45 protein-coding genes and 2 tRNA genes (1 of these 47 running past the window's edge) are annotated in these 57,671 nt (G+C 29.7%); 17 read left to right on the top strand and 30 right to left on the bottom strand.

Features of this window, described 5'->3' with window-relative positions; all coding sequences use genetic code 11:
• On the bottom strand, positions 1–870 hold the 5' portion of the coding sequence (gene murA, locus CBquer539_RS00235) for a UDP-N-acetylglucosamine 1-carboxyvinyltransferase (RefSeq protein WP_500836472.1). It extends 390 nt beyond the left edge of the window; only the first 870 of its 1,260 coding nucleotides appear in the window; its start codon is at positions 868–870; its stop codon lies off the left edge, out of view.
• 58 nt (positions 871–928) lie between these two features.
• Positions 929–1,183 (bottom strand): BolA family protein, encoded by a 255-nt coding sequence (locus tag CBquer539_RS00230; RefSeq protein WP_500836471.1) that lies wholly within the window; start codon positions 1,181–1,183, stop codon positions 929–931.
• A gap of 2,542 nt (positions 1,184–3,725) precedes the next feature.
• On the opposite strand from CBquer539_RS00230, the gene lptC reads away from it, so the two are divergent.
• Genes lptC through lptB form a run of 3 tightly spaced genes read left to right on the top strand, consistent with a single transcriptional unit; the run spans position 3,726 to position 5,611 of the window.
• Entirely contained in the window at positions 3,726–4,352 is a 627-nt protein-coding gene (gene lptC, locus CBquer539_RS00225) for an LPS export ABC transporter periplasmic protein LptC (protein ID WP_500836470.1), read from the top strand.
• Positions 4,330–4,839 (top strand): lipopolysaccharide transport periplasmic protein LptA, encoded by a 510-nt coding sequence (gene lptA, locus CBquer539_RS00220; protein WP_500836469.1) that lies wholly within the window; start codon positions 4,330–4,332, stop codon positions 4,837–4,839. Before lptC ends, lptA begins: the two co-directional genes overlap by 23 nt.
• 46 nt (positions 4,840–4,885) lie before the next feature.
• Complete coding sequence (gene lptB / locus CBquer539_RS00215; RefSeq protein WP_500836468.1) at positions 4,886–5,611, top strand: LPS export ABC transporter ATP-binding protein; 726 nt, start codon at positions 4,886–4,888, stop codon at positions 5,609–5,611.
• Between the two features lie 555 nt (positions 5,612–6,166).
• Here the strand turns inward: lptB and CBquer539_RS00210 are convergent.
• From CBquer539_RS00210 to CBquer539_RS00195, 4 genes are all read right to left on the bottom strand, one after another.
• Positions 6,167–7,027, bottom strand: a complete 861-nt coding sequence (locus CBquer539_RS00210; protein WP_500836467.1) for a metal ABC transporter permease — start codon at positions 7,025–7,027, stop codon at positions 6,167–6,169.
• Positions 7,028–7,056: 29 nt separating this feature from the next.
• Positions 7,057–7,701 (bottom strand): ATP-binding cassette domain-containing protein, encoded by a 645-nt coding sequence (locus CBquer539_RS00205; RefSeq protein WP_500836466.1) that lies wholly within the window; start codon positions 7,699–7,701, stop codon positions 7,057–7,059.
• 35 nt (positions 7,702–7,736) lie between these two features.
• Positions 7,737–7,877, bottom strand: a complete 141-nt coding sequence (locus tag CBquer539_RS00200; protein WP_500836465.1) for a hypothetical protein — start codon at positions 7,875–7,877, stop codon at positions 7,737–7,739.
• A gap of 343 nt (positions 7,878–8,220) precedes the next feature.
• Positions 8,221–8,303, bottom strand: a tRNA-Leu gene (locus CBquer539_RS00195).
• Between the two features lie 470 nt (positions 8,304–8,773).
• Here CBquer539_RS00195 and CBquer539_RS00190 point away from each other — a divergent pair.
• Positions 8,774–9,673: a LysR family transcriptional regulator gene (locus CBquer539_RS00190; protein WP_500836464.1), complete on the top strand. Its 900-nt coding sequence runs from the start codon at positions 8,774–8,776 to the stop codon at positions 9,671–9,673.
• Positions 9,674–9,706: 33 nt separating this feature from the next.
• Here CBquer539_RS00190 and lptG read toward each other — a convergent pair whose 3' ends face one another.
• Positions 9,707–10,780 carry an LPS export ABC transporter permease LptG gene (gene lptG / locus CBquer539_RS00185; protein WP_500836463.1) on the bottom strand — a complete coding sequence of 358 codons (1,074 nt, stop codon included), beginning with the start codon at positions 10,778–10,780 and terminating at the stop codon, positions 9,707–9,709.
• Positions 10,781–10,785: 5 nt separating this feature from the next.
• Positions 10,786–11,907 (bottom strand): LptF/LptG family permease, encoded by a 1,122-nt coding sequence (locus CBquer539_RS00180; RefSeq protein WP_500836462.1) that lies wholly within the window; start codon positions 11,905–11,907, stop codon positions 10,786–10,788.
• Positions 11,908–12,171: 264 nt separating this feature from the next.
• Here CBquer539_RS00180 and CBquer539_RS00175 point away from each other — a divergent pair, with 264 nt between their 5' ends.
• From CBquer539_RS00175 to CBquer539_RS00155, 5 genes are all read left to right on the top strand, one after another.
• Complete coding sequence (locus CBquer539_RS00175; RefSeq protein WP_500836762.1) at positions 12,172–13,677, top strand: leucyl aminopeptidase; 1,506 nt, start codon at positions 12,172–12,174, stop codon at positions 13,675–13,677.
• Between the two features lie 115 nt (positions 13,678–13,792).
• Positions 13,793–14,245 (top strand): DNA polymerase III subunit chi, encoded by a 453-nt coding sequence (locus CBquer539_RS00170; RefSeq protein ID WP_500836461.1) that lies wholly within the window; start codon positions 13,793–13,795, stop codon positions 14,243–14,245.
• Positions 14,246–14,256: 11 nt separating this feature from the next.
• Positions 14,257–17,112 carry a valine--tRNA ligase gene (locus CBquer539_RS00165; protein WP_500836761.1) on the top strand — a complete coding sequence of 952 codons (2,856 nt, stop codon included), beginning with the start codon at positions 14,257–14,259 and terminating at the stop codon, positions 17,110–17,112.
• Positions 17,113–17,390: 278 nt separating this feature from the next.
• Positions 17,391–18,419, top strand: a complete 1,029-nt coding sequence (gene argF / locus CBquer539_RS00160) for an ornithine carbamoyltransferase (protein WP_500836460.1) — start codon at positions 17,391–17,393, stop codon at positions 18,417–18,419.
• 103 nt (positions 18,420–18,522) lie between these two features.
• Positions 18,523–18,927: a Rid family detoxifying hydrolase gene (locus CBquer539_RS00155; protein WP_500836459.1), complete on the top strand. Its 405-nt coding sequence runs from the start codon at positions 18,523–18,525 to the stop codon at positions 18,925–18,927.
• Between the two features lie 311 nt (positions 18,928–19,238).
• Here the strand turns inward: CBquer539_RS00155 and gltP are convergent, their stop codons facing one another.
• The 4 genes from gltP to dnaB form a co-directional block, all read right to left on the bottom strand.
• A complete protein-coding gene (gene gltP / locus CBquer539_RS00150) occupies positions 19,239–20,528 on the bottom strand; it encodes a glutamate/aspartate:proton symporter GltP (protein WP_500836458.1) in 1,290 nt (429 codons plus the stop codon).
• A gap of 717 nt (positions 20,529–21,245) precedes the next feature.
• Positions 21,246–22,889: a Na+/H+ antiporter gene (locus CBquer539_RS00145; RefSeq protein WP_500836457.1), complete on the bottom strand. Its 1,644-nt coding sequence runs from the start codon at positions 22,887–22,889 to the stop codon at positions 21,246–21,248.
• A gap of 408 nt (positions 22,890–23,297) precedes the next feature.
• The gene (gene ssb / locus CBquer539_RS00140; RefSeq protein ID WP_500836456.1) at positions 23,298–23,762 is read right to left on the bottom strand and encodes a single-stranded DNA-binding protein; all 465 of its coding nucleotides are present in this window, start codon (positions 23,760–23,762) and stop codon (positions 23,298–23,300) included.
• Positions 23,763–24,168: 406 nt separating this feature from the next.
• Positions 24,169–25,548 carry a replicative DNA helicase gene (gene dnaB, locus CBquer539_RS00135; RefSeq protein ID WP_500836455.1) on the bottom strand — a complete coding sequence of 460 codons (1,380 nt, stop codon included), beginning with the start codon at positions 25,546–25,548 and terminating at the stop codon, positions 24,169–24,171.
• A gap of 558 nt (positions 25,549–26,106) precedes the next feature.
• On the opposite strand from dnaB, the gene zur reads away from it, so the two are divergent.
• Positions 26,107–26,580 carry a zinc uptake transcriptional repressor Zur gene (gene zur / locus CBquer539_RS00130; RefSeq protein WP_500836454.1) on the top strand — a complete coding sequence of 158 codons (474 nt, stop codon included), beginning with the start codon at positions 26,107–26,109 and terminating at the stop codon, positions 26,578–26,580.
• Positions 26,581–26,802: 222 nt separating this feature from the next.
• Here the strand turns inward: zur and ubiA are convergent, their stop codons facing one another.
• On the bottom strand, positions 26,803–27,675 hold the full coding sequence (gene ubiA, locus CBquer539_RS00125; RefSeq protein ID WP_500836760.1) for a 4-hydroxybenzoate octaprenyltransferase: 873 nt from the start codon (positions 27,673–27,675) through the stop codon (positions 26,803–26,805).
• Between the two features lie 347 nt (positions 27,676–28,022).
• On the opposite strand from ubiA, the gene CBquer539_RS00120 reads away from it, so the two are divergent.
• Positions 28,023–29,645, top strand: a complete 1,623-nt coding sequence (locus CBquer539_RS00120) for an inorganic phosphate transporter (protein WP_500836453.1) — start codon at positions 28,023–28,025, stop codon at positions 29,643–29,645.
• A 428-nt stretch (positions 29,646–30,073) separates the two neighbouring features.
• Here CBquer539_RS00120 and CBquer539_RS00115 read toward each other — a convergent pair whose 3' ends face one another.
• Both CBquer539_RS00115 and CBquer539_RS00110 read right to left on the bottom strand, forming a co-directional pair.
• Complete coding sequence (locus CBquer539_RS00115; protein WP_500836452.1) at positions 30,074–32,140, bottom strand: M3 family metallopeptidase; 2,067 nt, start codon at positions 32,138–32,140, stop codon at positions 30,074–30,076.
• Between the two features lie 174 nt (positions 32,141–32,314).
• Positions 32,315–32,388: transfer RNA gene (locus CBquer539_RS00110), tRNA-Pro, on the bottom strand.
• Between the two features lie 422 nt (positions 32,389–32,810).
• On the opposite strand from CBquer539_RS00110, the gene CBquer539_RS00105 reads away from it, so the two are divergent.
• Positions 32,811–33,428, top strand: coding sequence for a Fe-Mn family superoxide dismutase (locus tag CBquer539_RS00105; RefSeq protein ID WP_500836451.1), 618 nt, complete (start codon positions 32,811–32,813; stop codon positions 33,426–33,428).
• Between the two features lie 199 nt (positions 33,429–33,627).
• Here the strand turns inward: CBquer539_RS00105 and glyS are convergent, their stop codons facing one another.
• Positions 33,628–35,709 carry a glycine--tRNA ligase subunit beta gene (gene glyS, locus CBquer539_RS00100; RefSeq protein WP_500836450.1) on the bottom strand — a complete coding sequence of 694 codons (2,082 nt, stop codon included), beginning with the start codon at positions 35,707–35,709 and terminating at the stop codon, positions 33,628–33,630.
• A gap of 23 nt (positions 35,710–35,732) precedes the next feature.
• Positions 35,733–36,647, bottom strand: coding sequence for a glycine--tRNA ligase subunit alpha (gene glyQ, locus CBquer539_RS00095; protein WP_500836449.1), 915 nt, complete (start codon positions 36,645–36,647; stop codon positions 35,733–35,735).
• Between the two features lie 413 nt (positions 36,648–37,060).
• On the opposite strand from glyQ, the gene CBquer539_RS00090 reads away from it, so the two are divergent.
• Entirely contained in the window at positions 37,061–38,068 is a 1,008-nt protein-coding gene (locus tag CBquer539_RS00090; RefSeq protein ID WP_500836448.1) for an AI-2E family transporter, read from the top strand.
• Positions 38,069–38,215: 147 nt separating this feature from the next.
• Here the strand turns inward: CBquer539_RS00090 and CBquer539_RS00085 are convergent, their stop codons facing one another.
• The 3 genes from CBquer539_RS00085 to dnaN form a co-directional block, all read right to left on the bottom strand.
• Positions 38,216–38,632 (bottom strand): Hsp20 family protein, encoded by a 417-nt coding sequence (locus CBquer539_RS00085; protein ID WP_500836447.1) that lies wholly within the window; start codon positions 38,630–38,632, stop codon positions 38,216–38,218.
• A gap of 219 nt (positions 38,633–38,851) precedes the next feature.
• Complete coding sequence (gene gyrB / locus CBquer539_RS00080; protein WP_500836446.1) at positions 38,852–41,266, bottom strand: DNA topoisomerase (ATP-hydrolyzing) subunit B; 2,415 nt, start codon at positions 41,264–41,266, stop codon at positions 38,852–38,854.
• A 307-nt stretch (positions 41,267–41,573) separates the two neighbouring features.
• A complete protein-coding gene (dnaN, locus tag CBquer539_RS00075; RefSeq protein WP_500836445.1) occupies positions 41,574–42,677 on the bottom strand; it encodes a DNA polymerase III subunit beta in 1,104 nt (367 codons plus the stop codon).
• A 333-nt stretch (positions 42,678–43,010) separates the two neighbouring features.
• Here dnaN and rpmH point away from each other — a divergent pair, with 333 nt between their 5' ends.
• The 4 genes from rpmH (at position 43,011) to mnmE (ending at position 46,926) form a co-directional block, all read left to right on the top strand.
• Positions 43,011–43,151, top strand: coding sequence for a 50S ribosomal protein L34 (rpmH, locus tag CBquer539_RS00070; RefSeq protein WP_500836444.1), 141 nt, complete (start codon positions 43,011–43,013; stop codon positions 43,149–43,151).
• 34 nt (positions 43,152–43,185) lie between these two features.
• Positions 43,186–43,533, top strand: a complete 348-nt coding sequence (gene rnpA, locus CBquer539_RS00065) for a ribonuclease P protein component (protein WP_500836443.1) — start codon at positions 43,186–43,188, stop codon at positions 43,531–43,533.
• Positions 43,512–45,428: a membrane protein insertase YidC gene (yidC, locus tag CBquer539_RS00060; protein ID WP_500836442.1), complete on the top strand. Its 1,917-nt coding sequence runs from the start codon at positions 43,512–43,514 to the stop codon at positions 45,426–45,428. Before rnpA ends, yidC begins: the two co-directional genes overlap by 22 nt.
• A 76-nt stretch (positions 45,429–45,504) precedes the next feature.
• Positions 45,505–46,926 (top strand): tRNA uridine-5-carboxymethylaminomethyl(34) synthesis GTPase MnmE, encoded by a 1,422-nt coding sequence (mnmE, locus tag CBquer539_RS00055; protein WP_500836441.1) that lies wholly within the window; start codon positions 45,505–45,507, stop codon positions 46,924–46,926.
• A gap of 123 nt (positions 46,927–47,049) precedes the next feature.
• On the opposite strand, the gene glmU is transcribed toward mnmE, so the two are convergent.
• The 10 genes from glmU to mnmG form a co-directional block, all read right to left on the bottom strand.
• Positions 47,050–48,435, bottom strand: coding sequence for a bifunctional UDP-N-acetylglucosamine diphosphorylase/glucosamine-1-phosphate N-acetyltransferase GlmU (gene glmU / locus CBquer539_RS00050; protein ID WP_500836440.1), 1,386 nt, complete (start codon positions 48,433–48,435; stop codon positions 47,050–47,052).
• 76 nt (positions 48,436–48,511) lie between these two features.
• Positions 48,512–48,946, bottom strand: coding sequence for a F0F1 ATP synthase subunit epsilon (locus CBquer539_RS00045; RefSeq protein WP_500836439.1), 435 nt, complete (start codon positions 48,944–48,946; stop codon positions 48,512–48,514).
• A gap of 37 nt (positions 48,947–48,983) precedes the next feature.
• On the bottom strand, positions 48,984–50,372 hold the full coding sequence (gene atpD, locus CBquer539_RS00040; protein ID WP_500836438.1) for a F0F1 ATP synthase subunit beta: 1,389 nt from the start codon (positions 50,370–50,372) through the stop codon (positions 48,984–48,986).
• Between the two features lie 32 nt (positions 50,373–50,404).
• Entirely contained in the window at positions 50,405–51,271 is an 867-nt protein-coding gene (atpG, locus tag CBquer539_RS00035) for a F0F1 ATP synthase subunit gamma (RefSeq protein ID WP_500836437.1), read from the bottom strand.
• Between the two features lie 35 nt (positions 51,272–51,306).
• Positions 51,307–52,848 (bottom strand): F0F1 ATP synthase subunit alpha, encoded by a 1,542-nt coding sequence (atpA, locus tag CBquer539_RS00030; RefSeq protein ID WP_500836436.1) that lies wholly within the window; start codon positions 52,846–52,848, stop codon positions 51,307–51,309.
• Between the two features lie 66 nt (positions 52,849–52,914).
• Entirely contained in the window at positions 52,915–53,463 is a 549-nt protein-coding gene (locus CBquer539_RS00025) for a F0F1 ATP synthase subunit delta (protein ID WP_500836435.1), read from the bottom strand.
• A complete protein-coding gene (atpF, locus tag CBquer539_RS00020) occupies positions 53,464–53,946 on the bottom strand; it encodes a F0F1 ATP synthase subunit B (RefSeq protein WP_500836434.1) in 483 nt (160 codons plus the stop codon).
• 55 nt (positions 53,947–54,001) lie between these two features.
• A complete protein-coding gene (atpE, locus tag CBquer539_RS00015; RefSeq protein WP_500836433.1) occupies positions 54,002–54,241 on the bottom strand; it encodes a F0F1 ATP synthase subunit C in 240 nt (79 codons plus the stop codon).
• Positions 54,242–54,294: 53 nt separating this feature from the next.
• Complete coding sequence (atpB, locus tag CBquer539_RS00010) at positions 54,295–55,107, bottom strand: F0F1 ATP synthase subunit A (RefSeq protein ID WP_500836432.1); 813 nt, start codon at positions 55,105–55,107, stop codon at positions 54,295–54,297.
• 665 nt (positions 55,108–55,772) lie between these two features.
• Positions 55,773–57,671 (bottom strand): tRNA uridine-5-carboxymethylaminomethyl(34) synthesis enzyme MnmG, encoded by a 1,899-nt coding sequence (gene mnmG, locus CBquer539_RS00005; RefSeq protein ID WP_500836431.1) that lies wholly within the window; start codon positions 57,669–57,671, stop codon positions 55,773–55,775.

The raw sequence follows: 57,671 nt of genomic DNA, 5'->3' as shown, positions 1-57,671 counted from the left end.
TTTAGGTCTTTTTCCATGCATATCCAAACCAATCCAATCTTTGCCAGTATTGATATCAGCCCCAGATTCACGTAATTTTTTTAAAACAAATCGCAAAGTATCTGGGCGTGATCCTAAACAAACTACATTTGCGCGCGAAACCGCGGCAGCAACTAAAAAAGTTCCAGTTTCAATACGATCTGGCATGATGGAATACTTTCCACCACCTAATTTTTGAGTTCCTTCAATAATAATTCTATTACTCCCAGCTCCGTTAATATTAGTTCCTAACATAATGAGAAAATTAGCGGTATCAACAATCTCTGGTTCACGAGCAGCATTATCAATTATAGTAATTCCTTCTGCTAGTGCAGCAGCACTCATGATAGTAACTGTAGCTCCAACACTAATCTTATCCATTACAATATGAGCACCATGTAATCGTCCATTTACAGAAGCTGTAACATATTCTTCCTCTAAGACAATTGTTGCTCCCAACTGTTCTAAACCATTAACATGTAAATCTACCGATCTTTTTCCGATCGAACATCCACCAGGTAACCAAATCTTACCTTGTCCAAACCGTGCTACTAATGGTCCTAAAGCCCAAATAGAAGCACGCATGGATCTCACTAAATCATAAGAAGCGCAATATGTATTAACACTGCTAGCATCCACGAAGACTACATCGCAATGTTCCACTTTTGCTCCAAGTTGCTTTAATAATTTGACAGTAACATCAATATCTTTTAATTTGGGAACATTAAAAATTTCTACTGGCTCTTCAGTCAACAACGTAGCAAACAAAATTGGTAATGCAGAATTTTTAGCACCTGATATACTCACTTCACCACTTAAAGGAGTAGGACCATGAATATAAAATTTATCCATTGTTATAACTAATATCAATCATATTCATATATCAATATCATGATAACTAAAAACTGCTTCACACACTGTAGAATCGACGATTCTTGTTCCATTCTTCAAGATGAAACGCGTGAATAGATATAGAATGAATTTCATTATTTAATATATATTGCATGAGAGGAGCATATATAATTTTATGTCGTTCTAACTCAGTCATACCGTAAAAAACATGACTTATAACAATAATTTGATAATTATTATCATTAGATGAAACATATACTTCATCTAATGATAAATGTTTTAACAAAATACTTTTAACTTCATCTGCGTTCATAATTCTTAAACCATTTTAATGAGTATAACCATACAATGATTATTTGTACTATTATTTTATATCAAAAAAAATTATATAATTTACATTTCATTGTAAAATCAAACAACTAATTATTTACGCTGTTGTAATTAATGTAACGGTTATGACCGTTACATTAATTATATTTTTCTATAAAATGATTGAACATGATACTAAAAATTTTTATAAAACCAATAAACACCAAAAACTGAGTGATTAAAATAAACATTTTATATTGCTATACTACATGTATAAATATAAAACTTTAGATATATCTATAGTACACAACATGCCAACATATCATCCTTTCTTCAATAAATAACATCCCATATTATATAATCATTCTTATTATTATAAAATCCAGCATCAACAATTACTATTTTTATTCAAATACGAAATCAAATAATATCTTAATTTTATTTTTTTTGTTACAACAAACGTTATTAAGTAATTATATTTTTTAATATCTATATATTGTTATTTATTAGTTATTAATTGAGATTAACTACATACCTTAATTAGATACATCCGATTAAATATATCAAAATCAATTATAACCCTTTTATAATGATGACTAATCCGCTTCAATAAATAAAATTGATCATTTGTATCACTTCTAAAATAAATAACTAATGTAAGAATAACAATATTGATCTTTAATGCATAAAATTAATTATCAAGAACATTTTATATAACTAAAAATTTATTTTTTCATTAGTAATACACAATCTATCTCTATTCGCGCTTATACTAAATAAAATTATTAATATGACAATTTATTTATTAATTAGACATACAATCATAATTTCAGATACTGAAACTTTAAAAATAATAAAACCCCTACTACACTATTTATGTATTAAGTAAAAAAAATTAAAAGAAATAACTTCATATTCGCCATATGAAAATTATTACAGCAATATTATTGCTTCCGCACTATACTTTAGTTAGAACATACATAAAATTATTATTTAACTTTCTATGACATAAATTGTCACTAAATTTATAATAATTTGACTATATCTTAATAATTATTAAGGATACGCATTACATCATATTAATAAAATAACTTAAGAAATAAATTCAATGTTTACTTTTAATGAATTTACATAAAAACACATGAATAGCGGTGTACTTATATTACTAAATAAGCTATGGACTATAAGCAATCAAGTATAATTAATGATTTACAAACAAAATTTTCATGCTAATACAATATCTCTAACTACTTTCATAATATTCATATACATATACATTTTTATAACGACATTTTTAATAAAATATTTATAAATTTTTATTTTAATTTCTAAACAAAATCAACAATTAATAATTATTTTTTTCAAATATTATCAAATAATAAATACTTATTGTTTTAAATAAAACAATATTTATACTCCTATTTGTAGTAAACTAGTTACTTTTTTAATTTATTGCCAATAATTAGTATTGTTGTGAAATAATATTTTTTATAAAAAATACAAAAAATCAATAAATCCGCATTCATTCCACATAATACATAATAATAATATACAATCTATTTAAACATTTTTATTTCACACTAACAATGCATCGTGCACTGCCATCAATACCCATCTATCACGTAATAAACAAATAAAAACAATGCTTAATTTGTAATAATTGAAAAACACACAATAAACCAAATCTGATTATATCAAGAAATATACATTTGTGCACTTTAGATATATGCATATACCTTTATTGATCTATTTCTCTTCTTATAAGTATAATCATTTTATTATGAAAACTACTTTCTTGACGTTTTTTATTAAAAAAAATTAATGTTTTAAAATGTAAAACGAATAATTTATACATATGAACATCGTTAAAAATATGCTTTCTAAAATCTTTTTTTTATTACCTATTTTAAATATTAAAATAAAATATGATATGTTTGACACTGAATTAATAAATGTATAAAAAAAATAAAATTCATATATCTTAACAAAATATATAATAACTATAATCCACACAAATCAACATTAATATTTATGATTTAAATTAAGATGTATTAATATACGCATCTATTATTTATTTTTAAAATATAAATACACTTCTAATAGAAGATAAAATTTTTAAATTTATACATATTAAAATAAATACTACATATCATATACACTATTTGAATAATTTCAAAAAACTCTTAATATCCATAATATTTTATGTATTATAAATCAAAAATTGAAAAATACAAAATATTTCAAATATATCCTTAAATAAAACATATAATACTATATATTTTCAATGTTAAATGTGAAAATATTAATAACTGCTTGTAAGTTTATATGTCGAAACGATTGTCTTATGCTCTATCTTATTCTAGATATTTAAATTATATGTATTTATAATATCGTATATTTTACATGTGTTTTATCTTAAAACACTACTGATTAATAGTCATAACAATAGCATTTAATTTTATGTCACCGCCTCCAAGAATGTCTTTTATTGTTTAATATTACAAACAAATATGGAATTATAATTATTAACTATGAGATACAATATAATGTTTTATACATTAAAATTAATAAAAAAAAATAATAAAATACGTAAAAAAAATAAAAAATATACTTTTCCTTCAATTGTATCGATATTAATAATAATATTTTTATCAATTATTGCAAAAAAATCATTAACCAGGTTTAATACATCACTACATTCATCAACTAACAAAGAAATATATACTCATCAAGGTAGTGATGTATTAATTAACATATACGATAACAAAACAGGACAACTTAAATTTAAATTAACCGCACACTGTATTCAACATTTTTCAGATAAAAAAATTACCTGGTTTATATATCCTAAAGTCATTGCTTTTGATGAAAAAAATACTCCAATATGGCAAATTACAGCAAATCAAGCTAAATTAAATTATGAAAAAATACTATATCTATACGGACATGTTTATATTAAAAATTTAATAAAAGACGCATACTTTCAATCCATTGTGGCAAACAAAGCGACAATTAATTTAATAACTCAAGATATTATTTCAAATGAAAAAGTAACTATATATGGTCATTGTTTTTATTCTGTTGGAATGAAAATGCAAGTTAATTTACATACGAAAACAGCAAAATTAATTGACAATACACAAACTCATTATGAAACCCAACATACTTGGTAAACATAAAATAATATTTACTTGTATCAATATATTTTTGATATTTACGCATTCTTATGCCTTAACACACAAAAAATCTCAAATAGTTCAAATTTATTCTGCATGTCAGGCAATTAATATGCTAACTAATACAATAGTATTCACGGGTCAAGTGATGCTTAAATATAAAAATATTGATCTCCATGCAGATAAAATACTAATCTCTCATACAGAAGATACACATCATCTATCTACGATAGAAGCGCATGGAAATCCTGTCACTTTAAATCAGACGCAGTCAATGGGAATTGTAACATTAGCTCGATCATTGACAATACATTACAACACCCACGACAATACTATTACTTTCATTGGTAATGCTTATATAGAACAATCAGGCAACTCTATACAGAGTGATAGGATCATATATTCCATAAAAAATAAACAAATAAAAGCTATTTCAAATCAAGGAAATAAAGTTATAACAACTTTATTAACAAAATTAATCTAAAACATATTTAATACAACACTATCCAATTAGTTATAAATTTAATTTCATGGCAATACTTACTATAAAAAATCTATCTAAAATTTATAAAGGACGATATGTGGTTAAAGATATAAGTTTATATATAACTTCTGGAGAAATTGTTGGATTGTTAGGGCCAAACGGTTCAGGAAAAACTACAACATTTTATATGATATTAGGAATTGTGCGCCATAACTCCGGTAGTATTTCGCTCAGTGACAAGGATATTAGTATGTTACCAATCTATCTTAGAGCTCGATTGGGAATAAGCTATTTACCTCAAGAAAGTTCAATTTTCCGTCGATTGACTGTATTTGATAATTTAATGGCTATATTACAAACCCAGCGCAATCTTGATACAAAAAAACGCAATAAACTCATAATAGAATTAATGAATAACTTTCATATCAGTCATTTAAAAAATAATATTGGACAGACATTATCTGGAGGAGAACGAAAACGTGTAGAAATTGCACGAGCGTTAGCTTCTAATCCTAAATTTATATTACTTGATGAACCTTTTTCTGGAGTAGACCCGATTTCAATCATAGATATACAAAAAATCATTAAACAACTTAAAGATCGTGGGCTTGGAGTATTGATAACTGATCATAATGTAAGAGAAACATTACGTATATGTAAACGAGCATATATAGTTAATCAAGGTAAATTAATTGCTCATGGATCTCCTGATGAAATATTAGATGACCAATATGTGCAACAAATATATTTAGGAGACATGTTTAAACTGTAAACAATAATTCAATGCCATATAATATATTAATCATTAAAATTAAAATAAACTTTTAAAAAAAATTAAAGATTATTTTAATCATTACTAAATATCTTGAAAACTTAAAATTTAATATTTTATATATTATTAATACCACAAAATATAATGCTTTAAATTAAATTCTACATGAGTAGAAAAGATTGATAATCTAAATAAAATAAACATGAAATCATTAATGCGATGAATTATAGGTACACAGATATTGTATTTGATACTTATACAAAATATTTATGGCGTTAACTAAATAATTGCAATAAAAAGTAATTTCAAAATAGGCATTAATATATTAATTATTATAGTAATCCATTCAAAACCCTTATAAATTACAACATTTCATAATATCAAACACATTTCATATTTGTCAAAAATTAACAATATTTTAACTAAAAACAGTACTTTTACTGATAAACATAAATAAAACTAAAACACGTCGGATATTATCAGATATATCTGATACAACAACTTAATTCTTTTCTCAACATAAAAAATAATTAGTTACATAAACAGCACAAAATATTATTTTTTACGATATATAGAAAATAAAATACCTTTGTTTCTTCCGAATAACACCGAAATTAAAAACACTATACTCCCACATAGCACTATAGTAGGGCCCGCTGGCAAAGACATATAAAATGCTCCAAGTAATCCTATCCATGAACATAATAAAGCAATACATACCGATAACAACAGCATATTTATTAAACTCTTAACCCAACACCGAGCTGATAGTCCAGGCAACATCATTAAACCGACAGACATTAAAGTGCCAGTTACTTGAAAACTTGCTACCAAATTCAATGTAACTATTGATAAAAAAATTATTTGAATGTATCTCGATGTCTCAGTATCATTACCTTTTAAAAAACCTGGATCAAACGTTTCAATAATTAAAGCTCTATAAAGTACTGCGATGGTCAATAAAGTTATTGTACTAATCACCCCAATACACTTTAAATTTAACAAATTTACAGATAAAATAGATCCAAATAATAAACCCAACAAATCTACATTAGGACCATGTAGTGACATTAATGTAACTCCTAACGCTAAGGACCCGAGATAAAATCCAGCAAAGCTAGCATCTTGTTGCAACAATGTTTTTTCGCTAATCCAATTAGATAATATCGCGACCACTAAACCAGAAATAAACCCTCCTATGCTCATTATAACAAATGACATACCAGAAAAAAAATATCCTATAGCTACACCTGGTAATACGGCATGAGATAACGCATCTCCCACTAAACTCATACGTCTTAATATTAAAAAAATACCTATTGGTGTTGTACTAATAGATAACACACAACAAGCGACTATTGCTCTGCGCATACACCCGTAATTAATAAATGGATCAAATAAGATATTGGTAATCATTCAAAATTTCAAAATTAAATTTCTCATATTTATATAGATGATTTCCAAACACTACAAGAATGAGTTAATGATAGTATATTAGAAAAATATTCAGTTACTAATTCATTGTTATGTAATACGGCAATCACAGTACATCCGTGTCTACACAGTAGATTTACAGCATGTATCATTATTTTACAAGTATTTATATCAATTCCTTGAAATGGTTCGTCCAGTAAAACTAACGATGCTTGTTGCGCTAATATTCTAGCAAATAACATACGTTGCACTTGTCCACCTGACAAGGTTTCTATATATTGATTCAATACATCTAACAATTTTACCTGTTCTAAAGAACGCCAAATCACCGCTCTTTGATGCTTATTAAGTCTTTTTAATAAATTTATTCTCGGCCAACAACCCATGGATACTACATCGAATACAGTTAACGGAAAATGGTGATCTATATTTTTATCTTGAGGTAAATAACCTATACGCGGTCTACCTTTTTTTCCAAATTCTAATCGACCAGAAATTGGAGGCAACAAACCACCTAATGTTTTCAATAAAGTAGATTTTCCTATTCCGTTAGGACCTATAATTGCAATCATACTACCATACTTAATACGACCGCTTACGGATGGGCTCACATTACGCCCATAGTACCCTGCTACCAAATTATACAATGTCATCATAGTTTTTTATAATATATACATATATATAAATATTGTTACGGCAACAAGGAAGACCAAAGAATAGCAGCCCATAAACACAGCAATATAACCAACGCTATGAGAATCCGAATCCATCCCGAAGCAATAAACAATCTCATACCAATAGATAGGCGTTGTTTAGAATAAAATAACCCCATAAAATTCTCGTAATAACCTAGTTATGTTATAACATCACATCTATTAAAAAAAACACCCTATTATTTTACTTTACCCACATAACTACACACTAAATTTAATCTCAAGTTTTAATATATTCTATAAGCTTTTTAATATTCACTTGAATACTTTTGTTATGGCTAACAACATCGCCGATTATATTTAATATATAAACTCATTTTCCATAAAAATAATTTCATTTATCATTAAAAAATTAATATTTATTTGTTTTAAAATGAGATTAAAACATATATTCAGAGTTAAAATTTAAAATATCTATTCATTTAAACTTTTTTTTATTATTACTATTACTATATATAAAACTGCCGAAGGCCGGACTCGAACCGGCATGCCATGAAGGTGATTGATTTTGAGTCAATTGCGTCTACCTATTTCGCCACTTCGGCACAATACCCATATGTATAATCTCTTTTCTACAGCACTACATAATTATCAAATTTTATAAAATTTTAAAAAATATTATTCAACACACAGAATCAATTTATTTGAAAATCATTAAATTTAATATTAAACTTTGTAACACATAATACCATTGTCTATAAACTACAATTAAAGTACTAAAATAATTCACAGATAATCTGTAAATGTTACTCATTGGTGAAGATTTAATTGTTAAATACATTATTTTAATATTACTCATAATAATAATAACAAAATATATCAAAAATTTTTATTCATATCAACTATATCATCACTTATGCGTCTTAAGTCACACAAATATGCAATATCGTGTTCATACTCGATATATCTGTTATTGATACAAATATTATGGTTGATTACATTAATATATTTTACTCTTCTATATTTATACATTATAATACCTGGTAAAATAAATATTACATGAAAATTTTATTATATGAATAATTTTGATTTCAACTTACTGGTAGTGCTCAATGCGCTACTGGAAGATAATAGTGTCAACCTAGCAGCGAAAAAATTAAACGTCACTGCTCCAGCTATTAGCAAATCTTTAAATAAAATACGCATCCTATTTAACGACCAAATTTTAGTTCGTAGTGGTACCAAATTAATCCCAACACCTAAAGCAGTCTCTCTAAAAGAAAATATTAAAGAATTAGTGAATCGTATTGAATCAGTATTTAATAGCAACGTAATATTTGAACCCAAAATCACTACTACATCATTTACTATTGCATCAAATAACGCCATTTTTTTTATACTTAACACTATCTTGTTTCAAGAAATTCAAGACACAGCGCCTAACGTATTTATTAATTTAGTAAATGATTCAGACTATGATGACAATTTTTTACGTAACCATACCATAGATTTATATATAGGCGAGATACGTGCACTTAACCCTGAAATAACTATTCGAACTATCTACGTATCCAAGTGTTGTTTTATATGTCGGAATCATCATCCTATTTTATCTAAAAATAGAAATATGGATAATTTGTTAAAATATCAATTCATTAAAACCAAACATGAATATTTAAGTAATTCCGATGAAAGTAATAAATATTTTTGGTCAGAACGCAATATAATTGGTATTACTCCAGAATATATTACCACTGTAAATACTGTCATGCATTCCGATGCATTAGCAATAATTCCGGAATTTGTATTAACAATCGCACAAAGATTAAATATACCAGTAACACATTTTAATACTGATTTTAACTTAGGGAAAAGAAATGTCATTCAAGCATGGCACTCTAAACACAACCATTCTCCTTCTCATAAATGGCTACGAGAATTCACTAAAAACATTTTTTTAACTAAAATAATGTAAGAATTTGTTAAAAAATTTTTAAATTTAATAAAATTATGAATATATCCACATAATAATTACACTAATTACTAAAAATATTATGCTAGGCGATATTGATCCAACTATTGGAGAAATACCGTGTGTAGCACTTAATATTCCAAATATTTGATTTAAAATGTAAAATAAAAATCCCACCGTACTTCCTACAAATAACCTAATGCTTGTCTTTTTTTTATGTAATGGCCCAAAAACACATGCTAACGCCGTTATGGTCATAGCCGACCCAGAAATAGGAGATAATATTTTGTTCCAAAACATCATCTGATAATACTTAGCATTTTGACCAATTTTTTTAAAATATTTAGCACAATGATATAATTTAGAAATAGATAAAACATTGGGATGAGTAATCATCATGGACAGTCTATCTGGAGTTAATAGAGAATTCCATTCAAAATATGGTGCTTTTTTATTAGTAATGCGCATTTCCGAAGAAACATCTAATTCATTTACATCAATCAAATGCCAGACTTTATTGATAAATACTGCTCGTTCGATATAAAATATCTTTTTTAATTTTTTTTCTTCATCAAAATGATATAATTTCACTCCGAATAATTCATTACAAGCTATTACACGCTCAACACAAACAAAATCATTGTTATCTATAAACCATAGATTTTTAATTTTTATAGGAAACACAGAAGTATCATGTTGTGATTGATTGCGATGCATGCACATGATTTTTTCGCTATTAGGTACTACCCATTCGTTAAAAATTATACTGAATAATAGTACAGGAACAGAAGCTTTTATAACTGATAAAGCAATTTGTAATTTGCTAAATCCAGAAACCTGCATTGCTATCAATTCATTATGTACTTCAAGCATACTTAAACCTAAAAGACCGCCTAACAAAGTAGCTGTAGGGAAAAATAATTCAAAATCTTTTGGTAAACTTAAAATAATGTAAACAACAATTTCAAAGATAGAACAATTTCCCTCTCCTATTTTACGTAATTCATCAACCAATCTAATTACGCTAGATAAAGATAACAATACTAAAAATACCACTGTTGTATTCGATATGATCACTTTACTAATATAATAATTTAAAATACCGTACATATACACTATATTTTTATGTAATTACGACGACATATCTTCAAAACTAATTTTTTAATACAAGAAGTATCCCATAAATTTAGTAACAAGGGTATTAATAAATAAACACCATTAATAATCCATATCCATACTATAGGATTGATTTTCTCTGAGAGAGCATAGGAACGCAGTAAAATATGTAAAATAAAAAAAATTGTATACAAAAAAACTATTAATAAAAAATTCATTAAATGATTATACGAAACAGTAGTAATTAATACTGTCGTAATCATTGACATAATAAAAATAGATACCAACAAAGTTAAACGCCAATGCAACTCCACATGCATCTCTGGTTGAATAGAACACCATAATTGATATATAGACATACGATCAATAGACTCTTTTGCTTGAAACAATGCCTTAAAAGTGCTATTGATCATCAGTTTATACTGAGAAAAATTAGTAATAAATACATCTTTATACAACTCACATTTATCATAAATTTCATAATATGTGCCTTTTTCTAGAATAATGAATCGGGAACCATCAAAATTTTGATGAACACTACCTTGATCCGCAGTGATAATTATAAACATATTATCTTCTTTGTCTCGGTTTGTTTGTGCTAAAAAAACATGTTTTAATTTATTTCCCTCAATGCTATCCGTAAAAAAAGTCAAATATTTAGTAGCCAATGATTGAAATTTCTTTTCTGAAAAAACAACTAAATTAATGTTTTCCTTTATTTCATACAATAATTTACTTTGATAATTAGAGCAATAAGGAGATAGCCATGCTACATTAATTGTAGCAAATATCATGATAATCCCGCTAAAAAAAAACATACTTTTTATAAAAACATATTTATCTACAGCACAAGAGTACATAGCTATAATTTCATTGTAAACATGTAATCGATAAAAAGTTACTAACACACTCAAAAATATACTAAAAGGGAGAAGCAATTTTCCCGCCTCTGGCATACTTAATACAAGACACAAAAAAATAAAGTATATTGAAACGTTGCTATCTGTCACCAAACCCAACATCTTGATCAATTTTTGACAAAAACAAACTAAAAACAATAACGTTAAAATGATTAACTGATTTCTACATGTTTCTTTTAATATGTATTTAGTTAATATCATTATTTTGCTTAAAAAAACTTGTGTTTATATGAAAAAATAAGTATCGTGATAATAATAGATTATAATATTGAAAGATAATACATATGCAGTTATTTATAATAATGATAATAAAATTTTCTCATTAAGTTATAAAACAAATTTATATAGTGTAATAGTATACTTAACTGCTTTATACAAAGTTAAAAATTGTAAACATTGTGACTGATTTATTTTTTTAATAAATATGTCGTTTGGCATACTTATTTATATACAGGCAAGATTATGATAAAATTTAGCGTTACCAACAATCACCTAGAATCATATACTGATAGTTGTATGATTACTGGCATATTCGAAGAATCACACTTATTTCCCTCAACAAAAAAAATTGATAACATAAGCAAAGGATATATCGGTTCATTATTGCATCGTGGAGCATTATATGGAAAATTAGCACAGACACTCTTGTTATATGATGTACCTCATTTTCCTAATAGACAAATTTTATTAATTGGTTGTGGAAAAAAATCCGATTTTAATGAAAATTGTTATAGGAAATTAATTCGCAAAGTAATAATTTTATGTAAAGAGATGTCTATAGTTAGGATATTATTTCTTGTAAGTGAATTAAATATAGAAGGATATGATAATTATTGGAAAATAAGACAAACAATAGAAATCGTTAACGAAGAATTATATGTCTTTAATAAATTTAAAAATAAAAAAACTGAGTTAAATCAATCATTGAATGAAATAATATTACGTATACCCAATGAAAACGAATTAAAATGTTGCAAACAATCTATTAGAGATGGATTATCTATCGTTCACGGGATAAAAATAGCTAAAGATCTAGGAAATATGCCTCCTAATTTTTGTACTCCTGATTACCTTGTCAACCAAGTTAATGAATTGTCTAATTATGACAATGTCACAACAAACATAATTGATGCCGTAGAAATGAAAAAATTAGGTATGAATGCTTATTTAGCTGTAGGAAAAGGTTCTAACTACGCCCCAACAATGCCTATAATTAAATATGAAGGACATCCTAACGGATCTAAAGTGTCTCCTATTGTATTTATAGGAAAAGGGTTAACCTTTGATTCTGGTGGGATTTCCATTAAAGAATCGAACAAAATGGATGAAATGAAATATGATATGTGCGGAGCTGCTACAGTATATGCGGTGATGTGTGTAGCTATAGAACTTAACTTACCATTAAATATTATTGGAATACTTGCTATTTGTGAGAATATGATAAGTCACACTTCATTTCGTCCAGGTGATATTCTGACTACTTTATCGGGACAAACAGTGGAGGTATTAAACACTGATGCTGAAGGCCGTTTGGTATTATGCGATGCATTGACATACGCAGAACGTTATCAACCTGATGTTGTAATAGACATAGCTACATTAACTGGAGCTTGTGTCGTTGCTTTAGGACATCACTTTAGTGGTTTAATGTCCAACAATGAAAATTTATCCAACGCACTAATTACAGCTGCGGAACAAACTAAAGATTATGTTTGGAAATTACCATTAGACGATGTATTCCAAACACAATTAAAATCCACGTGTGCAGATATGACCAATGTTGGAGGAAAACCTGGAGGTGCTATTACAGCTGGATGTTTTTTACAAAAGTTTGCTTATAAATATCATTGGGCACATTTAGATATTGCTGGAACAGCATGGGTATCTAATTATTGTGATAAAAGCGCTACGGGACGTCCCGTAGCGCTTTTATCACAATATCTAATCAACAGATCATCCCGTAAAGTTTAAATTATTTTTAAAATCAAATTAACTTAATGATAGTATACACAAAGTACTTTGTTGGCTCAAACAAATAAATATGATTAATTAATACCATAAAAACTAATAAAAATTTTAATAACATATGAAACATGGAACTTTCTATTTACTATCTCAAGAATTTAAACAAAACAATAGACTTAACTGCATAGAACAGCTTGTTTGTAAGTTAACAAGCACACAATGGAGATCTGGTAAAAGCATTTTAATAACCTGTGAAAATAAATATCAAGCTGTAAAAATAGACGAAATATTGTGGATATTTGATCAAAATGCATTTTTACCACATAATCTGTTTGGAAAAAACGTCCAACACGCTCCAATAATTATATATTGGGATCAATGTTGTTATGATAATAAACCAAGAGATCTACTGATAAATCTTATGCAAAACAATATGAGCTTTTTTTTTAATTTTAACGAAATAATAGATTTTGTGCCCATACCTGACATTTTAAAAAAATGGGCACGACATAGATACCTATCCTATAAAAGAAACGGATTCCAAATGAATGTTGTTAATGTATCAATTTCATGAGTAAACATATCGTGGAAAACACATATAATCCTAAAAATATAGAAGAACCAATTTATAAATTTTGGGAACAAGGAGGCTACTTTAATCCTCATGGAAATACAGCTCAAGAAAGTTATTGTATTATGATGCCTCCGCCTAATATTACAGGTCAATTACATCTAGGTCACGCATTTCAACAAACTATTATGGATGTCTTAATTCGTTATCAGAGAATGCACGGTAAAAACACTTTATGGCAAACTGGCACAGACCATGCTGGTATTGCCGCACAAATACTAGTAGAACAGAAAATTTATAACGATACAGGTAAAACTAGGGACGATTATACACGCAATGAATTAATAAAAATGATTTGGGCATGGAAGAATCAATCTGAAAAATTTATTACTTACCAAATGAAACGATTAGGAAATTCAGTAGATTGGAAACGAAAACGTTTCACTATGGATGCAGATATGTCTTACGCGGTAAAAGAAGCTTTTATTCGTCTATATCAAAATAATTTAATTTATAGAGGAAAAAAACTAGTAAATTGGGATTATAAGTTACAAACCGCAATTTCTGACTTAGAAGTTATAAACAAACCAATAAAAGGTTTCATGTGGTATTTACACTATAAATTAGACAGTTCTGCTATCACTGCAAGTTCAAATTATTTAATTATCGCAACAACACGCCCAGAAACTATATTAGGAGATACTGGCGTTGCAGTACACCCAGAAGACTCTCGATATCAACATCTGATTGGAAAATATGTTATTGCACCAATCACTAATAGACGTATTCCTGTTATTTCTGATAAACATGTGGATATGTTTAAAGGGACCGGTTGTGTTAAAATAACTCCTGCCCATGATTTTAATGACTATATTATAGGAAAAAAACATGGATTGCCTATGATAAATATTTTTTCACATGATGGAAAAATTCTGAAAACACCAGAGGTATTCAACAGTTACGGACAACCTAATGATCAATTGCACTATGACATTCCTCAAATGTTTCATAATCTTAACAGTTATGACGCACGAAAAAAAATAATTTCTGAATGCAACACCCTTAGATTATTACATAATATAGAACCTCATAATTTAATAATCCCATATAGTGATCGCACTGGAACTATAATTGAACCGATGTTAACTACTCAATGGTATGTACGCGCTAAAAATTTGGCGCAACAAGCAATAAACGCGGTAGAACTAGGTATAATTAATTTTGTTCCAAAACAATATAAAAATATGTATTTTAGTTGGATGAATAATTTGCAAGATTGGTGTATTTCTCGTCAAATCTGGTGGGGACATAGAATTCCTGCTTGGTATGACAATAATAAAAAAATATATGTAGGACATTGCGAACAAGACATCAGAACACAAAACAAATTAAATAATGACATAATATTACATAGAGATCAAGATGTACTAGATACATGGTTTTCTTCCGCTCTTTGGACATTTGCTGCTTTGGGTTGGCCTAAGCGTACTGATTTATTAAACATTTTTCATCCTACCAATATTATAATTAGTGGATTTGATATCATATTTTTTTGGATCGCACGCATGATTATGTTAACTATGTATTTCGTTAAAAATAATAACGGATCAGCTCAAATTCCTTTTAAAACTGCATATATTACCGGTCTTATGCGTGACGAATCAGGTCAAAAAATGTCTAAAACTAAAGGTAACATCATTGACCCAATGGATATGATAGATGGAATTTCAATAGAAAATTTATTAAAAAAACGTACAAAAGATATATTACACCCACAATTAACTAAACAAATTATAAAACATACTAAAAAACAATTTCCTAATGGCATTAAACCTCATGGAACTGATGCTTTAAGATTTAATTTAGTAGCATTAGCATCATCTGGACGTGATATACACTGGGATATGAAACGACTAACAGGTTATCGTAATTTTTGCAATAAATTATGGCATGCAAGTCGATTTGTCTTAATGAATACTAAAAATCAAGATTGTGGTATATCCGCCAAGGAAAAATCATTTTCCTTGGCGGATCGTTGGATCGTTACAAAATTTCAACAAACAGTACAAATTTTTCATAAAAAAATAGAAATTTATCGCTTTGACAAAATAGCAAATGTTTTACATGAATTTATTTGGCATCAATTCTGTGATTGGTACTTAGAGTTAACTAAACCAACACTTTATCATGGAAATGTGTTAGAATTACGCGGTACACGTTATACATTAATTACGCTACTAGAATCACTGCTAAGATTAGCGCATCCGATTATTCCTTTTATTACAGAAAAAATTTGGCAAGAAGTTAAAATGATTACTGGAAATAAAGGGGAAACTATCATGTTACAACCATTTCCAAAATATGATGCATCCATAATTGATACAAAATCTATAATAGATCTGGAATGGATCCAACATACTATAATGGCAATACGTACCATTCGTATAAATATGAACATACCATATAATACACCCTTAGAAATAATATTTAGAACTACTTCATCAGAAGTTAAGAGACGTATTACAGAAAATTCTAATATTTTATACGATATTGCTCAATTAAAAAGTATCAACTTCATTTCTTCAACAAATAAAATCTACCCAAAATCAATAACAATACCTTTAGATGCAGCAGAATTATTAATCTGTATACCAGAAACGTTTAACAAAGAAATTGATACGAATAGATTAAAAAAAGAATTAGAATTAACAAACCATAAAATTGAAGCAATACAAACATTGCTAGATAATAATAATTTTACGAATCGCGCGCCAAAATCTGTCATAAAAAGTAAGCAAGAACTATTACATTATTATGAACAAATTCGAAATAAATTGATTGATCAATATAGTACAATGATAGAGTTGTGATTATTACAATCACAATATCTAGAAAAATAAACTTTAGTAATACAATTTTATATCCATATGTTGAAAAATATACCAGCAAAAATAAACAACAAATTTATTTCATTATTTTTAAACATTACGAATAATTGTTCATACTATGGTTACATCAAAATTAATTTATATACATTTAAATCATTTTTATATTACAATAAAACTTGTTTTTTTAAATTAATTCTTTTCATTTATATACAAAAAACGTCGTGATTATCTTTATATCAAATATTTTAGGCAAATAACACATGAATCAATTATATAAACGATCTTTCTTACGCTTAATAGATTTCACCATGGATGAAATTAAATATCTATTAAAATTATCAAATCATTTAAAACATCAAAAAAATACACAAACTGAAATCCAAAAATTAAACGGGAAAAATATTGTACTTATTTTTGAAAACAATTCAACTAGAACAAGATGTGCTTTTGAAGTAGCAGCATTTGATCAAGGTGCATGTGTAACCTGCTTAACTCCAAATATTAGTCAAATTGGACATAAAGAATCTGTTAAAGATACCGCTAAGATATTGGGGCGTATGTACCATGGAATCCAATATCGTGGGTATAATCAAGATGTAGTTACTACATTTTCGCAATACTCTGAAGTCCCAGTATGGAATGGACTTACCGCAAAATTTCATCCAACACAATTACTTGCTGATCTTATGACCATGCAGGAACAACTACCACATAAAACGTTTAATCAAATGAAATTGGCTTACATAGGAGATGCAAAAAATAATATCAGCAATTCTTTATTAGAAGCTGCAGCAATAATGGGATTTAATTTAAGATTAGTATCACCTAAAACATTTTGGCCAACACAAGAACTATTCAAATACTGTCAAAATACTGCGCAACGTAATAATGGAAACATTATTACACTTACTGAAAATATTTCCAATGGAATAAAAGATGCAGATTTTTTATATACCGATGTATGGGTATCTATGGGAGAAAATGAAAAAGTGTGGGAACAACGCATTTCTTTATTATCACCATATCAAGTAAACCGGCGTATGATTCATAACACTGACAACCCGAATGTAAAATTTTTACATTGTTTACCAGCATTGCACGATAACGAAACTACTATTGGTAAGAAAATAGCAAGAAAATATAATTTACATAATGGTCTAGAAGTAACAAACGACATATTTGAATCTCCGTATAGTATAGTGTTTGATCAAGCTGAAAATCGCGTGCATACCATAAAAGCTTTGATGCTGGCAACGCTACTCCCTGATCCTGATCTCAACAATTTTTGATAACGATAGAAATAGATTTCATTTTATATAAATACTAAATTTAATGTCTTATTTTTTGATATAAAGATAATAACTAATTATACTTATTAAGAGGATCGGCCATATGGATCGCGTCGTTATCAATACAAAAAAAGCCCCTATTCCATTTGGGCCATATGTACAAGCAATAGATGCAAGAGGCATAATATTTGTATCCGGGCAAATAGGAATTTGCCCGGATACAAATATTATGCCTGATAGCATCTATGATCAAACATATCAATCATTAAAAAATATTAAAAATATCATAGAAACTGCTGGCCTACAAATTAACAACATTATTAAAACTACATTATTCATGATTAATGTTAATGATTTATCAATAATAAATATTAGCTATAAAAAATTTTTTGATGTATCTTCTCCTTGCCAAGATAAAATTTTACCAACACGTTCCTGCATAGAAGTTTCTAAATTACCAAAAGGCGCTAAAATAGAAATTGAAGCCATCGCAATACGTTTTTTATAAAACAGACCACATCTTCGTAAAAAAAATAAGCAAACATAACAAATAATAATTGAATGATTATTTCATACAATCCTTATCATGAATAAACTCGTTTCTATAATTTTATACTGTCAATAAAAAAAATATAAATATATGTATACTTGATCAACACAAACTCAATCATCTCTCTATCTATTTGAGAGAATAAAATAATACAATAAACAATCTTTTATCATTAATACCGCATGTGATTTTTTAAAAATAAATACCCGATAATGCGCATTTATGTGATCTTATACTTGCAGTAATTACATAACAAACATATTTATTTATTATTTATTTGATAAAATTTCTGATTCATACATAAAAGCCTGTTCTGCATCATATTGATTCTCCCATTTTGCAATTACTAACACTGCTAAAGCGTTACCTATGACATTTAATGCGGTACGACCCATATCTAATATTCTGTCCACTCCTGCTATAAATGCTAATCCCTCTAATGGAATACCTACACTACCTAATGTAGCTAGTAACACCACAAAAGAAACTCCAGGAACACCAGCGATACCTTTAGAGGTTATCATTAGAGTTAATACTAAAATAATTTCCTGACTTAAAGACAATTCAATACCATATAATTGGGCAATAAAAATAGCAGCAATACTTTGATATAAAGTTGATCCATCTAAATTAAAGGAATATCCAGTAGGCACCACAAATCCAGTAATAGTTGATGGAGCTCCATAAGCTTCCATTTTTTCTATAATACGTGGTAATACAGTTTCTGAGCTAGCAGTAGAAAAAGATAAAATGAGCTCTTCTTTTAAAATACAAATTAGTTTCCAAATTCTAAGATTACATATACGCGCCACTATACCTAACACCACTAACGCAAAAAAAACAATAGCACCGTAAACTAACAATACAAGTTTAGTAAGAGGTAATAAAGAACTAAATCCAAAAGTCGCAACTGTAACTGAAATTAAAGCAAATACTCCAATAGGAGCATAACGCATAACTATATGTGTTACTTCAAACATAGTATCCGCTATAGCATTAAATATATCTAATAATGGAGTCTTAGTTTTGTCTGGTAATGTAGCTAATCCAAGCCCAAAAATTACTGAGAAAAAAATCACTGGTAACATATCTCCTCTAGCCATAGAATCAATAATATTCGAAGGAATCAACGATAACATAGTATTTACTAAATTTGACTGTATTTCAGATGTAGTCTGCTCATACATAGAAATATCCGTTTTAGAAAGCACAGACATATCAATTCCATAACCAGGATGAAGTAAATTGGCAAAAGTTACACCAAGTACTATAGCAAGCGTTGTAATAATCTCAAAATAAATAATGGTCTTTAAACCAATACTCCCAAGCTTTCTAGCATCTCCGATTCCAGCAATTCCGACTACTAATGTAGCCATTACAATGGGAACTACGATCATTTTTATCATACGAATAAAAATTTCTCCAGCCGGAGAAAGAAATGTGGCAATCACCCAATCTTTTGATTCTGTCTGATTATGCAATACAATTCCTAAAACAATACCCAAGTTTAAAGCAAAAAAAATTTTCCAAGCAAGGGTAATTTTAAACTTTTTAACCATCACATTTACCCCTTAATTACAATGAATTATTTTGTTATTATTTATCATAAATTCGGAAATAGTGCGTTTCAACCAACTTAAACAAATTTTTCTCTAAAAAATCTTTATTAAAAATTCCAATGCACACCAAAACACTACTAACTAAAAATATGAATTAATTCATATAAAAATCACTTAATTTTTGCAATCAAAAAAAAATTCATGCCATAAATTATTTGTTAAAACATATTACTATGAAAAAACAAAACTCAACACAACATCTATTCATGTGCATTGAGTAATATATAAAAACCTAAGACCTAAAACTACATATTAATTATTCATTAATACATCACCGTATGTATTTTAATGAATAACATCAACATTAATATTTTATAAAGTTATAAAATAAAAATACATCTAATCGTTTTAAACGCCCATATTAAAGAATAATGTTATCTATTGTTTAAGTCAACCATTAACAATTAAATATCAATTTAGGTTAACTTTATTTTGTTAACAGTTGACGTTCAACGTCAACTGTTAACAAAATAAAGTATCGTACTTACTACAACAATACCATAATAATGTTACAACTATCATAATGATCCTTATAGATTTTATAAAACTCCTTGGTATCAATTATACATCATTTCCATACAAAAACCATAAATTAAACTTTTATAAGAAAATACTAACATTTAAAATCTTCACAACAAAACCATAAATACACTAATATTATTCATGTTCTGCCAACAAAGCTTCTAAAAAATCTAAGTCGCGTAGCAATTTCGTTAATGTTTCGTTACTAATTTTTTGTTGTGCGCGCAAATGATAATATTCTCCTCGTTCAGCACGTAATGCATTTAATCTCATACGTCTCTCTAACTCTTCGATCAACATAGAATGCGCATCATCATTACCGTCTACACGACGGCGTAAGTTACCTATAACACGCGCACTTACTTCATTAATAATTTGGCTATCAATATTTTCTTCCTGACTATACATTAACCGCTCTTCCAGTTTATATAAACTTTCAATAGCTACTTCTGCCGCTATAGCCCGTGCCATACGCTCTTCTTTTTGTTGTAGTAACTTATCAGATACTATAATGCCCTGTAACAACCATGGTAGAACAATTACACCACATAATAAAGAGAACAAAATGACGCCGGTAGCAATAAAAACTAATTGGTAACGAAAAGGAAAAACCGACCCATCTCTTAAAAAAAGTGGTATTGAAAGTACTCCTGCTAATGTAATAGCACCACGCACTCCTGCAAAAGAAGCAATTAAAATTTCTCGTATACTATATTCACCAAATACCATTGGCCGTTTAGTCATACAATGCAAACTTATATTCTTCATTAACCATAACCAACCAAATCTAAGTATCATTAATGCGGCATAAATAAGAATTACATATACGAATAACATCCATGTTTTAATAGTTGGATCCATTTCTGCCTGTGAAATAGAGGTTGATAAAATATCTGGCAATTGCAATCCAAGCATAATGAATACCATACCATTAAATACAAATTCTAGCATTGTCCAAACGCTATTTCCTCGTAAACGCATAGCTAACGGTGCGTTTCTAATTATTCCAGATTGACCAATAGTCATACCCGAAGCAACTGATGATAATATTCCAGATACCCCAATATGCTCAGCAACTAAATATGCCGCAAAAGGTAACAATAAAAGAAGTATTGTTTGAGTAGCAGGATCACCGCCACTCCAATGAGTAATAAATCTTAATGATTTACTATATCCCCAGGTAATAATCACACCCGCCAATAAACCACCCATAGATACCTTGATAAATTCTATAGAAGCTCCGCTTACACTAAAGACCATAGTGCCCATAGCCACTGAAATAGCAAATTTAAGAGATACCAAGCCTGATGCGTCGTTCATCAAAGCTTCTCCCTGAAGAATATCCATAAGTTTTTTGGGGATACGTCCTTCTCCTACAATACCTGAGAGCGCTACTGCATCAGTTGGAGATAAAACCGCTGCCAATGCCAATGCTGCTACTAACGGCATTTCTGGTATTATCCAATGAACTAAATATCCAATACCAATCACAGTAATGATAACCAATACCAATGCTAATATCACAATTTCTCCTCCATGACGTAAAAACTCCCTCATTGGAGTTTTCCACCCGTCAGAAAATAATAATGGAGGAATAAAAAGTAATAAAAACAATTCAGGATTAAAATCTACATGTAATCCAAATCTAGGCCAAGCCAACAAAGCTCCTAATACAATTTGCATTAAGGGTAATGGAATTTGAAATGGCAAAATTCGTGTTATCACTCCTGAAATGGAGACAGCTAAAGTAAGAATAAGAATCGTAAAAAAAATCTCCATGCTTTAAATCTCACTGTATCCCAAAATAAATATTATACCTATAAATGTAGTATTAACGTTTATATTTATTCATATTCTACATAAGTATGGTATGCTTATAATGTGTTTATACATATAATAGATTGATATATATATTTACAAAATAGACATATTTTTTATACGTTCTTAACAATATAAATTTTTATATGTTATATATACGTTCTTGCGATAAATTTTTTGAATATTGTCAAATATTCAATATGACTAAATTAATTAAATAGCGACATAAAAATACAGATACATATCTTATGAATTTTTGTAATTAAAATAACATGACAATGAAATTTTTTAGGTTGATGCGCTAAAACAGGTATATAAGCATGCACAATAAAAAGGTTAAATGATACATATTATATATTCCCAAACTTTCTAGAAAGGAATATCTTCTTCATCAAAATTAACATTGGATGTATTATCACCCGACATTGTTTTTTCACCGCTGTTTATTACATTCTGATTATCTAATGATATACGTTCTTCCATATGACGGCTGCCCAACATTTGCATTGCGCCTCCAATATTAACAATAATTTCAGTAACATACCGATCCTGTCCATTTTGATTTTGCCATTTTCTGGTTTTTAACGATCCTTCAATGTATACCTGAGAACCTTTATGAAGATATTCTGACGCAATTTCTGCTAATTTTCCGAATAACACCACGCGATGCCACTCAGTTTTTTCTTTAAATTCATTGGTTTTCTTGTCTTTCCAAGATTCAGTGGTAGCTACTGAAATATTAGTCACCATATTACCACTAGACATATAACGAGCTTCTGGTTCCTGTCCAAGATATCCAATCAAAATAACTTTATTAACCCCCCTATTAGCCACAGTTCCTCCGTTGATTACCAAATTGATTGTATAGTCATATACAGATAATTTTAAAAAATTTTAATATTTTATTAAACGCAATTATTTGATATATGATTTAATTAATTAGCACAATTGATATACATACAAAATGTAGACCAATATTATTATCAATATTTTTTATCTAAACTCTTATACAATATAAATAAATATATTATATAAAATTAATTTTATTTGTGTCACACAATACAATAATCTCACATTATTTTATGGATATCATGCAAATTAGTTCATTCCCATCCTATTAAATGTTGTTCTAAAATAAAGGCATCATTATAAATAATATGCATAACTTATATATTATCTTTTATAGGATGAAAAATAATATATTATCATACGTATAATAGAGCCGCATCACTAATTTCGATTAATATTGACTAGATTCAACATAGTTATCAAATCGAGACCATTGTCCGTTAAATATCAATCGTATGGTTCCAACAGGACCATTTCTTTGTTTTCCCAGAATAATCTCAGCAATACCTTTCATTTCGCTATTTTCATGATATACTTCATCACGATAAATAAACAAAATTAAGTCAGCATCCTGTTCTATTGCTCCAGATTCACGCAAATCTGAATTAATAGGATGTTTATCAGTACGTTGTTCTAAACCTCTATTTAATTGAGAAATTGCTATAACCGGTATTTTTAATTCTTTAGCTAAAGCTTTTAATGATCGAGAAATTTCTGAAATTTCTAACGTGCGATTATTAGATAAGGATGGAACTCTCATTAATTGTAAATAATCAATCATAATTAAACTTAAACCATCATGTTCACGGCACAACCTACGAGCACGTCCGCGCACCTCAGCAGGTGTCAAACATGAGGAATCATCAATATATATATTACGTTTTTCTAAAAGAAGTGACATTGCGCTAGAAATTCTTTCTCGGTCTTCATCATTCAATCGTCCCGTACGAATACGTACCTGATCAACACGAGACAACGAGGCCAACATACGCATCATAATTTGATCACCAGGCATTTCTAAACTAAATATTAATACTGGCTTTTTTTCAGTCATTGCAACATGTTCACATAAATTCATAGCAAAAGCAGTTTTTCCCATAGAAGGGCGTGCGGCTATAATAATAAGATCAGATTTTTGAAAACCATCAGTTTTTTTGTCAAGATCTTTATATCCACTAGATAAACCCGTAACACCGCCGTATTTTGGTCTATTACATGCCCGCTCAATGTGAGCAACTGTGTTTTCCAAAATAAAATCTATTCCTTTTGGATTAAGATGATGATTGCTTTTACTATGCGAAATTTGAAAAACGAGAGATTCAGCTAAATCTAATAACTCATCACTGCTTCGACCTTTAGGATTATATCCAGCATCAGCGATTTTATTTGCTACAGCAATCATTGTACGTATTACCGAACGTTCACGTATTATATCAGCATATGCAGCTACATTAGAAGCACTAGGAACATTCTTTGACATTTCTGCTAAATACGCAAATCCTCCTACTAATTCTAATTTTCCTTGAATTTCTAAGGATTCCGATAATGTTATTAGATCAATAGGCTTATTTATTTCTAATAAATGTTTCATTTCATTAAAAATAATTCTATGAGCGTAATTAAAAAAATCATCAGAATTTATTTGTATTGATATATACTCCCACTGAGCATTATCCAACATTAAACCACCCAACACTGATTGTTCAGCTTCTAACGAATACGGTGGTATTTTTATATTATTTACCTGTTGATCATGAGAAACATGCTTCATTTTAATATTTTTTCAACATAAATTGCCATTTTTTAACAAGAAATATTCTAATGTTTAAATGTTAAAAAATCATATTTCGCGCCGTAATAATACCATGCAAAATACCTAAAGCAGTTAAATCGATTAAAATCATCATCAAATCATATCTTAAGATATCACAGAACACATATACTTTGGTTTCCTAAAATATCGTAAATGAACTTATGAAGATATACTGAAATATTAAATTGTTGTAGCATTTTCATTAACTAATTATCAAATACTTACAATTTATTATTAGTTATAAACTTAAAACGTACAACACTCCATTGTTATCAACAAATAACATACTTATGTATAATTATCTTGTATATTTCTTAACATTCATTCATTGTGTATTATATACTTATAATTGTAAAATGTAATTAATTATATAAATACCTGATATTTATTTATATGCTATATAATTATTTTTAGCAGTATCTTCTCATCAAAAATATATCTAACATGTATTTGATTTATATCGTTTATGCTGATAAAAATGACTATAATCATTAATAACTAAGAAACAATATGAATATGAATACTAGTATTCAAAAAATCTTAATTCAAATTAAAAAATTATGTGAACAACGATGTGTGCGTTTAACACCACAACGTTTAGCAGTATTACGATTAATATCTCAGCACAACGGAGCTATAAGTGCCTATAATTTACTACATTTACTTCGACAATCTTCACTACCTCATGCAAAACCTTCTACCATTTATCGTGCTTTAAATTTTTTGTTAGAACAAGGATTTATTCATCGTATTGAATCTACCAATAGTTTCATGTTATGCCATTATTTTTTTGAGTTATCACATAACTTTGCTTTTTTTATTTGTAACGGTTGTAAACAAGTTACCGAACAAACAACAAAAGGTATCGAAGAAATTTTGCAAAATATGGCTAAAATTTCAGGATTTACTATGTTTAATAACGTTATCGAAGCACACGGACTATGTCCAAAATGTATTCATATAAGATTAGATTCACATGTTAGGTACTAAAACTATTCATATCCGTGATACACAACAAAGTAAATTTTTTTTAAATATATGTTATATACAGCAATACAATAAAACACTAGTTTAACTTACAATTCATACTATAAATTTATAATTAGCAATTTTATCTCGACAACTAATATCGCTGTGATTACGCATAAATAATAAATACATTCACTCCCTTATATACTTTTGTTATCTGGAGCAAAATTTACTATATTTAAACTAATAGAAACTTGAAGCAATACCTATAAAAACCAACATACCTATATAATTATTGCTCAAAAAAGCCTGAAAATATCTTGTTTGTTTTCTTTGATGAATTAATATTTGTTGCCATACAAATATTATGATGACCCCAAATAACGAAAAAAAATAAAATACTACAGTGAATTGCTCCATCCATCCAATAATTCCTAATATAAATAGGATAAGTAGCTGAAATATCCCTATTAAAAATTTATCCATGCCTCCAAATAATACAGCAGATGACTTTATACCTATATATATATCATCTTCTCGATCTACCATAGCATATTGTGTATCATACACTATTACCCATGCAGTATTCATCCCAAACAATAACCAAGCAGTCCTACTTATAGGACAGTTAATTGCAGTAAACGTCATTAAAATAGGCCAACTAAACAATATTCCTAACATAACTTGGGGAAAATAGGTATATCTTTTAAGATAAGGATATATTCCTGATAATATAAGAGCTATGACAGACAAAAAAATAGTAATGAAATTAAAATTTGAAACTAATACTAAAGCAAAAACAAGAAGCATTGCTAAAGCCACTAATGCTTCCTTTTTAGTAATTGCTCCAGATGGTAAAGGACGTGCTTTAGTGCGTTGAACATGACTATCAATATCATGGTCAACATAATCATTTATTATACAACCCGCGGAACGCATACACAATACACCAATAACAAACACTATTAAAACAGTATTACCTGGTCTACCTCTATGTGATAACCACAACCCCCATAAAGTAGGCCATAATAATAGAAAAAATCCAATAGGTTGATTAATGCGCATTAACTGTGCTAAATTATAGCACTTTTTAATAAAAAAAAACCCGTTTAACATAAAATTAGTAAATAATATAATCGTTGGAACGTTACCAAAAACACTATCAATAATTAATTTCTTTATCGTAGTATATGCAATGACATTAAACATTCATTTCACTGATATTTAATGAAATAGTTACGTATTACTGTATCGTATCTATTGCAATAGATACACTAATAAATATTGTGTTGCATACAATAGGAAACAAATATGAAATATTTGCATAAAAAAAATGATCATACGACAACGAAATATATCATATACATATATGATCATCATAAAAAAATATAATTTTTCTTTTTCTCTACATAGATTCTCTTAGATAATACGAATTTATCATTTTAATAATGGCGTATTTTCTTATGTCACACTTTGTCTTTAATCTAGAAATACATGTCAGTATTATGTTGATTCTTGCATTAATTCTTGTATTTGTTTATGAAGCTATCAATGGTTTTCATGATACCGCTAATTCTGTAGTCACCGTAATTTATACCTGTGCGTTGCGTTCTCATAGCGCAGTATTAATGTCGGGAACATTTAATTTCTTAGGAGTAATATTAAGTGGGTTAAGTGTTGCATATACAATTATTCATTTACTTCCCACATATTTTTTTATGAATACCAACGCTAATCATATTCTAGCTATGATTTTTTCCATGTTATTTGCAGCAATACTATGGAATCTTGGAACATGGTATTTCAGATTACCTACATCCAGTTCTCATACTCTTATCGGAACATTAATTGGAATCGGATTAGTTCACGCAATGATTACACATTGCCCAATGATGCAGGGATTAAATATTCCAAAATTAATTAGTATTTTTTTATCATTGATAATATCACCAATAATAGGTTTAACATTAGCTAGAATCATGATGTTAATATTATGTCGGTACTGGAATAATAAAAAAATACATAAAGATATTCATATAACTCCAACTCAACAAACACAAAAATATGGAAAACCTCAACCATCGTTATGGACTCGTGTTATATTAATTTTATCTGCAGCTGGAGTCAGCTTTTCTCACGGAGCAAATGACGGACAAAAAGGAATTGGGCTTATTATGTTGCTTCTAATAGGAGTAGCTCCGGCAAGCTTTATGCTTAATATGCATGCTACTAGTCACGATATATCCCGTACGCGAAATGCTGTTAACAATTTTTATGAATATTACACTCAACACTACAACAATTACAAAAATATCATACCGTCAGAAATAACATCTATGCCTATATCAATAGCATTAAATCAATTGAAAGCTATTGTTCCTTCCGTCAAAGACCCTACACAAATCCTTATAAATAAGAATAATATAACATGTTTTAATAAATATAAATCTTCTCCAGAGACAGAAGTACAAGTAAAAAAAATGCTCTATGATTTATCATTAACTCTTACTATTATTAATAACGCCTCATTATTACTTTCAAATTTAGATAATTATGCTCAATTAAATATAGATCAACGTTCCCAAATGAGACAATTACTCATCTATATAGTAGATGTTCTCGATCAAATCATAGCGCTTCCAGAAACTTCATATAAAAATAAAAATTTTCTCAAACATTTAAAAGAACATTTACTAAATACAATTGAATACGCACCGACTTGGATTATTATAGCTGTTGCATTATCATTATCCTTAGGCACGATAATTGGGTGGAAACGAGTTGCTACTACTATTGGAGAAAAAATAGGAAAAAAGGAAATGACTTATGCTCAAGGCTTATCGGCGCAACTAACTACGGCTATATCTATAGGCACAGCAAGTTATGCTGGAATGCCTGTTTCTACTACTCATGTATTATCATCATCTATTACAGGAAGCATGCTAATTCGCGGCTGGGGAGTACAAGGGAAAACAATAAAAAACATATTAATAACCTGGTCATTGACTTTGCCTGTTTCTATCATATTAAGCGGAAGTTTTTATTGGATAACATTAAAATTATTACACAAATACATTCAAATATAAAACAAATAAGTTTAAATTAAAATTTAAAAATACTTTTTTCATATTGCTTTATTTTTTGATAAAAATAAAATTTTCACCTCAAACAACATGATACAATTAAACAATTTTGTGAATAACTAGAAACAAAGAATACATTATCTGAATTTAACTAATAAGTTTATTAATGCACAAAACTATCTATCCAACTGTCTACAATCACTATGGAAATACTTTTCACAAAAAAATAGAAAACACAAATTTTGAAAATCAATTTATTGATAACTTCTTTGCAAACATTCACACAAACGCACTCATTATCCTAAAAACGATGATAAACCCACATTTACATATATGATTGATATAAATAAATAAAAACTAGTTTAGTATGCTTAATTTTAAAAGTTATTTGTGTATTAAAATCTATATTTTTATAATATATGTATATTATGCTAACCAGAATTATTAATAGACACAGGAATACCATAGTACCGTAACATAGGTTCTAGTGTCATATTTTGTTTACAAAATTTTATAATGCATTTTTCTAAATCAATAGTGCCTCCCAATGTAAGTATATTGTTAAGAAATAATTTCCCTATTTTTGAATCAAGCACATCTGATTCTTTAAAACGACACCAAATATTAGACGCCAACATATCTGCCCATAAATAACTATAATATCCCGCAGCATAATCATCAGAAAAAATATGCAAAAAAGAGTTAGGAAAACGATTCCAATCTGTTAAGAAATGATGTCTTGATATTTGCTCCATTACTTCATTAAATATTTTTAATACACTCCCTTGTTCCCCCGGGATATATTCATGATGTACGCGTAAATCAAATAATCCATATATCACTTGACGTAAAAGATAAGATGACGATTGATATGTTTTTATTTTTAATAAATTACTTATTATTTGATCAGATAACGGTTCTTCTGTTTGATAATGCATAGAAATTAATCGTAATACATCGGGTTCCCAACAAAATTTTTCCATAAGTTGACTCGGCAATTCTATCGCGTCCCAAGGTACTCCATTAACTCCAGATATCTCTGGAATATCAATGCGCGTCATAATATGATGTAGTACATGTCCAAATTCATGAAATAAAGTCATCACATCATAATGAGTTAGTAGGCATGATGATTCTTGATTGTTTGAGCGATTAAAATTACAAGTTAAGTATGCAATAGGTTTTTGACTAATAGCATTATTTCGATGCATCATGCCTACTAACTCATCCATCCAAGCACCCTCACGCTTATCATCTCTAAGATAAATGTCTAAATAAAATCCTCCTATCCATTCATTTTCCTCATTAAAAATATCAAAAAATCGTACATCGGTATGCCATGTGTCTACGTTATAACGTTCTTTAATAGTGATACCATAAATATGCTTTGCTACTAAAAACATTCCAAGAAGCACTGTTTTTTCAGGAAAATAATAGCGTAACTCTTCATTCGTAATAGAAAAAAGATATTGTTTCTGTTTCTCTCTATAATATGCAATATCCCACGGATTTAAAAACGTACAAGAATATTTTTTTTTAGCAAAATTTTGTATTTCTATAAATTCCTTATATTCATAATAACGTATCTGGTCAGATAGATTCATAAGAAAATTAAATACTTGCCTTGGACTATGTATCATTCTTTTTGCTAAAGATTTTTCAAGATAAGTATTAAATCCTAATATTTGCGCTAACTCATAACGTAATGAAAGAATTTCATCCATTATTAAAGTATTATCCCATTTTCCGTTATTAGGCCCCTGATCAGAAGCACGAGTATTAAAAGCCCAATACAACTCCTCTCTAACTTCCTGAACATCACAATATACAAGAACTGAAGAATAACTAGGATATTGCAGTGTAAATAACCATCCTTTTTTTTCACAAGCCTGTGCTTCTAAGCGAGCAAGCTCCAACTGATGATCTGGGATGCCAGATAGCAAATGCTTTTTAGTTATTAATTTATTCCAACCTAATGTTGCATCAAATACGTTATTAGCATAATTCGAGCTTAACCGTGATAATCTAGAAGTTATACGCGTATATATTTTTCTTTGTTGCTTAGATAAATAAATTCCAGATAATTTAAAATTATCTAAAACATTATTTAATACTTTTTTCTGTACTATACTCAATTGTTGGTAAGAATCTCCATTCTGCAATGCCTGATAAGATTGATACAGTCCATCATGCTGATTAATCCAATTTCTATATTCAGTAACAGATAATAAGCTTTCTTCATAAACTTTACGTAATTCTATATTATATCTTACTGAATTTAAATGCGTTATCGGAGACCAAGTACGTTGCAATTCATTTTCTGCAATCATCAACGGATAATACAACGTATCCCAAGTTATACGTTTTTCAGATATTATCTGATCTACCGTATTGTAGCAATTGGTTAAAACCTTTTGAACAGCTTCTTTTACATGCTTGGGATCAATAGAAGAAAATAAAGGAAATATAGAAGAAGTTAATAACGGATTATTATCCATGCAGTAAATCCTAAAATTTATAGCTATTCAGTCAATTTTTATAAACCTTTTTATTATATCATATGCATAAATTGGAATACACGCCTAACCATGCAGTCTCGAGAAAATATTGTTCACGGTCATTTATCATGTTTCATACAAATATTAAATACAAATACATTATTATGTACCATATCGGTGAGGAAGGATTCGAACCTCCGACCTATACGTCCCGAACGTATTGCGCTGCCAAACTACGCTACTCACCGTACTTATAACTATATCAAATCATAAAACTTTTGATAACATATAAATATTCTCTTTGTTATGCATTGCGTTAATAACATATAAAACTATCAACATTTCTGCTTTAATATTATAAAGAATAACAGTATTCAATAAACATTGAAATCATATTACCCACACATTATGATACCATATTTTAACCCAGAAATCAGAAAAACACAAAAACATTACTTCATGATATAATTATTTTAATATCTTATTTTATATTTTATATGTAGAATAGAATTCTAGTACATTTTTATTACTAAATCAATAGGAGAGGAATCATACAAATCATATCTGCTAATAAACAAGCTAGTGCAATAAACTATTGTTATAAATGTACGATCTTAAATTATTTTTAAATTATTACCTTATGTTCATATAACTATGGAGAAATTTTCTTATGAGTTTTATATTACCTTCTTTAACTTATCCATATGATGCTTTAGAACCATTTTTTGATGAACAAACCATGAAGATTCATCATACAAAACATCATAAAGCGTATATTGATAACGCTAATGCAGCATTAATTGATTTACCTGAATTTTCCCATCTACCTGTTATAGAATTAATAGCAAAATTAAATCATTTGCCTGATCACAAAAAAACTGTATTACGTAACAATGCCGGGGGGCATATTAATCATAGCTTTTTTTGGAAATGTCTTAAAAAAAACACTATACTGCAAGGATCATTAAAAGATGCAATAGAATACAACTTTTCTAGCATCTCTTCTTTTAAAGACCGTTTTGAAAAAACTGCTATCAGTCATTTTGGGTCTGGTTGGATATGGCTAATAAAACAAAATAATATTTTATCTATAGTATCTACCTCCAATCAAGATAATCCATTGATGGGAACAGATATTTCTGGAACAGATGGATACCCAATTCTTGGATTAGATATATGGGAACATGCTTACTATTTAAAATATCAAAATCGTCGCTTGGATTATATTAAATCTTTTTGGCATGTAATCAATTGGAACGAAGTGCATGCACAATTTAATCGAGTATAAAGCGATTTGTTAACCGTAAGTCAACCATATTATCAATTTCGTGTTATATCAAACTACTCTAAATATAGAGTATAGGTTAATTTACGAATTTGTAAGTTCAAATGTTTAAATATGAAAGTTCAGTAGCCCGTAGGAACTTGAACTCAAGTTCCTACGGGCTACTGAAAATAATGAACACTCATGTGCGCATGATATATGATTAAACATGTAATAAAGAAACATCAGCAACTTTTAAAAATAGGCTTTTAACTTTTTTTAATAGAGTTAACCTATTGATTTTTATATTTTCATTGTTATCCATAATCATAACATTATCAAAAAATGCATTAACCGCACTGAATATTGTTATAGCAACAGTTAGCGCATCATAGTAACGATGCTGGGCGCATAATAGCTGTAATTTCTTTTCTATTAAAATTACCTCTCTGGCTAAATGCATTTCTTCCGGGGTTTTTAACAAAAAATACTGAACATCATCATTGTAAGATATTTGTTTTTTTAATAAAATGTTTGATATGCGTTTATAAATTAAATTTAATTTAACATTTTCTTTTTTTTGAGATCTGCAAAAAACAGATATCCCCTCTATTCGGTCATTGATATCTACTACACTAGTGGTTTCAACATTTAAAACTGCTCTAATAATGTTAGCTTTATAACCTCTTGAACAATACCACGCAAATAAACGATTATACATAAAATTATGAATATCATTAATAACTGTGGCATTAGTTAATTGTGGATCATATAATTTAACCGACTCTTGTATTAAATCGAATAAATTTATTGGTAATTTTTTATATATAAGAATACGTAAAATTCCAATTGCAGATCTTTTTAAAGCAAATGGATCTCTGTTGCCTTTTGGAAATTCTTTAATACCCAATATACCTGATATAGTATCTATTTTATCTGCAATAGACACAGCACAAGAAATATGAGTAGTAGGTAATTTATCTTCAGAAAAACGTGGTTGATAATGTTCTTTTTGTGCTAATGCTATTTCTTTTGATTCGCCATCACGAAGAGCATAATACATGCCAATAGTGCCTTGAGTTGAAGGGAACTCAAACACCATATTGCTCATAAGATCACACTTACATAAATATCCAGCACGTTTTGTTTTTTGTATATCTATACCTATCTGATTAGCTAACCATCCAGATAATTTTTCTATACGCCAACTTTTAGCGCGCAAGGTACCAAGTCTTCTATGAAATAAAACAGAATTTAATTGAGGCATATAATCTTCTAAACGACATGTATTATCTTTTATCAAAAAAAACTCTGCATCCATTAAACGCGGAGTTATTACATTCTCATGTCCAACAATAATTTGTTTATAGTTATTTGAAATTGTATTGGTTACAAAAATAAAATACGGTAATAACATTCCATCGACAGAATTATATACTGGAAAATATTTTTGATCGTATCTCATAATATGAAGTATCACCTCACGTGGCAATACTAAAAACTTCTTATTAAATTGACCAGAAAGAACTACAGGCCATTCTACTAAAGAAGTGATCTCTTCTAATAAACTATTATAATCCTGAATATCTACAATGCCTCCAAGTCTTTTAGCTTCTTTTTCTACTTCTGTGCATATGATATTTTTACGTGTAGCATAATCTGCTATTACCCAACCTTTTTTAATCAAAATATCTGGGTAATGATCTGCATGTTCAAGAATAATTTTGTCATCTTCCATACATCTATTCCCATATAATAGTCGACCTGTATTTATGCCAAAAAAACAACCCGAAATAAGATATGTATCTAACAATACAGTCATAGTACGAACAGGTCGAATAAACGGAATATCTATGTCGCCCCAACGCATCATTTCATAATTATTTAATTTTTTTAAAGCAGAATTAATTATTCCACACAATAAATATTTTAAATTTTTATGTATTTCTACATTATCATCACGCTCTAATGTTCCTTGAAAATTATTAGCACATGTGGTGCTTGTAACATGCATCTTATTAACTATAAGATTGCGTGTACTTTTAGTGCCATATTGATCATACGTATCGCGGTCGTTTAATTGATTGAGACATGTAACATTATCATAAAAATTTCCTTTTATTGTTATATTAGCCTTGACTGCTAAACGACACGAAGATGCAAACCAGTTAACTTTGTCGTAAACAAAACCATTATTTTTTAAACCATTAACAATCTGATAAAAAAAATCTTTTCCTAACCTTTTTAAAATTTTAGATGGTAATGATTCAGTACCAATCTCTACTAAAAAAGTGCACACTTTCATTATACAATTATCCTTGCATTATATTATAATTTCCTCATACACATAGGAAACCCTAATGTTTCACGAAATACATAATAAGCTTCCGCGGTCATTTTGGCTAATTTACGAATACGTAGGATATAATTTTTTCTTTCTGTAATAGAAATTACTTTTCTAGCATCTAATAAATTAAAAATATGTATTGCTTTTAAAATCCCTTCATATGCTGGAATGAGCAACGGCTGTGTCATAGTGATTAAATATTTTATTTCTTTTTCATGTTGACTAAAAATTTTAAACAAAAAATTTATATTTGTATATTCACAATTATATATTGATTGTTCCAATTCATTTTGGCGAAACAAATCTCCATACGTAACAGACCCTAAAGCTCCATGACTCCAAACTAAATCATAAACATGATTGACTCCTTGTAAGAACAAAGCTAAGCGCTCCAAACCATAGGTTATCTCCCCAGTAACAGGTCTACATTCTAATCCACCTACTTGCTGAAAATAAGTAAGTTGTGTTATTTCCATACCATTTAACCAAATTTCCCAACCTAATCCCCATGCTCCAAGCGTAGGATTTTCCCAATTATCTTCGATAAAACAAATATCATTTTTTACATGATTCAATCCAAGCATTTTTAAAGAATTTAAATATAATTGCACCATATTTTTTGGAGAAGGCTTCATGATTACTTGAAACTGATAATATTTCTGCAATCTATTTGGATTTTGACCATATCGGCTATCCATCGGACGACGTGACACCTGAACATAAGAAACAGCAGCAGGCTCTGGGCCAATAGCGTTAAAAAAAGTCATGGGATGAGAAGTAGCTGCTCCAACTTCTATGTCTAACGGCTGAGCTATCATACAACCACACCGTTCCCAATAATCTTCCAATGCTCGTATTAATCCTTGAAAAGTTTTCGAATTATTGTTACCGTACATTTTATATTATCTATTTAAAATTGCTGTATTATTAGATTTATTACAATAATCACAATTATTCATAATATTATTCATGACACTGTAGTATATATAAATACAGATTTATATTTACAAAAAGTAATTGCTATAATGTAATTAAAATATTTTAAATTTAGAAATAATATGCATTAATACATAGAATATCGCAATGTATTAATACTGATATGTTTTGTGCCGTTAGCGTACATACAGATACAATTATGAAATCCGCGGAAATCAACTATTTAAAATACGTTAACTCTATATTGGCATTGTAAGTATAATATATAATAAAATGAAAAATTCATACGTAAAATTACGAAAACATTGATTTGTTCTTAATGTTGATCATGGATTGTATATTGACGACATCAATATGGATTAAGGCATAAAGAATGATTTCTCAAAAAACACCAATCATAATAATTTCTTATCTCATAATGTTTATTTCTATAATGATTGTGATACCATTAGGTTTGTTTCCTTGTTTTTTTTCTGGATTTTTAACTTATGAGATTATAGTGTCTTTTGCATCTTACTTTGAACGTTTTATCGGGATCAGTCGTGCTCGTTGGGCTGCAGTAATATTCATTATTATAAGTATAACTATTGTTATAGCTACAGGTATTGTTAATTGTGCCAATTTTTTAACAGAAGATATTAATACAGTTAGTATCTCCATTGAGATTAACAGAATTTTTTCTGATTTTAAAAAAAAACTTCCTGATTTCTTACCTTCTTTTTTACCAAATACTACCGAAGAGTTGAAAGATCAAGTATTTACTTGGATTGAATCAAACTTAATTCTTATTCGAAATATGGGACATACTTTTTTGCACGGATTTATCACTTTGTTAGTGGGACTAGTAGTAGGTATCTTGATATCTTGCACTAAATCTACAAAAAAACACACCAATAATACATTTTTTGTTACCCAATTATCAGAACGTATATGCAATCTTTCTCAGGCATTTCGTAATATTGTTTTTGCTCAAATTAAAATTTCTTCAATAAATACATTATTAACATCTATTATAATTTTTGTTTTATTACCATTAATTGGACAAACTTTACCATTAGGAAAAACTTTAACTATCGTTACTTTCATTTTAGGTATGTTACCAATTATAGGAAATCTTATTTCCAATCTTATGATTACTATTGCTGCTTTATCTATCTCATTAAGCATCGGAGTAATGATGCTTATTTATTTAGTATTAATTCATAAATTAGAGTATTTTCTTAATGCCGAAATCATCGGAAATAGAATTAATGCTAATCCTTGGGAATTGATACTTTCAATGCTTGTACTAGAAGCAATATTTGGTATAGAAGGTTTAATAGCAGCTCCAATTTTTTATGCGTATCTAAAAACCGAACTGCGTTTAAAGAAATTAATTTAATATTTTAAACTTAAAGTACAATGTAAGAAAATGAATGACTGATTAAAAAATCTAAAATCATACCGGGCCTTATCGATTTATATCACAACAAGATAAGGCCCGGTATGATTTTTCACGCATCGCATCATTAGCAATAAACGGGTAAAACTATTTAATTTCTATTTCTATACGTCTTGGTTTTAATGTATCTGGTAATATTCTTTCTAAATGTATATAAAGTATTCCATGTTCCAAATGTGCCCCTGTTATTTGAATGTGTTCAGATAATTGAAATTTTCTTTCAAAATTATGCTCAGTAATACCCTGATACAGATAATTTTTAGAATTTTGATGAGAATCAATATGTATTCCTTTCGCTACTAACATATTATCGTGCATTGTAATATCCAACTCATTATGTGTAAAACCAGCTACTACAATAGAAATACAATATTTGTGTTCACTAACTAATTCAACATTATAAGGCGGATAATTGCCATTACTTTGCCCTATCTCCAAAAAATTAACTAATCTATCAAATCCAATAACAGACCCGTACAACGGTGAAAAATCGAAATTGCGCATATATAATACTCCTCAAAAAAAATGATTATTAATGTTTAGAAAATCAAAAATAAAATATAATTACTATTATGTCTTTTGCACTGATATCATCACCTATACTATAGTACTATAACTATAGGTACTTTTAATATCAACCACATAATTACAAACAAACAATCTATTGACTTATAAAACTATTTTAATACATATAAATTTATATATAAAAATTATACTTATAGTTTAATAATCTACATTAGTGACTTTTAACGCATTTTCTTCAATAAATGTCCGCCTCGGTTCAACTAAATCACCCATAAGCGTGGTGAACAAATGATCAGCTTCCATCGCATCTTTTATTGTTACTCGAAACATACATCTGTTTTTTGGGTTCATAGTTGTTTCCCATAATTGACCGGGATTCATTTCACCGAGTCCTTTATAACGTTGTATAATTAATCCTTTTCGAGACTCTTGCATGAGCCATTCCATGGCTTGATCAAAAGAGTACACCTGTTTGCGATATATCCCATATTCTATATATGCACCTGAAAGAATTAATTCGTTCATTTTCATTCCAAAAGATACTAGTTTTTTATATTCGTGACTCTTAATAAAAGTCATACTTAATATATAATCTGTATTCATACCGTATGTTCGTATACGTAATATTGGTTCAAAATACTTATGATCATGATTTTTTAAAATAATAAAATCATAACTACTACCATATTCTTCGAAAGAACTCAATGAACCAACCAAAGATTTCATCCATATTTCAACGCTTTCATAATGATACCATTGTTCTTCAGATAATACAGAATGATAAATTAACCTATTAAGTAATACCTTTGGGAATTGACGTTCCATGCAAACAACAATTTTTTGTATTAAATAATATTCAAAAATCAATTGTTCCAATATTTTTCCCGTCAAAGGGGGCGTATCAGGATTAACGTGAAAACGAGCATTTCCTACCGCTATTGATATTTGATATCTATTCATTGCTTCCTCATCTTTAAGGTATCGTTCTTGATGTCCTTTCTGCACTTTATATAAAGGAGGTTGTGCAATAAATATATGCCCTCTTTTAATAATTTCTGGCATTTGGCGATAAAAGAAAGTTAATAATAAAGTACGAATATGCGCACCATCGACATCTGCGTCCGTCATAACTATAATATTATGATATCTCAATTTATCTGGATTGTATTCGTTTGGACCAATACCACATCCAAGAGCAGTAATTAATGTCATTACTTCTTGAGAAGCTAACATTTTATCAAAACGTGCTTTTTCCACATTTAAAATTTTACCTTTAAGCGGTAAAATTGCTTGATTTTTCCGATTCCTGCCTTGTTTTGCAGAACCACCAGCAGAATCTCCTTCTACTAAATATAATTCAGAATAAACTGGGTTTTTTTCCTGACAATCAGCTAACTTTCCTGGAAGTATTGAAAAATCTGATAGTCCTTTACGACGTGTTAAATCCCGAATTTTTCTTGCTGCTTCTCGCGCACGGGCTGCTCCTATAACTTTATTTATTACATTTTTAGAATCTGACGGATTTTCTAAAAAAAATTCTGTTAATTTTTCACAAACTAATGACTCAACAGCAGTTTTCACCTCTGATGAAACTAATTTGTCTTTAGTTTGAGAAGAAAATTTTGGATCCGGTATCTTAATGGATAATACAGCAACTAGTCCTTCCCTAGCATCATCTCCTATAGTAACTATTTTAAGTTTTCTATTATGCCCTTCTTTATCCATATAAAAATGCATTGTTCTTGTGATAGCAGCTCTTAACCCTGCTAAATGAGTCCCTCCATCTCTTTGAGGGATATTATTAGTAAAAGAGTATATCTTTTCCTGAAAATTATCATTCCATTGTAATGCAACTTCTATATTAATCCCTCCTTTATTCCCTAAGCAATAAAATATATTAGGATGAATTGGCGTTTTATTAATACTCAAATACTTTACAAAAGCTTTCAATCCTCCTGAACAACGAAAGTTATCTTCTTTATTGTTACGACGATCAAATAAAGTAATTACAATTCCAGAATTCAAAAATGATAACTCTCGAAAACGTCTAGCTAAAATGTCATATTGAAACTCAGTCTTATTTGTAAATGTTTTAAGACTTGGCCAAAAGCGTACTGTGGTGCCACTCTGTTCGCTATCGCCTATGACTTCTAAAGGTGATTGTGGTATTCCGTTACAATACACTTGTTTATAGATTTTAAAATCTCTTTTTATTATTAATTCTAATCGCTCCGACAATGCGTTTACTACTGATACTCCAACACCATGCAATCCACCTGATATTTTATAATTACTATTGTCAAATTTTCCTCCGGCATGTAATATAGTCATTATAACTTCAGCTGCAGATACTCCTTCTTCTTCGTGTATACCCGTAGGAATACCGCGACCATCATCTTGAACTGACACTGAATGATCCTGATGAATTGTTACTACTATTTGCTGACAATATCCCGAAATGGCTTCATCAATAGCATTATCTACTACCTCAAATACCATATGATGCAATCCTGTTCCATCGTCAGTATCTCCGATGTACATCCCAGGACGTTTTCGTACCGCATCTAATCCTTTTAAGATCTTAATGCTTGAAGAATCATAAATGCTCAACATGAACTTATTCCTGTAATAATGCACATACAACTTAAATTAGTTTTTTCAAACATATACATTCCAAATCACCTTAATCGAACTATTAAATTTACTAAATTATGCACACATGTGTGCATAATTTAGTAAATGCCTTCGAATATTTATTCACATGCAGTGAATAAATATAAATATATTTTTTATTTTTTAAATGTACAATCACGTTATATAAATTATCTATTTTAATTTTACTATTAATTTCGCACCACAAAAATCTAATACACATTTTTAACATTAAAATACATATTCTATGACAACCTGTAAATCATTATTATATACGAATTGGCATAACTATATATGTTGCTCCATGACATTTCTCTACGCCTTCAATATGAACACTAGATATTTCATTTGTCAAAAAAAACCGTAAAATCTGAGAATCCATTACATTCAGTACATCAAGTAAATAATCTACATTGAAAGATATTTTTGTGTCTTGACCTGAATATAATACATCTAACATTTCTTCCGATGCTTCATGTTCGAAATTACGCGCGGTTATTTTTAATTGATTAGTAATTAATGTAAATTGCACGATACGAAGCTTTTCATTAGCAAGAATAGCTGCACGTTTTAAAGCACACTTCAGAGTATCAGATGCTACTTCTAGAATATTTTTTGAACGATTTAAAAGAATATCATGACAATCCGGAAACACACCATCAATCAATTTAGAGGTGAAAGTATAATTATCTGTCTTCATGCGAAGACTATTATTATTTGTTTGAATATGAACTAATTCTTCCTTAATATTTAATAAACGTAATATTTCAATAATTCCTTTACGAGGTATGATAACCGACTGATGGGGCAATAATGACTCTATAATTGTTTCACAACTTGCTAAACGATGTCCATCTGTCGCTACAATACGTAAAATATGTTCTTTAGTCTCAAAAAATATACCGTTGAGATAATATCGTACATCTTGATGACCCATAGAAAATTGAGTAAGTTCAATCATTTTTTTAAAAGTAGTTTGGGGTATAAATAATTTTAGTTTATCATCCCATTCCTCTAATTTAGGAAAATCTGAGGAAGAAAACGTAGATAAATAAAATTTACTGTATCCAGAACAAATAATCAGTTTTTTATCTTTTGATGTTATAGAAATCTCTGATGATTCAGATAAACTACGACAAATTTCAAAAAACTTACGCCCTGGTACCGTAATAGATCCAATAGGATATTTATCCTTTAACATCACTCGAGCTGTTATCTCTATTTCTAAATCTGTAGCAGTAATACACAAACAGTTGTTATTGATTTCTAATAACACATGAGTTAGGATAGGCATCCTAGGACGCCCACTAATAATACTCACAACTTTTTGCAAAGGCTGATACAATGACTTCCTATCTATTAAAAAATTCATAGCTAAACTAAACTTATTTAAGAATTATATTTTCGACAGTTGCATGACGATAATGTAAACTTTAAATTTTAAATACATACACGACAGTATAAAATATAAACCATAAAACACAAACGCATTAATATATTGAAATTTATATAACACATCCACGCAAATACTTCTCTCTATTAACACTATTCTTACCAAATTAATTCTTATTAAGAAAGGATAAAACAAACTTTTTAAATATTTTGACTTTATGTATACTATCCTGTATATATGTAATTTATGTGCAAATAAATAAAGCAATTAAAAATAATTCTTATTATTAAGTAAATATATAAAAATTTAAATATGAAACGCACCTTTCAGCCTTCCATATTAAAACGCAATAAAACACACGGATTTAGAGTAAGAATGTCAAGTAGACAAGGTCGTCGGGTATTATCACGACGTAGATCTAAAGGACGTATTCGATTGGTTGTATCTGCTTAAATATTCAATAGAAGAAACTATCAGTGCAAACCAGATGAATAAAAAATTTTTGCCTAAACGAGCGCGGTTGTTAACTTTAAACGAGTTCGTTTTTGTATTTCAAAAACCAGAACGTGTGAAAACAACCACAATCGTTTTATTCAGCCGATCCAATCACTTAGGATATCCTAGGGTTGGACTAGCTATCTCAAAAAAATATATTAAGTACGCTCACGAACGTAATAGAATAAAAAGACATATGCGTGAGACCTTTCGCACAAAACAACATAACTTGTCATCTAAAGACTTCGTGCTAACTATTCGATCAAAAGAAATTATTCATTTAAATAACAAATCATTGATAAAAGAACTTGAAAAATTATGGTATCACCATTCGTGTTAATAGAAAAAAGCATAATATGGTTAATACGCAGATACCAAATCAGTGTTAGTCCTATATTAGGTCATCATTGTCGTTTTCAAATAACATGTTCTCAATATGGGATCAAATCAATACGTAAATTCGGAGTGTTACGAGGTAGTTGGATTACATTAGTGCGTATATTACAATGCCATCCCTTAACTTTAAATAAAAATGAAGATTTTAAATATTATTCACATTCACATATTCAGGACATAATCAACATGGATTCGCAACGTAATTTCTTCGTGATAGTTTTTCTAATTATGTCGTTTATACTATGGCAAATATGGCAAACGGAATATCATCAAAAAACTAATATTCCAAAAACAGATATACATGAAAATACGTGTCCACTGATTCGTTCTAAAAATAATGATGAAATGAAACATATTCACGGTAGAAGTCACATAATTACAGTCAAAACAGATGTACTTTTACTAAAGATAAATACCTATGGAGGAGATATTGAAGAAGCATATTTGACAAATTATTTAGATAATTTACATTCTAAAAAACCTTTTCATTTATTAAGTACTTCACAAGAATTTATATATCAAACGACCAGTGGATTGATAACCGAAAACACACCAAATAAATCGTTTAATAACAAAAAACTATTATACACTACAGAAACTGATCAAAATACATACATCTTACCAAAAAATAAAAACAAATTGCAGTTAACTCTGATACATCGCGATTCCAATGGCATTACATATGCTAAGAATTACATTTTCAATAGAAATGACTATTCCATATACGTATATTATACCATCAACAATATGAGTACTAATCCATTAAAAATTAAATTATTTGGTACTCTAATACAATCTGACCATTATCCTAAATCATATAATAACAGCAATAACGAGGACAATTTTCCTTTATACTCTTATCGAGGATCAGCATATTCTACTGACAAAAAAAAATATGAAAAATATAGCTTTAAAGACATAAAAAATAAGAATTTAAACATTAGCACCTCTCAGGGTTGGATAGCAATGTCACAAAAATATTTTTCGACAGCTTGGATCCCTCTTACTCAAGGAAATAATACATTTTATACAACCTGTTATGATGATAATAATGTTGCTATAGGTTTTCAGTCTGATTTTATATATATACCAACAGGAGAACAAGGTCAATTAAAGTCTATACTATGGATAGGACCAAAAATTCAGGAAAAAATGAAATCCACAGCCCCAAATTTAGATCTAATAATTGACTATGGATGGTTGTGGTTTATTTCGCAGCCATTGTTTAAATTATTGAGTTTTATTTATAGCTACATAGGAAATTGGGGTATATCTATTATTGTTATAACATTAATTATACGTTTAACCATGTATCCTTTAACTAAAGCGCAATACACTTCTATGGCGAAAATACGTATGTTACAACCTAAATTATCTACAATACAAGAAGAATATAAACATGATAAATACCAATATCATCAAAAAACTATAGAATTATATAAGGAAGAAAAAGTAAATCCATTAGGAGGATGCTTACCTTTATTAATCCAAATGCCCATATTCTTAGCTTTGTACTATATGTTATCAGGTTCTGTAGAATTGAGGCACGCTAAATTTGCTTTTTGGATTCATGACTTATCCGCTCAAGATCCTTATTATATATTGCCGGTATTAATGGGAATTACTATGTTTTTTATACAAAAAATGTCACCCACTACAATTACTGATGCGATACAGAAAAAAATGATGACTATTATGTTAATAATTTTTACTATATTTTTTTTATGGTTCCCGTCCGGTCTGGTGTTATATTATATAGCAAGCAATGTAATTACTATCATTCAACAACATGTGATTTACCAAGGACTAGCAAAGAAGGGGTTATATAACAAAAAATAATAATAAATATTAACATGATTTTTGGCAACAGTATATTTTGTAGAATACCAATATGTTTTAAGGCAATTAAAAAGTTATGAACTATATAGCAGAAGATACAGTGGTTGCTATTTCTACACCTCCAGGACGTGGAGGTATTGGAGTGATACGAGTATCTGGTAAATCAGTTCCTGCAATTGCACCTAAATTATTAGGAAAAATACCTGAACCTAGAAAAGCAGAATATTTGCCATTTTTAGACACAGATGGGTCTGTATTAGAAAAAGTAATAGCCTTATTTTTTCCTGAACCCAATTCTTTTACAGGAGAAAATGTACTAGAAATCCATGGACATGGCGGTCAAATGATGTTAGATATGTTATTAGAACGCATTTTAAAAACGTCTCCTGATATACGAATAGCACATCCAGGAGAATTTACCAAACGAGCATTCCTAAATAATAAGATAGATCTCGTTCAAGCAGAAGCAATAGCTGATATAATTGATGCTACTTCACATCAAGCTGCAAAATCAGCATCGAATTCTTTACAAGGAACTTTTTCTCGTAGAATACATGCAATATCAGAACAACTTATCAGCTTGCGTATGCACGTAGAATCATCTATTGATTTTTCAGAAGAAGAAATTAGCTTCATATCATATGAAGCTATTAAAAAACAATTAAAAAATATTATACATAATGTAAAACAAATATGCGAATCAGCTCGCCACGGTGTTCTGCTGCGTGAAGGAATCAAAATAGTAATTGCTGGAAAACCAAATGCAGGCAAATCTAGTTTATTTAATGCATTAATTGGCAATGATAGAGCAATTGTAAGTACGATTTCTGGAACCACACGAGATACATTACATGAATGTATCCAATTAGATGGAATAGCGTTTCATATTACCGATACTGCTGGATTGCAAAACAACAGTGACAATGAAATAGAACAAATTGGAATGAAACGTACGTGGGACGAATTAAGTAATGCAGATCACATATTATGGGTCATTGACTCTCATGATGACACAAATGGAGAATATAGCACAATACAACACGTAGAAAAAACGTTATTTAGTAGAAATAAAAAAAATAAAAAATCCCTAATTACGATTATACATAATAAATCTGATTTAACTAAAAATCAAATAGGGATAAACATAATCAATAATTATACAACTATTACGCTATCAGCTTTGTTTGACGATGGAACAAACCTGTTGAAAGAACATTTAAGTAATAACGCAAAATATGAAATACAAAAAAATTACTCTTATAATTTCGCTGAAAACCAAGGAAATTTTATTGCACGCAGACGCCATTTATATGCACTTGAAAAATCCTATCAACACCTTTTATCTGCTCAAAAACAACTGTTATCCATTATGGTAGTCAATGAACTGTTTGCTGAAGATCTTGGATTAGCACATAACGAATTAAGTAAAATTTTCGGAAAATTTACTCCTGAAGATTTATTAAAAAAAATATTCTCTACATTTTGTATTGGGAAATAATTATTTATATTTATAACTATACAAAAGTATTCGCATGATACGTATAATTAATTTCCATTATACAACTATAGCAACTCATTAGATATAGATAAATCATTGTTGTATAAAAAATAAAAGACAGGATCATTTTTTATTTTTTCGCTTCCAATTTAAAATGGAAAATTGTCGTATTCTACTAATAATAGTATCACCAGTTGGTACATCTCGAGTTACTGTAGTTCCAGCTCCAATAGTCACATTTTTACCAACAGTTATTGGAGCTACCAGCTGACTATCGGCTCCAATAAAAACATCATCGCCAATAGTAGTATGATTTTTGTTAACACCATCATAATTACAAATGATAGTTCCGGCCCCAATATTCACTTGAGCACCAATTGTTGCATCACCTAAATAACTGAGATGCTTAACCTTTGATCGCGCGCCCAATCGAGTATTTTTTATTTCAACAAAATTTCCTACATGACTGCTTTCCTTTAATTCAGTTCCCGGCCTTAATCTCACAAATGGTCCAACTTTGCTTTGAAAGTTTATTTTTGTATTTTCAATTATTGAAAATGGATATATCACAACATCATCTTCAACCACTGTATCTTTTAATATACAACTTGCTCCTATTTTAACTCTATTTCCCAAATGAACATTCCCCTCGATAATTACATTTACATCGATACACACATCTTTCCCGTGTACTAATGTTCCTCTTAAATCAAACCTATTGGGATCAGTTATCATGACTCCTGATGATAACAAATGTTGTATTTGTCTTTGTTGATATTGTCTATCTAAATAAACTAAATCGGATTTACTATTTACCCCCATAATTTCAAATATATCAGCAGGACACATAGTATGAATAATGCAACCTGCTTGATGAGCTATATGAATTATATCTGTTAAATAGAATTCTTTTTTTGACTTATGAGGTGTTAATCTGCTTACCCAGCTTTTTAAATGTCCAGCAATAGCAATAAAAATGCCAGTGTTAACTTCCTTAATTTTTCTTTGATCGTCATTAATAATATCATCGTGTTCTATTATGTCTACAACATTGCCTTCCTGGTTCCGCACAACTCGGCCATATCCGTTTGGATTAGGCAGTATTGCCGTTAGCAGACTTATATCACACTGAGATTTAATAGCATATAATTGTTGTAATGTTCGATGCGAAACAAAAGGAACATCGCCACACAGAACAAGAACTTCTTCATTATCACTGATAACAGGTAGCACTCTTTTAACAGCATTTCCAGTTCCAACAAGTTCATGTTGCAATATCCAATGTACAGGAGTGGTGTATTGGTCTGTATTAATTTTTTTTATTACCATTTCTCCTTTGTAACCATACACTACATATATAGACTTAACACCTATCTGCATTACAGAATCAATTAGATGTTGTAACATAAACTTACCACCAATTTGGTATAGCACCTTCGGTGTATCAGACAACATTCTATTACCTCTACCGGCAGCGAGAATAATTGCGCTGAAATTAATATGCGACATAATCTATTACATCTCTGTTCTTTATTTTTAATTATAACTTATTTTATTACTATCCTATAACATAGAGCGACATTAATTACATATGCTTATTCTTTTTTGTTAATTCAATTAATCTCAGTTTCGCAATAGCTTTAGATATATCCGAAGCTATTTTAATATAATCTATATCGTCACTATGGCGTGAGTTTTTAATATGTTCTTCAGCTTCATGTTTGGCTTCCTTAGCCTTCTTTTCATCTAATTCTTCTGCACGAATAGCCGTATCTGCCAATATAGTTACTACATTGCTTTGAATCTCAAGTATACCTCCAGATATATACACATATTCTTCATCATCACATGATTTTACTATACGCAAGACCCCCGGCTTAATCGACGTAAGTAATGGAGCATGACCTGGAAAAATACCCATTTCACCTTCAATACCTGCTACTTGAATTTTCTGAACTACACCAGAAAATATCTGTCTTTCAAGAGAAACAACAATTAAAGAATAACTACGTAGAGACATTTATACACCATGATTTATATTAATCACACAAAAAAATTTAAAGCATTTTGTTTTTTTCTATAACTTCTTCGATGGAGCCTACCATATAAAATGCTTGTTCTGGAATATGATCATATTTTCCATCTATGATTTCTTTAAATCCTCGAACAGTATCTTCTAAAGAAACATATGCACCAGAAAATCCAGTAAATACTTCAGCAACAAAAAAAGGTTGCGATAAAAACCGCTGAACTTTTCTCGAACGTAACACTATTAATTTATCTTCTTCCGATAATTCGTCCATCCCTAAAATCGCAATAATGTCCTTAAGTTCTTGATAACGTTGCAAGATAGATTTAACATCACGAGCCACATCATAATGTTCTTGTCCAACAATAAGTGGATTTAGTTGTTGACTGTTAGAATCTAATGGATCTACTGCAGGATAAATACCAAGAGCAGCAATTTGACGGCTTAAGACTATAGATGCATCTAAATGAGAAAAAGTAGTAGCAGGAGATGGATCTGTAAGATCGTCAGCAGGAACATATACTGCTTGCACAGAAGTAATCGAACCTAACTTTGTAGAGGTAATACGTTCCTGCAATATACCCATTTCTTCTGACAATGTTGATTGGTATCCTACCGCCGATGGAATACGACCTAGTAAAGCGGAAACTTCGGTCCCAGCAAGAGTATAACGATATATATTATCTATGAACAATAATACGTCATATCCTTCGTCTCTAAACTTTTCAGCCATAGTAAGACCAGTTAAAGCAACACGTAATCTATTTCCAGGTGGCTCATTCATTTGACCGTATACTAAAGCAACTTTGCTTATAACATCAGAGTTTATCATTTCGTGATAAAAATCATTACCTTCGCGAGTGCGTTCCCCAACACCAACAAATACTGAATAACCAGAATGTTCTACCGCAATATTACGAATAAGTTCCATCATATTTACTGTCTTTCCAACTCCTGCTCCTCCAAAAAGACCAATTTTTCCTCCTTTAGCAAATGGACACATTAAATCAATTACTTTAATACCAGTAACTAAAAGATCTTGGCTAGTAGACAATTCAGAATAACATGGAGCAGATCTATGAATAGACCATTTTTCTTTTTCTTTAATAGGCCCTTTCATATCAATTGGCTCACCTAATACATTCATTACACGACCTAAAGTTTCTTTTCCTACCGGGACTTCAATAGAATGTTTTAAGTCAATCACTACCAATCCACGACGTAATCCATCTGTATTTCCCATGGCAATACAGCGTACTACACCTCCGCCCAATTGCTGTGCTACTTCTAATATCAACTTTTTATTAAAATTATCAACATGCACCTCAAGAGCATGATATACAGTCGGTACTACATCTTGATGGAACGCAACATCAACCACTGCTCCAATAACCTGGATTATTTTTCCAGAACTCATATTATTATTGCACCTCTAGCTGTCTTTGTGTTTTATATTATAGAAGCTCCTGAAACAATTTCTGTAAGTTCTTCCGTAATTTTAGTTTGTCTGACTTTATTATAAAATAACTTCAAATCATTAATGATAACCTCTCCATTATCTGAAGCTGTCTTCATCGCCATCATTCGCGCGGATTGCTCACTTGCTAAATTTTCTACTACTCCTTGGTAAACTTGAGATTCAATGTATCGCTGTAATATGCTGTTTAATAATATTTTAGAATCTGGTTCATACAAATAATCCCAATGTTTAGTTTTCGACGTAGTTTTATCTACAGAAATAATCGGTAAAATCTGTAAAATCTGAGGAATTTGAGATAAAGTATTAATAAATTTATTATATGCCAAATATAATTTATCTATTTCACTATTGTTATATAGTTGCAACATTACCCTTACTGAACCGATAAGCGTTGACATTTTAGGAGCATCTCCAACGCCATAAACACAGCTGATTATTTTTGTTTGCTTTATACAATGTAAAAAAGAAGCAGCCTTTGACCCAATAACGGCTAATTTAATCATTATTCCTGCATTACTCCATTTGCTAAAATCACACAACAACATTCTAAATAAATTAATGTTTAATCCCCCTGTTAACCCTCTATCTGTTGAAATCACCCAATAACCAACAGACTTAATTTTTCGTTCCAAAAAATAAGGGTGTTTATATTCTAATGTGCCTGAAGAAATATGATTAATTACTTTACGAATAGTTTCTGCATACGGCTGACTTATTAACATACGTCTTTGTGTTTTGTGAATTTTAGAAGCAGAAATCATTTCCATAGCCTTAGCAATTTTTTGTATATTGCGGATACTATCTATTTTTCCTCGTATTTCTTTTACACTAGACATATTTTAATTCCATAATGATAATGTGTTTAACGAGCTTACCAAGCTTGGCTTAATTTAAAGGTATTCAGAATACTTTTAAATTTATTTTCAATATTAATATCGTATATACCATCACGATCAATTATTTTAACCAATTCATTTTCTGTATAAGTCATATATAATATTAGTGCAGACTCAAAATCACTTATTTTTGAGACTTCAACATCTTCTAAATAACCATGCACTGCTGCAAACAAAATAATGGATTGACATGAAATAGACATGGGCGCATATTGCTTCTGTTTTAATAATTCGGTTACCTTTTGACCATGCTTCAGTTGTTTTTGTGTAACTTCATCTAATTCTGAAGCAAATTGAGAAAAAGCAGCTAATTCACGATATTGAGCTAAAGCGGTACGAATTCCTCCAGATAACACCTTCATAATATTAGTTTGAGCAGCTCCTCCAACTCGAGATACTGAAATTCCTGGATTTACTGCAGGACGAATTCCTGAATTAAACAAATGAGATTCTAAAAAAATCTGACCATCAGTAATAGAAATAACATTAGTTGGAATAAACGAAGAAACATCCCCAGCTTGAGTTTCAATAATAGGTATAGCAGTTAATGAACCAGTTCTCCCTGTTACCTTTCCATGAGTGCGCTGTTCTACATAATCAGAACTGACCCTAGAAGCTCGTTCTAATAAACGAGAATGTAAATAAAATATATCTCCTGGATACGCTTCTCGTCCAGGAGGACGGCGTAGTAACAAAGAAATTTGACGATAAGCTACCGCTTGTTTAGAAAGATCATCGTACACAATTAGCGCATCTTCCCCAAGATCTCTAAAATATTCTCCCATAGCACACCCAGCATAAGGAGCTAAATATTGCAATACAGCAGACTCAGAGGCAGATGCAAGGACCACAATAGTGTTGGTGAGAGCATGATGCTCCTCTAATTTTTTTACAACGTTAGCTACAGTTGTTGCCTTTTGACCAATGGCCACGTAAATACATTTCACCCCGCTGTAACGTTGATTAATAATAGTATCAATTGCTAATGCAGACTTTCCAGTCTGCCGATCTCCTATAATTAATTCACGTTGACCGCGTCCAATAGGGATCATAGAATCAACAGATTTGTATCCAGTTTGAATTGGTTCATCTATCGACTTTCGATCAATTACACTAGGTGCAACAGCTTCCACCGGGAGATAACAAGAACATTGTATTGCTCCCTTATTATCTACAGGAATTCCTAAGGTATTCACTACTCTTCCCAATAGTTCTGTTCCAACAGGAACTTGTAGTATATTTCCTGTGCATTTTGCCACCATTCCTTCAGATAAATTCAAATATGAACCCATAACCACAGCACCGACAGAATCACGTTCTAAATTTAATGCTACAGCAAATTGATCTGATGGCAAAGCAATCATTTCACCTTGCATTACATTCGTTAAACCGTATATATGGATTACTCCATCACCAACAGCGGTAATAGTACCTTCATTACGAGTTTCACACGTTATATCAAATTGAGCAATACGTCTCTTAATTAATTTGCTAATTTCATTCGAATTTAATTGCATAATCTTATTTGCACCTAAATTAAGTTAAGAGCTAAGAGGCATCTAATACTGAAATGTTAAGACTTATTATAAATATTGCAGTACATGATTTAAACGCAAAATACGTCCACGTATGCTTCCATCAATCACAGTATCTCCAATACGAATAATTATCCCTGCCAACACATCTTTATTTATTTTATGCACTAATTTCACTTTTTTAGATAAACGTTTAGCCATCATATCAGTAATTTTTTTTGATTGTCTATAATCTATAGGCCAAGCAGAGATAACTTCCACTTCTACAACACGCAAATACATAGCGTGCAGATCAGTGAATTCCTTAAAAACAATTGGTAGTAACAACAAACGATTGTTTTCTGCCATGATACAAATTATATTTTTACTATAAATATCAACTTGTTTGTTTTGGCAATCTTCACAAATAGAAATAAATACTTCTGCTAATCTTTTTGGTGCTAGGCATCTAAAAAATAAAGATTGTATCGAGTTGTTTTTACTTATCTTAGAAAATAAATCAAGAACTGATTCCCATTTATCTATATTTTTCTGTTCTACAGCTATATCAAATATAGCTTGAGCATATACATGAGCCACTACAAACATACTAGACATCTAATCCTCATATGACAACTTATTGATGATACTATTTACAATATCTACATCAATCATCTCGTTTATAGAACATTCTATAATTTTCTCTGCGCTTTCAATCACAAGTTTGCTAATTTGCCTTCTTAACTCATCAGTAACGCATTTTCTTTCATAAACAATTTGTTCTCGCGCTTGAGATAAAATTCTGTTTTGCTCCTTTTCTGCTTCATATTTAGCTTCATTAATTATTTGGATTTTACATGTATTTGCTTGATTTACAATTTCTTGAGCTTTAATCCGCGCGTTTTTCAAGCAAAGTAAAGCTTCATCATGAGCACGTTCAGATTCTACTTTAGCATAAGCAGTAGAATTTAAATTATCAGAAATTTCTTTTTGACGTTTCTCAATAATTGACATAAATGGACGCCATATATATTTCATACAAAACCAAACAAATAAAATAAATGAAATAGTTTGCCCTAATATTGTTGCATTAAGATTCACAGTACCAATCCTGACGTCTAGTAATCAATAATAAATGTATGTTCAATTCTAGTTCTCAAACTGCAGAAAACATCACATATAGACCAAGGCCTACAGTAATCATAGGTATCGCATCAACCAATCCCATAATAATAAAAAACTGAGTACGAAGAATAGGAATAAGGTCTGGTTGACGCGCGGCGCCTTCTAAAAATTTACTACCTAAAATCCCAATACCAATAGCTGCACCAATTGCTGCTAATCCCATCATTATTGCCGCGGCTATATACAACATGTCAAAATTTAAATGTTCCATAATAAACCCTTTTTTATAATCTTCTGTGCTATATTATATTTATACTATTTATTTTAATATGGATCGTGAGCTGTAGACAAATAAATCACTGTCAACACCATAAAAATAAAGGCTTGTAATATAACAATTAAAATATGAAAAATTGCCCATGGCAAATTTAAAGTCCATTGCGCCCACCATGGCAATAAACCAGATATTAAGATAAAAATCAACTCACCAGAATACATATTACCAAATAATCTAAGACTGAGTGATATTGGTTTAGATAGTAAACCAATAACCTCAAGAATAAAATTAATAGGAATACACATTGGATGATTAAATGGATGATGCAGTAATCCTTTAATGCAACTATATACACCATTAATGTAAATATTGTAGTACACAATAAGCACAAACACATTTAAAGCTATTGAAGAAGTAACGTTTATATCAGCAGATGGAACAACACGTACAACGGATGATCCTAACACGTATTTAGCTAACAAAGGAAATAAATCTATAGGGAACAAATCCATGGTATTCATTAAAAAAATCCAAACAAAAACTGTCATAGATAATGGCGCAACTAATTTGCTGTTACCATGAAACATATCTTTTACATTACTATCAACAAACAATATCACTAACTCAATAAAAGCTTGTAGTTTCGTAGGAACACCACATGTTGCTGCTTTAGCCACGCTACCAAATATCAGTAAAAATAAGATAGCTAATAATGTCGAAAAAAATATGGAATCTACATTTAATATCCAAAAAGAAGAGATATTTTCCAGATCTACCCATGAAAAAGTACTCAAATCAAACTGTAGATGAGATAAATGATGTCTAATGTACTCCTGAGAGGCACCTGTGATTCCTGACATAAACTACCCTTCAACAATATTATTTGCAACACATTATTTATACATTTATTATAACATGATAAATACAACGATGATTTTATTTGAGCGCTATTGAGACATCTCAATAGCGCTCAAATAAAAGACTACATATTAATAAGATTAAATAACAAGAACACTCATTCTTTTCATACGATTCATATACCCTGAAACAAAATAAGTTGTTGCAAATACACTATAAATTTAATAATCCCACATACTACGTGCACACTATAAATTTGTTATAAATTGAACATGCATGTTCAATTTATAACAAATAATGAAATCCTTCAATTAACAACCTCAACACAACGTATACTGATCTAAACTACACAATAATAACCTACATACAAAATTTAAATAAAAAATTTAGTATAATTCCAATTTTCTATTTTCATGCTAACACAACTAAATAAATATATAACATGCTATTTAAATTGAAAAAAACCGATATATGTACATAGCCAATTAATATGAAAAATAAAATAGATCTACATATCATCTCTATGGAATGATTTTATCAGTAAAATGTATGCATATCATCATCCCATGTATCTAAAAGTTCCCATATTACAAAAATACTCAATACTTATTGATAAAACAAGTAGGACTATTTGTCTATATCAACATAAGTTCAATATTTAACCCAACTAACATGCACTAGAACCCAACAAACCCTGTTTTTTTAACCAAACTAATAGATTAGAAATAGCTGCAGGGGTTATACCAGAAATTCTAGACGCTTGCCCGAGTGAATAAGGTTTATAATTATTAAGTTTATCAATCACTTCTTTAGATAATCCAAAAACAATATTGAAATCTATATTTGTCGGTAACAATGTGTTTTCATTACAGATATATCTCTCTATTTCTTCCTGTTGATGGCGAATATAACCTTCATATTTTATTTGAATCTCAATTTGCTCAAATACCTGACGATCTAATATAACCGGGCCAAAAGTGCTTAATTGAGATAACTTTGTGTAATTAATCTCTGGCCTCCTTAATAATTCTTCACCATTTACCTCATGTAGTAAAGGCGTCTTTAGAAAATTATTTAATTGAGCAATATCTGAGCTATACGGAAAAATATAAGTATTACGCAATCTCTGACGTTCTTTTTCAATATTTTCCCTTTTTAAGCAAAAAATTTTCCATCGTGCTTCGTCTATTAAACCCAATTGTCGAGCAATTTCAGTCAACCTTAAATCAGCATTGTCCTCGCGTAAAGATAGACGATATTCAGCACGCGAAGTAAACATACGATAAGGTTCTTCAGTGCCATGTGTACATAAATCATCTACAAGTACTCCTAAATACGCCTGATCTCTTCTAGGATACCATCCTTCTTTATTTTGAGAAAATCTGGCTGCATTAACTCCAGCTAACAGTCCTTGGGCAGCTGCCTCTTCATAACCAGTAGTACCATTAATTTGGCCAGAAAAAAACAATCCAGAAACAAATTTACTCTCTAATGTCAACTTTAAATCTCGAGGATCAAAAAAATCATATTCAATGGCATAACCTGGCCTGATTATATGAGTATTCTCCAATCCCCGAATCGATTTAATCATTTGTACCTGTACATAAAATGGTAGGCTAGTAGAAATACCGTTAAGATATATTTCAGGTGTCGTTAAACCTTCAGGTTCTAAAAAAATTTGATGAGCGTTACGATCAGAAAAACGTATTATTTTATCTTCTATAGACGGACAATAACGAGGTGATATGCCTTTTATTAAACCTACATGCATAGGACTCTGATGTAAATTTAATCTAACTATCGCATGCGTGTTGTCATTAGTATATGTAACGTAACAAGGTATCTGTTTAGGATGTTGCTCCATAGATCCTATGAATGAAAATACAGGAACAGGATTATCACTGTGTTGTGGACTTAAGGCATCAAAATTTATCCCTTTAGCATGCACACGAGGAGAAGTACCTGTTTTTAAACGACTAACTCGTAAAGATAATTCTTTCAATCGTTCCGTTAATAACGACGACGACTCTATATCTCCAGCACGACCTCCACTAAAATTACTCATGCCAATATGCATCCTACCATTAAGAAATGTTCCTGTCGTTAATACAACAGACGTAGAAGTAAATTTCATTCCTATTTTTGGAACAATAACCCCAACAATTTTGTTTCTATCAATTATTAAATCTTCAACCGAAGCCTGAATAATCAGTAAAAATTTTTGATATTCAAGAATATTACGTATCACTTGACGATACAATATTTTATCTGCCTGAGCACGAGTTGCCCTAACAGCAGCCCCTTTGCTACGATTAAGTATTCTAAATTGAATTCCTGCTTTGTCTATAGCATGGGCCATAACTCCACCCATCGCATCAATTTCTTTTACTAAATGTCCTTTTCCAATACCACCAACAGCTGGGTTACAGGACATCTGTCCAAGAGTATCAATATTATGAGTAATTAATAACGTACTGCATTTCAATCTAGCAGAAGCCATAGCCGCTTCTGTTCCGGCATGACCTCCTCCGACGACAATAACATCAAAATGAGTAGGATAAAACAT

Source organism: Blochmannia endosymbiont of Camponotus quercicola, assembly GCF_059935335.1.
This window is presented reverse-complemented; position numbering and strand designations above follow the sequence as displayed.

What these genes read in the sequence shown, in the direction of transcription:
- CBquer539_RS00120 (WP_500836453.1), top strand. Translation starts at nt 28,023, where the DNA reads ATGTCACACTTTGTCTTTAATCTAGAAATACATGTCAGTATTATGTTG.
- CBquer539_RS00180 (WP_500836462.1), bottom strand. Translation starts at nt 11,907, where the DNA reads ATGATATTAACTAAATACATATTAAAAGAAACATGTAGAAATCAGTTA.
- dnaN (WP_500836445.1), bottom strand. Translation starts at nt 42,677, where the DNA reads ATGAATTTTTTAATAGATAGGAAGTCATTGTATCAGCCTTTGCAAAAA.
- CBquer539_RS00210 (WP_500836467.1), bottom strand. Translation starts at nt 7,027, where the DNA reads ATGATTACCAATATCTTATTTGATCCATTTATTAATTACGGGTGTATG.
- atpD (WP_500836438.1), bottom strand. Translation starts at nt 50,372, where the DNA reads ATGAGTTCTGGAAAAATAATCCAGGTTATTGGAGCAGTGGTTGATGTT.
- argF (WP_500836460.1), top strand. Translation starts at nt 17,391, where the DNA reads ATGAATCAATTATATAAACGATCTTTCTTACGCTTAATAGATTTCACC.
- CBquer539_RS00025 (WP_500836435.1), bottom strand. Translation starts at nt 53,463, where the DNA reads ATGTCTAGTATGTTTGTAGTGGCTCATGTATATGCTCAAGCTATATTT.
- glyQ (WP_500836449.1), bottom strand. Translation starts at nt 36,647, where the DNA reads ATGTACGGTAACAATAATTCGAAAACTTTTCAAGGATTAATACGAGCA.
- lptC (WP_500836470.1), top strand. Translation starts at nt 3,726, where the DNA reads ATGTTTTATACATTAAAATTAATAAAAAAAAATAATAAAATACGTAAA.
- CBquer539_RS00170 (WP_500836461.1), top strand. Translation starts at nt 13,793, where the DNA reads ATGAAACATGGAACTTTCTATTTACTATCTCAAGAATTTAAACAAAAC.
- CBquer539_RS00155 (WP_500836459.1), top strand. Translation starts at nt 18,523, where the DNA reads ATGGATCGCGTCGTTATCAATACAAAAAAAGCCCCTATTCCATTTGGG.
- gltP (WP_500836458.1), bottom strand. Translation starts at nt 20,528, where the DNA reads ATGGTTAAAAAGTTTAAAATTACCCTTGCTTGGAAAATTTTTTTTGCT.
- atpG (WP_500836437.1), bottom strand. Translation starts at nt 51,271, where the DNA reads ATGTCTAGTGTAAAAGAAATACGAGGAAAAATAGATAGTATCCGCAAT.
- CBquer539_RS00045 (WP_500836439.1), bottom strand. Translation starts at nt 48,946, where the DNA reads ATGTCTCTACGTAGTTATTCTTTAATTGTTGTTTCTCTTGAAAGACAG.
- CBquer539_RS00230 (WP_500836471.1), bottom strand. Translation starts at nt 1,183, where the DNA reads ATGAACGCAGATGAAGTTAAAAGTATTTTGTTAAAACATTTATCATTA.
- atpE (WP_500836433.1), bottom strand. Translation starts at nt 54,241, where the DNA reads ATGGAACATTTAAATTTTGACATGTTGTATATAGCCGCGGCAATAATG.
- mnmE (WP_500836441.1), top strand. Translation starts at nt 45,505, where the DNA reads ATGAACTATATAGCAGAAGATACAGTGGTTGCTATTTCTACACCTCCA.
- yidC (WP_500836442.1), top strand. Translation starts at nt 43,512, where the DNA reads ATGGTATCACCATTCGTGTTAATAGAAAAAAGCATAATATGGTTAATA.
- rnpA (WP_500836443.1), top strand. Translation starts at nt 43,186, where the DNA reads ATGAATAAAAAATTTTTGCCTAAACGAGCGCGGTTGTTAACTTTAAAC.
- gyrB (WP_500836446.1), bottom strand. Translation starts at nt 41,266, where the DNA reads ATGTTGAGCATTTATGATTCTTCAAGCATTAAGATCTTAAAAGGATTA.
- CBquer539_RS00085 (WP_500836447.1), bottom strand. Translation starts at nt 38,632, where the DNA reads ATGCGCAATTTCGATTTTTCACCGTTGTACGGGTCTGTTATTGGATTT.
- atpA (WP_500836436.1), bottom strand. Translation starts at nt 52,848, where the DNA reads ATGCAATTAAATTCGAATGAAATTAGCAAATTAATTAAGAGACGTATT.
- dnaB (WP_500836455.1), bottom strand. Translation starts at nt 25,548, where the DNA reads ATGAAGCATGTTTCTCATGATCAACAGGTAAATAATATAAAAATACCA.
- glmU (WP_500836440.1), bottom strand. Translation starts at nt 48,435, where the DNA reads ATGTCGCATATTAATTTCAGCGCAATTATTCTCGCTGCCGGTAGAGGT.
- CBquer539_RS00105 (WP_500836451.1), top strand. Translation starts at nt 32,811, where the DNA reads ATGAGTTTTATATTACCTTCTTTAACTTATCCATATGATGCTTTAGAA.
- CBquer539_RS00115 (WP_500836452.1), bottom strand. Translation starts at nt 32,140, where the DNA reads ATGGATAATAATCCGTTATTAACTTCTTCTATATTTCCTTTATTTTCT.
- zur (WP_500836454.1), top strand. Translation starts at nt 26,107, where the DNA reads ATGAATACTAGTATTCAAAAAATCTTAATTCAAATTAAAAAATTATGT.
- lptG (WP_500836463.1), bottom strand. Translation starts at nt 10,780, where the DNA reads ATGTACGGTATTTTAAATTATTATATTAGTAAAGTGATCATATCGAAT.
- CBquer539_RS00205 (WP_500836466.1), bottom strand. Translation starts at nt 7,701, where the DNA reads ATGATGACATTGTATAATTTGGTAGCAGGGTACTATGGGCGTAATGTG.
- CBquer539_RS00145 (WP_500836457.1), bottom strand. Translation starts at nt 22,889, where the DNA reads ATGGAGATTTTTTTTACGATTCTTATTCTTACTTTAGCTGTCTCCATT.
- glyS (WP_500836450.1), bottom strand. Translation starts at nt 35,709, where the DNA reads ATGAAAGTGTGCACTTTTTTAGTAGAGATTGGTACTGAATCATTACCA.
- mnmG (WP_500836431.1), bottom strand. Translation starts at nt 57,671, where the DNA reads ATGTTTTATCCTACTCATTTTGATGTTATTGTCGTCGGAGGAGGTCAT.
- rpmH (WP_500836444.1), top strand. Translation starts at nt 43,011, where the DNA reads ATGAAACGCACCTTTCAGCCTTCCATATTAAAACGCAATAAAACACAC.
- CBquer539_RS00090 (WP_500836448.1), top strand. Translation starts at nt 37,061, where the DNA reads ATGATTTCTCAAAAAACACCAATCATAATAATTTCTTATCTCATAATG.
- atpB (WP_500836432.1), bottom strand. Translation starts at nt 55,107, where the DNA reads ATGTCAGGAATCACAGGTGCCTCTCAGGAGTACATTAGACATCATTTA.
- CBquer539_RS00190 (WP_500836464.1), top strand. Translation starts at nt 8,774, where the DNA reads ATGAATAATTTTGATTTCAACTTACTGGTAGTGCTCAATGCGCTACTG.
- lptB (WP_500836468.1), top strand. Translation starts at nt 4,886, where the DNA reads ATGGCAATACTTACTATAAAAAATCTATCTAAAATTTATAAAGGACGA.
- lptA (WP_500836469.1), top strand. Translation starts at nt 4,330, where the DNA reads ATGAAACCCAACATACTTGGTAAACATAAAATAATATTTACTTGTATC.
- ubiA (WP_500836760.1), bottom strand. Translation starts at nt 27,675, where the DNA reads ATGTTAAACGGGTTTTTTTTTATTAAAAAGTGCTATAATTTAGCACAG.
- CBquer539_RS00200 (WP_500836465.1), bottom strand. Translation starts at nt 7,877, where the DNA reads ATGGGGTTATTTTATTCTAAACAACGCCTATCTATTGGTATGAGATTG.